The 57,671-nt window shown below is 61.7% G+C and carries 46 protein-coding genes and 3 pseudogenes (1 of these 49 running past the window's edge); 25 read left to right on the top strand and 24 right to left on the bottom strand.

The window, feature by feature from the left end:
• Positions 1-1,362 carry the 3' portion of an acetyl-CoA carboxylase biotin carboxylase subunit gene (locus Q6A48_RS16590; RefSeq protein ID WP_304555204.1) on the top strand. The gene continues 54 nt to the left of window position 1, outside the view, so the window shows 1,362 of its 1,416 coding nt (coding positions 55-1,416); its start codon lies off the left edge, out of view; the stop codon is at positions 1,360-1,362.
• A 12-nt stretch (positions 1,363-1,374) separates the two neighbouring features.
• Positions 1,375-3,183: a sodium-extruding oxaloacetate decarboxylase subunit alpha gene (gene oadA / locus Q6A48_RS16585; RefSeq protein ID WP_304555203.1), complete on the top strand. Its 1,809-nt coding sequence runs from the start codon at positions 1,375-1,377 to the stop codon at positions 3,181-3,183.
• A 72-nt stretch (positions 3,184-3,255) separates the two neighbouring features.
• On the opposite strand, the gene Q6A48_RS16580 is transcribed toward oadA, so the two are convergent.
• The 3 genes from Q6A48_RS16580 to Q6A48_RS16570 form a co-directional block, all read right to left on the bottom strand.
• A complete protein-coding gene (locus Q6A48_RS16580) occupies positions 3,256-5,430 on the bottom strand; it encodes an autotransporter domain-containing protein (protein WP_304555202.1) in 2,175 nt (724 codons plus the stop codon).
• A 209-nt stretch (positions 5,431-5,639) separates the two neighbouring features.
• Positions 5,640-6,473: an amino acid ABC transporter permease gene (locus Q6A48_RS16575; protein WP_304555201.1), complete on the bottom strand. Its 834-nt coding sequence runs from the start codon at positions 6,471-6,473 to the stop codon at positions 5,640-5,642.
• A complete protein-coding gene (locus Q6A48_RS16570; protein ID WP_304555200.1) occupies positions 6,470-7,291 on the bottom strand; it encodes an ABC transporter substrate-binding protein in 822 nt (273 codons plus the stop codon). The genes Q6A48_RS16575 and Q6A48_RS16570 overlap by 4 nt, the downstream gene beginning before the upstream one ends.
• A 114-nt stretch (positions 7,292-7,405) precedes the next feature.
• Between Q6A48_RS16570 and Q6A48_RS16565 the strand changes: the two genes are divergently transcribed.
• Together Q6A48_RS16565 and Q6A48_RS16560 are read left to right on the top strand one after the other, a co-directional pair.
• Positions 7,406-8,302 (top strand): homocysteine S-methyltransferase family protein, encoded by an 897-nt coding sequence (locus tag Q6A48_RS16565; protein ID WP_304555199.1) that lies wholly within the window; start codon positions 7,406-7,408, stop codon positions 8,300-8,302.
• A gap of 130 nt (positions 8,303-8,432) precedes the next feature.
• A complete protein-coding gene (locus Q6A48_RS16560) occupies positions 8,433-13,361 on the top strand; it encodes an OTU domain-containing protein (protein ID WP_304555198.1) in 4,929 nt (1,642 codons plus the stop codon).
• Between the two features lie 48 nt (positions 13,362-13,409).
• Here the strand turns inward: Q6A48_RS16560 and Q6A48_RS16555 are convergent, their stop codons facing one another.
• From Q6A48_RS16555 to Q6A48_RS16545, 3 genes are read right to left on the bottom strand one after another with little or no spacing between them, the layout of a single operon-like run.
• Positions 13,410-14,090: a GNAT family N-acetyltransferase gene (locus Q6A48_RS16555; protein ID WP_304555197.1), complete on the bottom strand. Its 681-nt coding sequence runs from the start codon at positions 14,088-14,090 to the stop codon at positions 13,410-13,412.
• A 10-nt stretch (positions 14,091-14,100) separates the two neighbouring features.
• On the bottom strand, positions 14,101-14,547 hold the full coding sequence (locus Q6A48_RS16550) for a GNAT family N-acetyltransferase (RefSeq protein ID WP_304555196.1): 447 nt from the start codon (positions 14,545-14,547) through the stop codon (positions 14,101-14,103).
• Positions 14,548-14,549: 2 nt separating this feature from the next.
• Positions 14,550-15,191 carry an FMN-binding negative transcriptional regulator gene (locus Q6A48_RS16545; RefSeq protein ID WP_304555195.1) on the bottom strand — a complete coding sequence of 214 codons (642 nt, stop codon included), beginning with the start codon at positions 15,189-15,191 and terminating at the stop codon, positions 14,550-14,552.
• 100 nt (positions 15,192-15,291) lie between these two features.
• On the opposite strand from Q6A48_RS16545, the gene pdxR reads away from it, so the two are divergent.
• Positions 15,292-16,839: a MocR-like pyridoxine biosynthesis transcription factor PdxR gene (pdxR, locus tag Q6A48_RS16540; protein WP_304555194.1), complete on the top strand. Its 1,548-nt coding sequence runs from the start codon at positions 15,292-15,294 to the stop codon at positions 16,837-16,839.
• A gap of 33 nt (positions 16,840-16,872) precedes the next feature.
• Here pdxR and Q6A48_RS16535 read toward each other — a convergent pair whose 3' ends face one another.
• The 3 genes from Q6A48_RS16535 to Q6A48_RS16525 form a co-directional block, all read right to left on the bottom strand.
• Positions 16,873-21,495 (bottom strand): dermonecrotic toxin domain-containing protein, encoded by a 4,623-nt coding sequence (locus Q6A48_RS16535; RefSeq protein WP_304555193.1) that lies wholly within the window; start codon positions 21,493-21,495, stop codon positions 16,873-16,875.
• A 120-nt stretch (positions 21,496-21,615) separates the two neighbouring features.
• On the bottom strand, positions 21,616-22,713 hold the full coding sequence (locus Q6A48_RS16530) for a polyamine ABC transporter substrate-binding protein (RefSeq protein WP_304555192.1): 1,098 nt from the start codon (positions 22,711-22,713) through the stop codon (positions 21,616-21,618).
• An 11-nt stretch (positions 22,714-22,724) separates the two neighbouring features.
• Positions 22,725-23,756 carry a histone deacetylase family protein gene (locus Q6A48_RS16525; RefSeq protein WP_304555191.1) on the bottom strand — a complete coding sequence of 344 codons (1,032 nt, stop codon included), beginning with the start codon at positions 23,754-23,756 and terminating at the stop codon, positions 22,725-22,727.
• A gap of 435 nt (positions 23,757-24,191) precedes the next feature.
• On the opposite strand from Q6A48_RS16525, the gene Q6A48_RS16520 reads away from it, so the two are divergent.
• The 3 genes and pseudogenes from Q6A48_RS16520 (at position 24,192) to Q6A48_RS16515 (ending at position 26,481) form a co-directional block, all read left to right on the top strand.
• Entirely contained in the window at positions 24,192-24,710 is a 519-nt protein-coding gene (locus Q6A48_RS16520) for a GNAT family N-acetyltransferase (protein ID WP_304555190.1), read from the top strand.
• 357 nt (positions 24,711-25,067) lie between these two features.
• Positions 25,068-25,145: pseudogene (locus tag Q6A48_RS26130) on the top strand (hypothetical protein); the annotation flags it as partial.
• 172 nt (positions 25,146-25,317) lie between these two features.
• Entirely contained in the window at positions 25,318-26,481 is a 1,164-nt protein-coding gene (locus Q6A48_RS16515; protein ID WP_304555189.1) for an ATP-binding protein, read from the top strand.
• 258 nt (positions 26,482-26,739) lie between these two features.
• Here Q6A48_RS16515 and Q6A48_RS16510 read toward each other — a convergent pair whose 3' ends face one another.
• Together Q6A48_RS16510 and Q6A48_RS16505 are read right to left on the bottom strand one after the other, a co-directional pair.
• The gene (locus Q6A48_RS16510; protein ID WP_304555188.1) at positions 26,740-27,102 is read right to left on the bottom strand and encodes a DUF6124 family protein; all 363 of its coding nucleotides are present in this window, start codon (positions 27,100-27,102) and stop codon (positions 26,740-26,742) included.
• A gap of 669 nt (positions 27,103-27,771) precedes the next feature.
• On the bottom strand, positions 27,772-28,038 hold the full coding sequence (locus tag Q6A48_RS16505; RefSeq protein WP_304555187.1) for a DUF2790 domain-containing protein: 267 nt from the start codon (positions 28,036-28,038) through the stop codon (positions 27,772-27,774).
• A gap of 189 nt (positions 28,039-28,227) precedes the next feature.
• Here Q6A48_RS16505 and Q6A48_RS16500 point away from each other — a divergent pair, with 189 nt between their 5' ends.
• The 4 genes from Q6A48_RS16500 to Q6A48_RS16485 all read left to right on the top strand — a co-directional run bounded on the left by Q6A48_RS16500 (position 28,228) and on the right by Q6A48_RS16485 (position 32,157).
• A complete protein-coding gene (locus Q6A48_RS16500; protein ID WP_304555186.1) occupies positions 28,228-28,968 on the top strand; it encodes a response regulator in 741 nt (246 codons plus the stop codon).
• Complete coding sequence (locus Q6A48_RS16495) at positions 28,965-30,278, top strand: ATP-binding protein (protein WP_304555185.1); 1,314 nt, start codon at positions 28,965-28,967, stop codon at positions 30,276-30,278. Before Q6A48_RS16500 ends, Q6A48_RS16495 begins: the two co-directional genes overlap by 4 nt.
• Positions 30,279-30,491: 213 nt before the next feature.
• Complete coding sequence (locus tag Q6A48_RS16490; protein ID WP_304555184.1) at positions 30,492-31,139, top strand: ferric reductase-like transmembrane domain-containing protein; 648 nt, start codon at positions 30,492-30,494, stop codon at positions 31,137-31,139.
• Between the two features lie 214 nt (positions 31,140-31,353).
• Complete coding sequence (locus tag Q6A48_RS16485) at positions 31,354-32,157, top strand: alpha/beta fold hydrolase (protein ID WP_304555183.1); 804 nt, start codon at positions 31,354-31,356, stop codon at positions 32,155-32,157.
• Between the two features lie 469 nt (positions 32,158-32,626).
• Here the strand turns inward: Q6A48_RS16485 and Q6A48_RS16480 are convergent, their stop codons facing one another.
• Entirely contained in the window at positions 32,627-33,406 is a 780-nt protein-coding gene (locus tag Q6A48_RS16480; protein ID WP_304555182.1) for an SDR family NAD(P)-dependent oxidoreductase, read from the bottom strand.
• Between the two features lie 214 nt (positions 33,407-33,620).
• Between Q6A48_RS16480 and Q6A48_RS16475 the strand changes: the two genes are divergently transcribed.
• On the top strand, positions 33,621-35,813 hold the full coding sequence (locus Q6A48_RS16475; protein ID WP_304555181.1) for a TonB-dependent receptor: 2,193 nt from the start codon (positions 33,621-33,623) through the stop codon (positions 35,811-35,813).
• 72 nt (positions 35,814-35,885) lie between these two features.
• Here Q6A48_RS16475 and Q6A48_RS16470 read toward each other — a convergent pair whose 3' ends face one another.
• Positions 35,886-36,248 (bottom strand): DUF6124 family protein, encoded by a 363-nt coding sequence (locus Q6A48_RS16470; RefSeq protein WP_304555179.1) that lies wholly within the window; start codon positions 36,246-36,248, stop codon positions 35,886-35,888.
• A gap of 494 nt (positions 36,249-36,742) precedes the next feature.
• Between Q6A48_RS16470 and Q6A48_RS16465 the strand changes: the two genes are divergently transcribed.
• Complete coding sequence (locus Q6A48_RS16465; protein ID WP_304555178.1) at positions 36,743-37,222, top strand: hypothetical protein; 480 nt, start codon at positions 36,743-36,745, stop codon at positions 37,220-37,222.
• Between the two features lie 12 nt (positions 37,223-37,234).
• A complete protein-coding gene (locus Q6A48_RS16460; RefSeq protein ID WP_304555177.1) occupies positions 37,235-37,468 on the top strand; it encodes a hypothetical protein in 234 nt (77 codons plus the stop codon).
• 70 nt (positions 37,469-37,538) lie between these two features.
• Here Q6A48_RS16460 and Q6A48_RS16455 read toward each other — a convergent pair.
• Positions 37,539-37,724, bottom strand: a pseudogene (locus tag Q6A48_RS16455) (IS256 family transposase); the annotation flags it as partial.
• A gap of 230 nt (positions 37,725-37,954) precedes the next feature.
• Here Q6A48_RS16455 and Q6A48_RS16450 point away from each other — a divergent pair.
• Both Q6A48_RS16450 and Q6A48_RS26125 read left to right on the top strand, forming a co-directional pair.
• Positions 37,955-38,896 carry a lipid II-degrading bacteriocin gene (locus Q6A48_RS16450; protein ID WP_304555176.1) on the top strand — a complete coding sequence of 314 codons (942 nt, stop codon included), beginning with the start codon at positions 37,955-37,957 and terminating at the stop codon, positions 38,894-38,896.
• A 52-nt stretch (positions 38,897-38,948) separates the two neighbouring features.
• Positions 38,949-39,362 carry a hypothetical protein gene (locus tag Q6A48_RS26125; RefSeq protein WP_369811709.1) on the top strand — a complete coding sequence of 138 codons (414 nt, stop codon included), beginning with the start codon at positions 38,949-38,951 and terminating at the stop codon, positions 39,360-39,362.
• Positions 39,363-39,571: 209 nt separating this feature from the next.
• On the opposite strand, the pseudogene Q6A48_RS26120 reads toward Q6A48_RS26125, so the two are convergent.
• The 6 genes and pseudogenes from Q6A48_RS26120 to Q6A48_RS16420 all read right to left on the bottom strand — a co-directional run.
• Positions 39,572-39,789 (bottom strand): annotated as a pseudogene (locus Q6A48_RS26120) (DUF6124 family protein); the annotation flags it as partial.
• A 404-nt stretch (positions 39,790-40,193) separates the two neighbouring features.
• Positions 40,194-40,829, bottom strand: a complete 636-nt coding sequence (locus Q6A48_RS16440; RefSeq protein WP_304555175.1) for an SCO family protein — start codon at positions 40,827-40,829, stop codon at positions 40,194-40,196.
• On the bottom strand, positions 40,826-41,725 hold the full coding sequence (cyoE, locus tag Q6A48_RS16435; RefSeq protein WP_304555174.1) for a heme o synthase: 900 nt from the start codon (positions 41,723-41,725) through the stop codon (positions 40,826-40,828). The genes Q6A48_RS16440 and cyoE overlap by 4 nt, the downstream gene beginning before the upstream one ends.
• The gene (locus Q6A48_RS16430; protein WP_304555173.1) at positions 41,713-42,792 is read right to left on the bottom strand and encodes a COX15/CtaA family protein; all 1,080 of its coding nucleotides are present in this window, start codon (positions 42,790-42,792) and stop codon (positions 41,713-41,715) included. Before Q6A48_RS16430 ends, cyoE begins: the two co-directional genes overlap by 13 nt.
• Before the next feature lie 10 nt (positions 42,793-42,802).
• Positions 42,803-43,396: a PA_0111/PP_0108 family redox-active disulfide protein gene (locus tag Q6A48_RS16425; protein WP_304555172.1), complete on the bottom strand. Its 594-nt coding sequence runs from the start codon at positions 43,394-43,396 to the stop codon at positions 42,803-42,805.
• Positions 43,362-44,099: an SURF1 family protein gene (locus tag Q6A48_RS16420; RefSeq protein ID WP_304555171.1), complete on the bottom strand. Its 738-nt coding sequence runs from the start codon at positions 44,097-44,099 to the stop codon at positions 43,362-43,364. The genes Q6A48_RS16425 and Q6A48_RS16420 overlap by 35 nt, the downstream gene beginning before the upstream one ends.
• A gap of 70 nt (positions 44,100-44,169) precedes the next feature.
• On the opposite strand from Q6A48_RS16420, the gene Q6A48_RS16415 reads away from it, so the two are divergent.
• Positions 44,170-44,373, top strand: a complete 204-nt coding sequence (locus tag Q6A48_RS16415; RefSeq protein WP_304555170.1) for a twin transmembrane helix small protein — start codon at positions 44,170-44,172, stop codon at positions 44,371-44,373.
• Between the two features lie 7 nt (positions 44,374-44,380).
• Here the strand turns inward: Q6A48_RS16415 and Q6A48_RS16410 are convergent, their stop codons facing one another.
• From Q6A48_RS16410 to coxB, 4 genes are all read right to left on the bottom strand, one after another.
• Positions 44,381-45,268, bottom strand: coding sequence for a cytochrome c oxidase subunit 3 (locus Q6A48_RS16410; protein ID WP_304555169.1), 888 nt, complete (start codon positions 45,266-45,268; stop codon positions 44,381-44,383).
• Between the two features lie 24 nt (positions 45,269-45,292).
• Positions 45,293-45,844: a cytochrome c oxidase assembly protein gene (locus Q6A48_RS16405; RefSeq protein ID WP_304555168.1), complete on the bottom strand. Its 552-nt coding sequence runs from the start codon at positions 45,842-45,844 to the stop codon at positions 45,293-45,295.
• Between the two features lie 121 nt (positions 45,845-45,965).
• Positions 45,966-47,558, bottom strand: a complete 1,593-nt coding sequence (ctaD, locus tag Q6A48_RS16400) for a cytochrome c oxidase subunit I (RefSeq protein ID WP_024778458.1) — start codon at positions 47,556-47,558, stop codon at positions 45,966-45,968.
• Between the two features lie 82 nt (positions 47,559-47,640).
• Positions 47,641-48,768, bottom strand: a complete 1,128-nt coding sequence (gene coxB / locus Q6A48_RS16395; protein WP_304555166.1) for a cytochrome c oxidase subunit II — start codon at positions 48,766-48,768, stop codon at positions 47,641-47,643.
• 373 nt (positions 48,769-49,141) lie between these two features.
• On the opposite strand from coxB, the gene Q6A48_RS16390 reads away from it, so the two are divergent.
• From Q6A48_RS16390 to Q6A48_RS16360, 7 genes are all read left to right on the top strand, one after another.
• Positions 49,142-49,792 carry a hypothetical protein gene (locus Q6A48_RS16390; protein WP_304555165.1) on the top strand — a complete coding sequence of 217 codons (651 nt, stop codon included), beginning with the start codon at positions 49,142-49,144 and terminating at the stop codon, positions 49,790-49,792.
• Between the two features lie 206 nt (positions 49,793-49,998).
• Positions 49,999-50,997, top strand: coding sequence for a phosphate ABC transporter substrate-binding protein PstS (locus tag Q6A48_RS16385; RefSeq protein WP_304555164.1), 999 nt, complete (start codon positions 49,999-50,001; stop codon positions 50,995-50,997).
• A gap of 411 nt (positions 50,998-51,408) precedes the next feature.
• Positions 51,409-53,442, top strand: coding sequence for an ABC transporter permease subunit (locus Q6A48_RS16380; RefSeq protein WP_304555236.1), 2,034 nt, complete (start codon positions 51,409-51,411; stop codon positions 53,440-53,442).
• Positions 53,443-53,457: 15 nt separating this feature from the next.
• Positions 53,458-55,128, top strand: a complete 1,671-nt coding sequence (gene pstA, locus Q6A48_RS16375; protein ID WP_304555163.1) for a phosphate ABC transporter permease PstA — start codon at positions 53,458-53,460, stop codon at positions 55,126-55,128.
• A 163-nt stretch (positions 55,129-55,291) separates the two neighbouring features.
• Positions 55,292-56,125, top strand: a complete 834-nt coding sequence (gene pstB, locus Q6A48_RS16370) for a phosphate ABC transporter ATP-binding protein PstB (protein ID WP_304555162.1) — start codon at positions 55,292-55,294, stop codon at positions 56,123-56,125.
• Positions 56,126-56,243: 118 nt separating this feature from the next.
• Positions 56,244-57,005 (top strand): phosphate signaling complex protein PhoU, encoded by a 762-nt coding sequence (phoU, locus tag Q6A48_RS16365; RefSeq protein ID WP_304555161.1) that lies wholly within the window; start codon positions 56,244-56,246, stop codon positions 57,003-57,005.
• 168 nt (positions 57,006-57,173) lie between these two features.
• The coding region (locus Q6A48_RS16360; RefSeq protein WP_304555160.1) for a response regulator at positions 57,174-57,671 on the top strand (498 nt) is incomplete at its 3' end.

The raw sequence follows: 57,671 nt of genomic DNA, 5'->3' as shown, positions 1-57,671 counted from the left end.
CGCGCTTGCGCCGAGATGGGCATTCGCTCGGTCGCGGTCTACTCCGACGCGGACCGCCATGCGCTGCATGTCAAGCGTGCGGACGAGGCCCACAGCATTGGCGCCGATCCGCTGGCCGGTTACCTCAACCCGCGCAAGTTGGTGAACCTGGCGGTGGAAACCGGCTGCGATGCGCTGCACCCCGGCTACGGCTTCCTTTCGGAAAACGCTGAACTGGCTGACATCTGCGCCGAACGCGGCATCAAATTCATCGGCCCGTCGGCGGAAGTCATTCGCCGCATGGGCGACAAGACCGAAGCGCGCCGCAGCATGATCAAGGCTGGCGTACCGGTCACGCCAGGCACCGAAGGCAACGTGTCGGGCATTGAAGAAGCCCTGGCTGAAGGCGACCGCATCGGGTACCCGGTGATGCTCAAGGCGACGTCCGGCGGTGGCGGCCGGGGTATCCGCCGTTGCAACAGCCGCGAGGAACTCGAACAGGCGTTCCCCCGGGTGATCTCCGAAGCCACCAAGGCGTTCGGTTCGGCGGAAGTGTTCCTGGAAAAGTGCATCGTCAATCCCAAGCACATCGAAGCGCAGATCCTCGGTGACAGCTTCGGCAACGTGGTGCACCTGTTCGAGCGCGACTGCTCGATCCAGCGCCGCAACCAGAAGTTGATCGAAATCGCCCCGAGCCCGCAACTGACCCCCGAGCAGCGCGCCTACATCGGCGACCTGTCGGTACGCGCCGCCAAGGCCGTGGGCTACGAGAATGCCGGCACCGTGGAGTTCCTGCTCGCCGAGGGCGAGGTGTACTTCATGGAGATGAACACCCGGGTGCAGGTCGAACACACCATCACCGAAGAAATCACTGGCATCGACATCGTGCGCGAGCAGATCCGCATCGCATCCGGGCTGCCGCTGTCGGTCAAGCAGGAAGACATCCAGCACCGGGGCTTCGCGTTGCAGTTTCGCATCAACGCCGAGGACCCGAAGAACAACTTCCTGCCCAGCTTCGGCAAGATCACCCGCTACTACGCCCCCGGCGGCCCCGGCGTGCGCACCGACACGGCGATCTACACCGGCTACACCATCCCACCGTTCTACGATTCGATGTGCCTGAAGCTGGTGGTCTGGGCGTTGACCTGGGAAGAAGCGATGGACCGCGGCCTGCGGGCCCTGGACGACATGCGTCTGCAAGGGGTCAAGACCACCGCGGCGTATTACCAGGAGATCCTGCGCAATCCGGAATTCCGCAGCGGCCAGTTCAATACCAGCTTCGTCGAAAGCCTTCCTGAACTGACCAACTACTCGATCAAGCGCAAACCCGAAGAGCTGGCCCTGGCCATCGCCGCCGCCATTGCCGCCCACGCAGGCCTGTAAGGAATCATCACCATGTCCAAGAAGATCTTTGTTACCGACACAATCCTGCGCGACGCCCACCAATCGCTGCTCGCCACTCGCATGCGCACCGAAGACATGCTGCCGATCTGCGACAAGCTCGACAAAGTCGGCTATTGGTCGCTGGAAGTCTGGGGCGGCGCGACGTTCGACGCCTGCGTGCGCTTCCTGAAGGAAGACCCGTGGGAGCGCCTGCGCCAGCTGCGCGCGGCCCTGCCCAACACCCGCCTGCAAATGCTCCTGCGTGGCCAGAACCTGCTGGGCTACCGCCACTACAGCGATGACGTGGTCAAGGCTTTCGTCGCCAAGGCCGCCGTCAACGGCATCGACGTGTTCCGCATCTTCGACGCGATGAACGACGTACGTAACCTGCGCGTTGCCATCGAGGCCGTGAAAGCCGCCGGCAAGCATGCCCAGGGCACCATTGCCTACACCACCAGCCCGGTGCACACCATCGACGCCTTCGTGGCCCAGGCCAAGCAAATGGAAGCCATGGGTTGCGATTCGGTGGCGATCAAGGACATGGCCGGCCTGCTGACCCCGTTCGCCACCGGCGAGCTGGTCAAGGCGCTGAAGAACGAGCAGTCGTTGCCGGTGTTCATCCACTCCCACGACACTGCCGGCCTGGCCGCGATGTGCCAGCTCAAGGCGGTGGAAAACGGTGCCGACCATATCGACACGGCCATCTCCAGCTTCGCCTGGGGCACCAGTCACCCGGGCACCGAGTCGATGGTCGCGGCCCTTAAAGGCAGCGAGTTCGACACCGGCCTGGACCTGGAGCTGTTGCAGGAGATCGGCCTGTACTTCTACGCCGTGCGCAAGAAGTACCACCAGTTCGAAAGCGAGTTCACCGCGGTGGACACCCGTGTCCAGGTCAACCAGGTGCCGGGCGGGATGATTTCCAACCTGGCCAACCAGTTGAAAGAGCAGGGCGCGCTGAACCGCATGAACGAAGTGCTGGCGGAGATCCCGCGGGTGCGTGAAGACCTCGGTTTCCCGCCGCTGGTGACCCCGACCTCGCAGATCGTCGGCACCCAGGCATTCTTCAACGTGCTGGCCGGCGAGCGCTACAAGACCATCACCAACGAAGTGAAGCTTTACTTGCAGGGTGGCTACGGCAAGGCCCCGGGTGCGGTGAACGAGAAGCTGCGGCGCCAGGCCATCGGCAGCGAAGAGGTGATCGATGTGCGGCCGGCCGACCTGCTCAAGCCGGAGATGACCAAGCTGCGCGGCGAGATCGGCGCCCTGGCCAAGTCCGAAGAGGACGTGTTGACCTACGCCATGTTCCCGGACATCGGCCGCAAGTTCCTCGAAGAGCGCGAAGCCGGCAACCTCACGCCAGAAGTCCTGCTGCCCATCCCTGAAGCGGGCAGCGTGGGCTCGGCCAGCGGCGAAGGCGTGCCGACCGAATTCGTCATCGATGTCCACGGCGAAACCTACCGCGTCGACATCACCGGCGTGGGCGTGAAGGCCGAAGGCAAGCGCCACTTCTACCTGTCCATCGATGGCATGCCCGAAGAGGTCGTGTTCGAACCGCTCAACGAGTTCGTCGGCGGTGGCAGCAGCAAGCGCAAGCAGGCCACTGCCCCTGGCCACGTCAGCACTACCATGCCGGGCAACATCGTCGATGTGCTGGTCAAGGAAGGCGACGTGGTCAAGGCCGGCCAAGCGGTGTTGATCACCGAAGCCATGAAGATGGAAACCGAAGTGCAGGCGGCCATCGCCGGCAAGGTCACCGCCATTCATGTGGCCAAGGGCGACCGGGTCAACCCGGGCGAGATCCTGATCGAGATCGAAGGCTGAGTTAACAGCCTCGATCCAGCGTTTTACCTCGGGGGGGCATGGGCTCCCCTTTTTTTTGCCTGCGAAACCGGCTCAGAACATCATTCGCCATTGGCCCGTCAGCGCGCCATGGCGGTTGTCCTGGCCGGTTTCACCGCTGTAGCCCAGGCCCAGGGTATGGCGCGGCGACAGCGCCAGGTCCAACCCGGCTTCGAGGAGCAGGCTGTCGCGGTCCAGTTCGATGCCTTCGACGGTGTAGGTGGCTCCTCCCTTTGCCAGGCGCTGCTCGGAGACACCCTTCACTTCGCCGTACCGATGCCTCCAGCCGATATTCAATCGTGGCGTCAGCCCCTTGCCATGGTCGAGCGCGAAGGTGCGGGCCAGGCGCAGGCCCAGGTTGCTGTGGTAGGCGTCCTGGGCCTGGCGGTTGAATTGCAACGCCGCGTCGCCACCTTTCTCCGTGAAGCCGTCGCGCTGGTAGCGCTGGTAGCCCAGGTGAATGTAAGGTTCTGCCTCGACCGGGCCACTGCCCAGCTCGTAGCCCAGTTGGGTAAAGACCTGTTGCGTGCGGGCGTCGTAGCGCCCCTTGAGGCGGTCGCTGAAACCGTTGAAGGCCACGTGGCGCTTGGTGCTGCCGACGTGGTCGCCGAAGGTTGCGCCCACGCGCAGTGCCAGCGGGCCGCCCTGGCGCAGGGCGTAGGCGCCGAGCTGCCAACTGTCGAGCCCACCGTCGAAGCGGTAGCCGTCCAGCCGCGTCTGGCTCTTGCCGCCGATGATGCCCAGGCGCCATGTCGGGCTGACAGCCCAGTCGGTGCCCAGCACCAGGCCTTCTGTCGAATGCTTCAGGGCGTCGCCACCCAATTGTTTGCCGACCGTGCCGCGGTGGCCGATGGCCCGGACCCACACTTGGCCATCGCCATAGCCGTGCCCTGGGGTGTCCTGGCCCATGGCCGACAGCATGCTGGTGCTGATCGGGGCGATGCTGCTCAAGGTGGCATTGCCCAGGTCTGACGTGTGATAGCCGCTCAATTGGTCGAGGGCATCGGCGGCGGTGATCCGGTTGGTGCCGAGCAGGGCGCTGATGGCGGCGTTGGGCCTGGGTACTGGGTCGGCGGCTTGCAGGGGGCGAGCGGGTACGGGCGCGGCGTCGGGGACATTGGGCGCTGCGCTGGGTGTGTGGGCGGCCCCGTCGAGGGTCGGTTCGACGGCCGGTGCCTGTGCAACGGCAGGCGTTTCGACGGGCACCGGCTGTGGCGCGTCGATGCTCGCCGCAATCGCCTGGCCGTGTTCGGAGGTGGCGATTGCCTCGATCGGGACCTTATTGCGGGTGTAGGTCAGGCGCACCTCCTGCTTGTCCGGGTAATGCGCGTTGGCGTCGACAAAGGCCAGTTCACTGACGACCTGGCCGAATTCACCCTCGATGGCGCTCGCCCGGATAACGGTGTGCTCGCCGGCCTCGATGTCTTCCCCGGCTACACCGGTGACGGTCAGTGTGGCCTTGTCCAGGCGTGCGGTACCGCCCACGTCGAGGGTGGCGAACCGGCCGTCGGCGTCGATGCGATAGATCAGGTTGGCCGTTTCCGACAGGGCCAGGTCCCGGGTCACTGAAGGGGCACCGATCTTCGGGCCGATCTCCAGCTCGCCGGCGACGTTGAGCAACTCCACGGTACCGTTGCCGCTGAACCAGGCCTTTTCTGCCACGTCGACCCGGCCGGTGACCGTGCCGGTGTTGGTCATGCGCGCTGCTTTTTCCAGGTTCACGTGGTTGGCCACGACGCCTTTGTTATCGAACGTACCGAGCACGCCGACCTGCCCGTCGATGTGGCCGGTATTCACCAGCGTGGTCTTCGGTTCGATCACGGCCCAACCGGCGAAGCGCCCGGCGTGTTCCCACTCGCCCTTCGTGGTGTGCAGGGCCACGAAGTGGCGGGCCTCTTCCAGGGTGCCGCCCTTGGCCGCGTCCAATTGCAGGACGTTGATGCCGCCACCACCGTCCAAGGCGCCGACGAACTTTGCGCGTCCGCCGAGGGTGGCCAGGTCGTTGGTGTCCGCCAGTTGCTCTGCGTCCTTGTGCGGCTTGGGGTTCTTGGCTGGGTGGGTGTCCGGCGCGTCGGCGAATGCCTTGAGGCGGCCCTGCAGTTCGGCTGTCGTCTGGGCGGGGCTGGCGATATCGGCCACGGGCTGCGCCATGGATACATCGGCACAACCAAGCACCAGGGCAACGGCCAGGGCGAGGTGTTGGGGCGGGTATACGTGTCGGGTTGGCATCGGGTGCGGCCTCTCGTGAACGGAGTCCGCACTTTAAAAATTCCACCCGCCTCGGGATGCCGGCCATGTCCTTGCCGCGAGCAAGACGCGGCAGATCAAATTCGTAGGCCAGCAAGGGAGCGCTCGACGGTTCATGGCATCGGCTTTCAAGGCCCGATGTTTTGCCCTACAGCCTTCTAGGACCTGTCGGTTTGACCGGCTGGGCGACCTCAGCTGCGCTTGAGGTACGCCTTCCCATAATGCCGCTCCATCCGCGCCTGGATCAGTTCCAGGGCAATGGACATCAGCCAGTAGAGGATCGCCGCCGTGGTGAGCATTTCGATGTAGCGGTAGCTGGAGCGTCCGTAGGACTGCGCCAGGAACATCACTTCCCAGACCCCCATCACCGAGATCAGGGACGAATCTTTGAGCATCGAGATGAACTGGTTGGTGGTGGGCGGGATGATGGTGCGCATGGCCTGGGGCAGGGTGACGCGCCAGAAGATCACGGTTTCGCTCAAGCCCAGCGCCAGGGACGCTTCGCGCTGGCCGTGGGGGACGCCAACGATGCCGGCGCGGAAGATTTCGCTCAGGTAGGCGCCGTAGTTCAGCGACAGGGCGATGACCCCGGCGGCGATCGCTCCCGGGACCACGCCCAGTTGCGGCAGGCCCAGGTAGATCAGCAGGATCTGGATCAGCAGCGGTGTGCCGCGAAAGAATGACGCGTAGAAGCTGGCGATGCCGAACGCCACCGCACTGTTGGACAGCCGCGCCAAGGCGGTAATGAAGCCCAGCAGGGACGAGGCGACGATCGAGCACAGGCACAGGAACAGGGTCAGCGCGGCGCCTTGCAGGAAACCGTTGGGGGCCAGGTGCACGCCGAGCAGGTTCGGCAGCTTGTCCAGGATGATCGAGAATTTCAGGTCGAAGCTCAGGAAGAAACTCGCGAACAGCGCCAGCAGGGTGGCCCAGGTCAGGTACAGCCGGGTGCGAAAGCCGAAGATTTTTTGCAGGCGTGATTCAGCCACCGAAGGCGGTGGCTGAGGGGGTGGAAAAGAAGTCATTGGGTGATGTCGGCGCCGATCCATTTCTGCGAGAGTTTGCTCAAGGTGCCGTCCTGTTTCAACTGCGCGAAGGCCTCACGGACCTTGCTGTCCCATTGGGCGTCGCCCTTTTCGATGGCCACCGAATTCGGCTCGGAATACAGCGGCTCGCCCGCCAGTTTGAAGCGCTTGTCTTCGGTCAGGCGCGGCTGCGCGGTCACCAGGTTGGTCAGCACCGCATCGAGCCGCACCCCGGCGCCCAGGCCAAGGTCCTGGAACGCCACGTTGTCGGTGTCGTAGGGGGCCACCTGCACGTTCTCGAAGGGGTAGTTCAGGTGGGTGTCTTCGGCGCCTTCGATCACCAGGTTCTTGTTCAGGTAGCTTTCGTAGCTGGAGGCGCTGGTGAGGCCGACTTTCTTGCCGCTCAGGTCCTGGGCGCCGTGGATCCGGTCGTCCTTGGCGTTGACGACGATGACGGCGGGCGAGGCGTAATACTGCACCGGGAAGTCGAACACTTCGGCGCGAGCCTTGCTCGGGGTCATGGAGCAGATGCAGATGTCGTAGCGCCCGCTCCAGTGGCCGGCGGCGATCACGTCCCAGGATGGGGTTTCCAGGCGCAGCTTCACGCCCAGTTTCTCCGCCACGGCCTTGGCGACATCGACGTCGAAACCGTCGAGCTGGTTCTGTTCGTTGAGGAACGAGAAGGGCGGGTAGCTTTCCATCAGGACGCCGACCAGTTCCTTCTTCTGCTCGACGCGATCCAGCGTGGCACCGGCGAGCGCCTGCGTCGAGGCGGCCAGCAGGACCAGGCCCAGGGCCAGCAATGGTTGTCGTTTCATGGGAAGCCCCTGGGTAGAAAAATAAGTTGTAGGCACTCGATGGCTGCGTATTAAATAGTTATAAGAACCGCTCCGGTAGTGAGTATTTTTCATAAGCTTATGAGTGAATCGCATATGGGCGCAGCAACAGTCATTCTCGATGGCGGCATGGGCCGCGAACTGCAACGCCGGGGCGCGCCGTTCCGCCAGCCGGAATGGTCGGCCCTGGCCTTGAGCGAAGCGCCCGAGGCGGTGGAGGCGGTGCACGCGGCCTATATCGCCAGCGGTGCCCAGGTGATCACCAGCAACAGTTATGCGGTAGTGCCGTTCCACATTGGCGAAGCGCGTTTCGCCGCCCACGGCCAGGCGCTGGCGGCGTTGGCCGGTGAACTGGCGCGCCGCGCCGTGCAGGCGTCGGGCAAGCCCGTCCGGGTGGCCGGCTCGCTGCCACCGTTGTTCGGTTCCTACCGTCCCGACCTGTTCGACGCATCCCGCGCCAGCGAGTTGCTGGCGCCGCTGGTGTCGGGCCTGGCGCCCCATGTCGACCTCTGGCTGGCGGAAACCCAGAGCTCGACCGTCGAAGCCCGGGCGATTCACGCCGGGTTGCCGAAGGACGGCAAGCCGTTCTGGCTGTCGTTCACCCTAAAGGACGAAGACACCGACGACGTGCCGCGCCTGCGCTCCGGCGAACCGGTGGCGGAGGCCGCCGCAGTGGCCGCCGAGCTGGGCGTCCAGGTGCTGCTGTTCAACTGCAGCCAGCCGGAAGTGATCGGCGCGGCCATCGACGCGGCGCGGCAGACGTTCGAGCGCCTGGGCGCGGCCATCCACATCGGCGCCTACGCCAACGCCTTCCCGCCGCAACCGAAGGAAGCGACGGCCAACGACGGCCTGGACCCGCTGCGCGAAGACCTCGACCCGCCGGGTTACCTGACCTGGGCAACGGATTGGCAAGCCCGCGGGGCCAGTCACTTGGGCGGCTGCTGCGGGATCGGTCCCGAGCATATCGCGGTGTTGGCGCGGGCGCTGGGCTGAGGCCGCGGCGCTGCAGGACACCTGGGCTTACGGTTTTCGCCCGTGCCGCCAGCGCGGCCATACATATGTATGGCAAGGGTGACCCAGCGGCGGGATAGGGTCCGGTTTTCTTCAATGACCGGACCCTTCAATGTCTATTTTGACCAACGATCAACCGGGCGCTGACCACCCAGCGCCGCTCAGCCCCCAGGGAAAAGAACAGGCCAGGTTGCTGGGGCTGCTGGACGGCAACCAGGCGCAACTGGCCCGTCTGTTCGCCGGCCTGCCGACGTTCGATACCGTGATCAAGCGGTTATTGGTGGCGGCGCTCAAGGCCAGGATTCCCGAGCGTGCGTTTCGCCCCTCCGTGCTCGAGGCCATCGATCCGGCCGACTGCTATGTGAATCACTTCGCGACCGACGCAAACGGCCGGCGCCGGTTGACCGCCTCCCAGCGTTTTACCGAGGTCATGCGGGACTGCTTGCTGGCCGACACACCGGCGATCTTCACCCCGGGCCAGGTCGGTTTTTTTACCCGCCCAGACTCGGTGCAAGAACCCGACAGCCTGTTCGTCGCGCCGGTGGACGCCAAGGTTGCGGCGGCCCTGGAGTCGGCGCTCTACATCGCCAACCCGACGACCAATGACCGGATCAAGCGCCAATTCCGCGAGGACCTGGCGCTGTTTCGCACCGCCGCGTATCAACTCGATTCGTTGGAGACCGCAGCGCCATCGACCACGACCACGGCGTTGGCCGTGCTGCTGGCCCGGCGATTCCTGTACCTGTTCAACCTGTACAAGGTCGACCGCCCCGGTGCCGATGGGCTGATCCCCAGCGAGCGCATCCAGCAGAGCGACGAAGACCGCCTGCTGGACATCATCACCACCCACCCGTCCATGGCGCAACGCAGTCGCTTGTTGCGGGCGCCCATTCCCCATGTCTATGCGGTCATGCTCGAAGGCACTGCGACGCCGCAGAAGTGGCCGGCGGCGATGGTGATCAAGTACACCGACCGGTTGTCGCTGTTCCTGTATTCCCTGGAACACGGCCTGCAGCGATTTCGTTCAGTCCAGGACCTGATCGCCCAGGTACGCCCCGTGCATCAAGGGCAGGCGCGCACGATCGTGGATATTTCCACGGAGCTGGCCGGGCCAGTCTTCGAGGTGGCGGCGCAGGACCTGTTGCAGGGGCAGGGCACGGCCCTGGACGCCGTCCTCGACGCCCCCGAAAACCCGACGCTGGCCTTGCAGACCTTCGCTCGACACACCGAGGACGCGCTCGCGCTGCCGATGTTGTCCCTGGCCGGGCCGCTGGCGGTCCGTCAGCACACCTTGGTCGAACAGCATCGTCCTGCTTTCTACAGGGCGGCGACGCGTGCGCAGCAGGCCCTTTATCGGCGTCTGGAAGAGCAAGCGGCGCAGGCGGCCTATGTGTTGGGGGACGGCATTGCGACGTTGAGCCAGTTCACTCGCCAGCAGATCAGGCTCGATCTGCAGCGGACTTTCCACCCGGCGATAGACCCTGATCCGGATAAAACCCAGGTCACGCTGTTCCAGGGCGAGCGTGCCCGGCCCCCGCAATCGCGGCGCACCAGCCTGACCCAGTTGATGCTCGACCATTTGCGTCCGGTGCAATACCCCAACGCCATGCGCGAAGTGTCGCCCGTCCAAGTGCTCGACCCGCAGGGCGAGCGTGTCAGACACCCGGCGAGCGGTTTTTTCATCACCTTGACGGGGGCCCAGCTGGCCCGGATGGCGATCCGGATCGATGCCGGTGGCCGGTACGAAACCATGCTTCGGCAGAAGCTCAACGAACCGGGGTTCAAGGCGGCGTGGCGCACAGCGTACCTGGCTCATTTGACGTTCAAGGGCCATGAGGCCTCGCTCAAGAACGAGGCGGTGTTCAAGGCCACCGTGATCGACCCGGCGTTCACCCCACCGAAGGCGCAAAAGCGGGTGCTGGCCTGGCTAAACGCTGTACTGCAATCGCCGGACGCCGCACGGCGTGCCTTGGTCGACCGGCGCAAAGTCTGCGTGCACGGCCTCCTGCTGGGCGGCACCGTGAGCGCCGGCGGGCAGGGTTCGATGGGCAATGCGGTGAGTGTCGACGGCGTATTGGTATTCACCGACCAGGAAGGGCCCGAGATCACCGGCACCGTCGGGGTGTATTTTCCCGACAGCCCCGAGGGCGATGATTTCCATGAGTTCGCGGATCTGCAGGTCGGCATTGGCGGGCTCTTGCAGCACGAACCTTGGCGGGCCTACCTGCGTTCGCGCTTGTCCACCCTGGATGCCGAACAGATCAAGCGCGCCCTGGGTCTGCGGGGCGGGCGCCCGCTGGTTCGCGGCGCATTGCTCAAGGGCGACTTTCTCGACGACCTTCATCGAGCCTATGTCGAGTTCCACAGCGCTTATGCCGACCACCGCTCCAACAGCACCCGGGAGAGTGGCCAGACCCTGGCGAAGTGGGTGGTGACCGCCGTTGAAATCGTCATGGACATCGCCGGCCTGCTCCTGGTGCCGGGTTTCCAGCTGCTGGGCCGTCTGGTCAGGACCGGTTTGCTGGTGCTGCGCACCGGCTCGGTGCCCATGAACCTGCCGACGCTGGCCTTCGTCCACAAGGTCGCCAATTATGCGGGCAGGGGGTTGCCCGGCGGCGTGAACGTCCCGGTGCGGGGAAACGCCACGTTCCTGGCGCTGCCCACGCGCCAAGCCCAGGCGCACGCGGTGCCTGGCTTGCCGTTGGAAGAGGCGCTGTACCGCCGCTTTGCCGTGACCGATAGCACGCCCCTACGTGGGTTGACCCCCAACCCCCAGGGCTTCTACCGCCCCAGCATCACCGACGGCGCCACCGGGCGCGTGACGCGTCCCGTGTACGTGCGCCAACCCAATGGCACGGTGTTCCGGGTACACGACCATACGCCCTTGAAAGCCACCGAAGCGACCCTGGTCGACCCGGTCACAGGCTTGAGCATCCGCTCCAGCGGTGTGATGAGAAGCACCGTGGCGCGCATGGCCAATGGCGAATGGCGCGCGGTCGGCTTCGGCCGGGGCGGCGGCAAGCGGCCGTCACCGTCACCCGAACCCGGACCTTCGAGACCACCGCAACCTCAGCCGTCGCGCTCCGTTTCCGAACTGGTGCGCACGCCCCACACATGGGACCTGGACATCATGGACCTGGTCCCGGCCATGATGACCCGGCTGGCGATCTGGCCCCGCAACCGCAGCTTGTTGATCATGGACCAAAGGCCCACGCGCCAGGATTGGTCGGTGCGCTTTACCCCCGGGCAAACCGAAAGTGGCTACCCGGCCAGCCATCATCCGCGCCGGGCCAGCACCGATATCGTCCTGAGGCGAACCGGCGAGAGTCATTACGCGCTGGTGCTGGGTGACGACCAGGAGGTCACGTTCGCCGCCGACGGCGATTGTTTCTTCAATGCCATCGCCCGGGGGCTGAACGAGGGGCAGGCCCAGCCGACGTTCACGATGCAGGGGCTGCGCAATGAAGTGGCCGACTACATCGACCTGCATCCAGAAGTGAGCAATTATCTGGTGGCACAGCCTTCCGCCCTGCAACAGGCGCTCTCCGATCACGCCCAGACGCTGGAAGAGCTGCTGAACGAGGCGGCACTGTTCGACCTGACCCAGATCATCCATGGGGCCCCCAATCCGCATCGTTTGTTCCAGCCGATCCTCAACTACCTCGACCTGCAAGCGCGAAACTCGGCTCGCCAGGTCCTGGACCGCGGCCGACATACCGTCCTGCCCGCCGAAATGCTGCAATACATCGGGCGCCTGGTATCACCCCGGGCTCCCGCTCGCCTGCAATTGAGCAGCTTTGCGTACTACACGCAGCACGATGATTCCTTGCGCCATTTTTTCGAGGACACCCTGCTCGGGCCTGTCCCGGAAGCGGAGCTCTTGGAGTTGCTCAACAATGAATACCTCGTGCTCTCCCAGGATGTGATGCACATCCTGCTGGAATACGGCATCCGCGCGCGGAACCTGACGGACCATCATCCGCGCAACGACCTGGCTTATGTCCGCTACGACCAGGCCGTGCATGGCCAGCTCAGTGACGAGCAACTGGAACAACAACTCAACGGTGCCTACCTGGTGGACCGCGATGACCTGAAGAAAGTCGGCGAACGCTACGAGCTTGAAACCGGTGGGCGCCTGGATGACGAAGAGCTGATGGAGCAGTTCATGTACTACGACAGGGTCGAGGACATCACCGATTTGCTCACGGTGTCCCTGCAGCGGTTTCCCGTGTTGGCGAGACGCGCCGAGATCCTGCTGCAATCGCCCGTGATTGCCTCCAACCTGGGCGGCCTGTTTCCGGTCCATGTGCTGGCGGCGTGGATACGCAATCCGGCACTGTCCGATGCCCGGCTGCAGGTCATTGCCGAGTACGCCGGCAGCCGCTACCAGGAGGTGGCGAGCCGGGGCAGCATCGATATCGACTGGATGCAGCCGTTCAACGATCGCAACCTGCGCAGCCTGATGAATAACCAGGGCGCGTTGATAAGGTTCTGGGATTTTCTCCAGGGCACGCGGTATACCGGCCGCAGTGACCTGGCCACGGTCGCGGAGTTGTTCAGGGTGGCCGGGCAGCCGCCGTCCAATACCCGGATGACCACCCTGTTCGGCATGCCCAATCTCGCCGGGACCGTCCAGGGCATCCCGGGCCTGTCACCGGAGGAGGCCCGGTACATCTGGGAAGACCTGGTCTCGCCGCACTTCAGCGATGAAACGATCCGCCAGACCCTCGGGCGACCAGGTTCGCTGCGTTCACGGGCCGCCTTCACCAGCGCCCTGATCGACAGCCTGGCCGCCGAGGAGGCCCGGGTGTACCAGTTGATCCAGGCCGTCTACGCGGTCGACCATCGGCAGGCGATGGGGTTCTTGCACGGTTTCGACTTCCCGCTGGGCCACGCCGAACATACCCGCTTGAACCTGGCGCTTTACCTGAACCGCCACGGCCTCGTACCGCAGTGGGCCTGGTCGTACGCCCGGGCGCACGTCACCGCCGAGTCGCTTCGCCCGTTCCTGGCAACGCGCCGGGCGCCACGCAGCGAGTGACCGCGGGCAATCCTGCGTCATCGCGGCCGGCTCGCGATGGCGCAGGGCTCATGCCTGGCTGGCGCGACACGCCGCCAGGCCACGGCGCTGCCCGCCTTCCAGCTGGTTTTCCGCGCTCAACCAGCGCTCGAACCCCGCGCCAATGGCCGGCCATTCCGAATCCAGCATCGAGTACCACGCGGTGTCGCGGTTCTGCCCCTTGACCACCATGTGCTGGCGGAACACCCCTTCAAAAGTGAAGCCCAGCCGCTCGGCGGCGTATCGGGAGCGGGCGTTGGCGTTGTTGCACTTCCATTCGAGCCGGCGATAGCCCAGGGCGAAGGATTCCTTGGCCAACAGGTAGACCGCTTCGGTGCTTTTCGGCGAGCGCTGCATCGGCGCGCCGAAGGTCACGTGGCCGATCTCGATACGGCCCTGGGCCGGGACGATGGACATCAGGCTGAGCAGGCCTTGCACCTGGCCGCTGGCGCGGTCGACCACGCTGAAGAAATACGGGTCGATGTTGGCGGCGTGATTCTGGAGCCACGCATCGAACGCGCTGCGCTCCTTGAACGGACCATAGGGCAGGTAGTCCCACAGCTTCGGGTCGGCCCCGGGACCTTCGAGCGCTTGCCAGAGATCGTCGCCATGGCGCGCCGGGTCGAGTTTTTCCAGGCGGACGAAACGCCCTTCGAGCAAGCGTGTGTACGGCGCCGGGACACCTTTCCAATCGGCGAGTGAAGTCGACATGCTGCGCTCCTTACAGGGCTTTGCGAAATTGAATGAAACCCGGGCGTTCGGCGATGCGCTCATAGAGCTGGATCGCCGTGGCGTTGGTTTCGTGGGTCAACCAGTGGACCTTGGCGCAGCCATCGGCCTTGGCCGTGCGGTAGACGAACTCGATGAGCTGGCGGCCGACGCCGCTGCCCCGGCAGGACTCCGTCACCAGCAGGTCCTGAAGGTAGCAGGAGTTCTCGATGCTCCAGTTCGACCGGTGATAGATAAAGTGCACCAGGCCCACCGCAGTGTCGCCGTTCCAGGCGAGGGCGCCGTGGGTCGGCTCGCGCTCGTCGAGCAAGCGTTGCCAGGTGCTTTGGCTCACCGTGTCCGGCAACTCGGTGTTGTAGAACCGCAGGTAGGCCTGCCACAACGGCAGCCAGGCGGCATGATCGTCTGCGGTGACGAGGCGGATTTCGATCTGGCTCATGTTCACTCCTTGGGTGATCGTTCAGGCATCAGCCGCGCGAGCGCCTGATCCTGCGGGTCGAGACTGTGGGCGAGGCCGTCGCGCACCCCGGTGGCATCCGCCGGGCTGCGGTTCTGGCTGAGCTTGCGTTTGCCCTCCAGGCGCTGGATGGGCAGGGCGAAGCCGACGATGGCCTTGAGCATGCTGTCGAGGTACTGCGCCGGGGCATCCTCGATCTTCCATGGCTGGGCACGGCCGGCTTCGTGGCGGTCGGTGAGAGCGCCCACCAGGTCGCGCAGGCGCTGGGCATCGTCGAACACCTCGGCACGGCCATAGGCATGCACGGCCAGGTAGTTCCAGGTCGGCACGACCTTGCCGTGTTCGGCCTTGCCGGGGTAGAACGCCGGGCTGACATAGGCATCGGCCCCGGCGAAGATCACCAGCGCCTCGGCGCCGGCCTGCAAGTCGTGCCATTGCCGATTGGCCCGGGCCATATGCCCGTACAGCGTGCCATGAGGCCCCTGGTGGGTATCCAGCAGCAGCGGCAGATGGCTGGCTTGCAAGCCCTGCTCACCCTGGGTGACCAACACCGCCAGGCGGCAATCGCCGATCATCCGGTGGAGTTGGGGCAAGTCGTCGACGGCAAAGGCCTGGGGGTTGTACATGGTGTTTTTCCTTGGCGAATGCGAGCATCCTAGGCAGGCCATTGGTCTGTGGTAAGAGCCACTTGCGACCAATTCGATAGGTCCATTGATGAGTGCTGCCATGCCGGATTCCCTGCCGCCGCTGTCTTTCAATCCTGCCGGGATCGAACTCGATCGCGGCCAGGGCCTCAGCCGCCAGCTCTACCAGGCCTTGCGCACGCGGGTGCTGGACGGGCGCCTGGCCAGTGGCACGCGCCTGCCGGCCAGCCGCGACCTGGCCTCGGCGTTGTCGATTTCCCGCAACAGCGTGGTGCGGGCCTACGATCAGTTGTACGCCGAAGGCTTCATCGAAGGACGCGTGGGGGATGGTACCTACGTGGCGAAACTGTCGGGTGCGACGCTGCCGCTGAAAAACATATCCACAAAAGTGTCCACAGGCTTTTCAACAGGCTTACCCACAGCCTTATCCACAAAATCAGGGGATTTACCTGGGGTTTCATCCAGTAAAGTTATCCACAGCACGGCGTTGGAACGGCTGCAAAGGCACCATTTGTCCCAGCCTCCCAGCGGTCCGCCGAGGGCGTTTCGGGTGGGGGTTCCGGCATTCGATCTGTTCCCTTTCGAGGTCTGGGCCAAGCTGAACGCGGCTTTCTGGCGCAAACCGGATCTGCAGCAGCTGTGTTATGGCGACGCCCAGGGCGATGGACGCCTGCGCGGCTTGATCGCCGCGTACCTGCGCAGTTCCCGTGGCTTGCACTGCACGGCTGAACAAATTGTGATCACCAGCGGTGCACAACAGGGCATCAGCCTTTGTGCACAGCTGTTGATCGATCCTGGTGACATCGTCGCGGTGGAGAATCCCGGCTATCGCGCCGCCGGGCATGCGTTTGCCGTTGCCGGCGCCCAGGTCAGGGGCGTGCCGGTGGACAGCGATGGCCTCGATTGCGCGGTGCTCGGTACGCTCGACGGTTGCCGCCTGGCCTATGTCACGCCCTCCCATCAATACCCCACGGGCGTGGTCATGAGCCTGGCGCGGCGCCTGGAGTTGCTGGCCTGGGCCGAGCGCAACGACGGCTGGATCGTCGAGGATGACTATGACGGCGAATACCGCTACAGCGGCGCACCCCTGGCGCCCTTGGCGGCGCTCGATCGCCAGGGGCGGGTGCTGTATGTGGGGACCTTCGGCAAGGTGGCGTTCCCGGCCCTGCGCCTGGGTTACCTGGTGCTGCCGGCCGGCCTGGTCGATGCCTTCGCCCGACGGCGGGCCGTGGACGTGCGCCATTCCGAGGTCAGCACCCAGGCGGTGATGGCCGAGTTCATGGCCGCCGGGCATTTCCAGCGGCACATCCGGCGCATGCGCCGGGCCGCCCTGGCCCGGCGTGACGCATTGCTGGCACGCTGGCCGAAGGCAATCGAAGGGGTCGGCTCGATGCCCACGGTGGTGGCGGGCCTGCACGTGACGGTGCCCGTGGACGCCGTCGAGCGCGAGCGCGAGCTGATCGACCAAGCGTTGGCTGTCGGTGTGGAAGTCAACGGGTTGAGTGGCTACTGGTTGCCCACGACCGAGCCGGCCCAGGTGCGGGCCGGGCTGGTGCTGGGGTTCGCCGCGGTCCCGCCAGCGGCGATCGATGCCGCGCTGGCGAACCTGGTCAAGGCCTGGAAAACCTGACGGTACGGCGCCGCAGGAATGCCCCTGGCGACCTCAGTGGGATTTCTTCTGGAAGAACACCTCCTTGGCCTGGTCGATGGCGATTTCGCTGCGGTAAAGGTCGATCAGCTGGCGCTGGCCAAGCCGCTCGATAGGCGCTTCGAGGTACCCTTCCTCGATCTGCTCAAGGGTTTTCAGGCGGGCGGAAATGAACGCGTGGGCCGGCACCCAATTGGTCGAATAGCGAAAATCCGCGTACCAGAGCGTCTTGCCGGTTTTCTGCTCCTTGATCTCGTAGCGGTCCAGGTAACCGAAAGGGGCTTGCTTGATGCGTTGGCGGCTTCGCTGCTTGGTGATGGAAATCTGGTTGCGGCTGCGCAGCCAGAGGACGCCGCTCATGGTCGGCGGCCGCTGCTTGATGACGTGCAGCACCGTTTCGAAACCCAGGTCGTAGAGCGCGCTCGACTCCTTTTCCAGTTGGCTGCGCAGGCGCTCGGCGGAGCGACGCTGGGCTTCGGGCAGTTCGGTGGTTTCGTTCGAGACGACACCCTGGGCTTGATCGAGCGCTTTGTTGATGGCAGCGCTGACTTTTTCCATCCGGCGGGCATGGGCGTTGAGGATCATGCCGATCCCGGCGGCGGTCCGGTGCGACTGTTTGACCGTGTGCTCGACCTGCGTCTTGAACGCGGGCAGGCCGTTGATCAGGTCCGTGCCCTTCGCCATGCTGGTGGCCAGCGCGGGCACCACGGCGGGCTCGCCGCCGGGTTTCATGTGGGGTATCCATTCGCCGGTTTCCTTGCGGTGGAACGTGACGATGATCTCCCCGGAAAACGGGTTCTTGACGTCGACCCAATCGGTTTCCTCCAGCGACCTGGACAAGCGCGGCTCGCCGCTGACCAGTCCCCAGAACCGGGCCCTGATGAACTTTTTCCGCGGCCTGGGGCGTTGCTCGTAGGGGCTGTGGGCGTTACGTCGATCGTTGCGTTCCTCCAGGGCCGACCCCAGGCGCTGCAGGGTGCTTTTGACCAGGGTGTCGATGCCGCTGCGCAGGCGATTGAGCTGCGCCGAGCGGATGCTCGTCCTGTATTCCCCGCCCAGGTATTGCAGGTGTTCGTCGATGGCCATGAACTGTTCGGCCAGGCTGCCGAAAGCGTCGATCTGCTCGTCCAGGCGGATTCGGCTTCGTTCGTCGGCTGCATCGCGCAGGCTCTGGAACGCCACGGTGGCGTTGTCGACCAGATGATTGAGTTCTTCCCAGGCTTCGGGCACCGACTCGACGCTTTCAAGGGACAGGCAGAGGTGGCGGAACATATCCAGCTTGATCAGGCGCAGGTCGTCACCGGTATGCATCGGCAGCTTGCGGCGGTGCTGGCGGACGAACTCGAAACCTTCGCGGCCCATCTGCTTGAGCTCGGTGAAACGCGTCTCCATGTAGTCGAGGCGTTCGATCATGTCGTCGCCGACGTTGACCATCGCCTGGGCCGTGTCGATGTGCTGTTGCTCCAGGACCTTGACCCCGGACGTGATCATGCCCTTGGCCTTGTCCATGGTCGGGTCGAACCGTTCGCCGAGGGCGTCTATTTCGGCGAAGGTGAAATTGACCTGGGCATTCAGGTAGCCGAGGCGGGTCCGGGGGTAATCCGGCCTGGACTGGAAGACGGGCCACTCCAATAGCGTCTTCAGGGCCTCCTCGTAACGCTCGCGCTGGGTTTTCAGCGCCCCGACGTATTCATCGCGCTTGAGCTCCCTGGCGCTGCCCGAGGCCTCCTTGAGGGCCTGCGCTTCCATGGTCAGCAGTTTCTGCGCCTGGGGTTTCTTGGCTTCGAAGCGGTTCAGTTCAGCCAACAGCTCGACCCGGCGATGCTGGGCATTGGCAATGACCTTTTCCCGCACCCCCTGGGAACCGATGCCGCGGATGCGCAAGTGCGTGTCGATATGCCATTGGCCCTGGGCGTCGCGCATCAACAATGGGCCGATGCCGGCGGGATCCTTGCTGTCGATGATCGAGACCTGCCCGTGCTGCACGCCCACCTTGAACCACCTGCCCGAGAGGTAGGCTTTCCAGTCCCCCTGTTGCCCATAGAGGCCCTTGAGCGGGCCAAAGGCCTGGGGGTGCCCGGGGGCTCGGGGGGCTGCGATGCTGAAGGCGTCGAGCAGCGTGGCGCTTTCCCGGGAGCGGCTCATCAGGGCGCCGCTGGAATGAATGCGCTCGTAATGCTCGGTCAGCAAAGCCTTGGAGAGGCGGGGCGGCTGCTGCTCCATCACCAGTTCAGGCCGTGGCTTGAGCAGGTTTTCCAGTTCGCTCACCGGTCGTGGTGCGTTCGCCGGCTGGCCACGCTTGGTCTCCCGGCTGCGGCTGACGGTATGGGCCACGATCACCAGGGAGATGTTCAACAGCAGGTCCACGAACACTTCCCACTTGGCTGGGGCGTCGGCCCCCTCGGCGTCGCGCGTCAGCTTGTCGATATCGTCCAGGGTCTGCCAGAGCCAGGCCACGGTGCCTGCGGTGGTGCCCAGGTAAGGCAAGGCCACGTTCAGTAGCAGCCAGCCGGCCCGTTTGAAGGACTCCCATCGGTTCTCGCGGTTGGAGACCGATTGCCGGTCGGCCAGCGTGACCAATGCGTCGGCGTTGGCCTTGTACAGAATCGGCAGGAAATCGGCGCCCAGGGTCTTTTCGCTCAAGCTGATGGGGCCGCTGTTGGCCAGGGAGGTTACCGGCGCGGCCACGAATGCCAGGATGGTCCAGGGCGAGGGCAACAGGTCCGGGAACACGTAGCGGCCGTAATCCTCCCGCACCCCATCGGGCAGCCAGGCCAGGACCGATTGGCGCAAGGCCGGGGTTTGCCTGATCGCATACAGCAGGTTGCTGAACGAGGGGTACTGGCTCAATTGCGGCTCCAGCATCGGCCGGTACAGCAGGCAGGGACCGGCGTCCGAGTCCTGGGGGCCGATGATGAACATGTTGGTGACCACATCCTCGGTGTTGCCCAGTTGCAGTTCGGCGACGAAGGCCAGCCGGCGTATGACGATGGTCTTGCCGTCCACCTGGCGATCGGCTTCGTCGGGGGCCATCAACGCCGCGACGTAGCGGTAGCCTCTTTCGTCCAGGTTGCCCAAGCCACGGATCTTGCTTTCCAGCGCGAGCATCGGCAGCTGGAGGCGCAACTGCGCGCTGAACAGTCGTTCGCGCCGGGTCGATTCGGCGGGGTCGTCGAGCAGTGTGTGCTTGACCAGCTCCGGGTAGACGCGACCGATGTCGACCTGCGTGATGAGGTTCTCCAGGTAATCGACGGTCATCCACGCGGGCAACGGCGTGTTGTCGTCCAGGCTTTGCACGGTCTTGTTGCCGAGGGGCAGGGCGATCAGGTTCTGCAAGGCCAGGTCGACGAGGCTGAACCGGGTGGTGTCGACCTTGCCGGGCACGACAAAACTGCCCCATATCACGGGGCTGCGTATCTCGATCTGGATCTTCTCCAGGTCGAGCGTCGAGGCGTCGGCATGATCGGCCTGCATGCGCTGCTTCAGGGCCGCCAGGGTGAAGTCCCTGATCGGCGCGATGCCGTCCAGGTAGGTTTTGCCCGCGTGGAGGCTGCCGAGTATCGACAGGTCCCTCATGTGTTGGGCGAACAGGATCTGGTCCGATGTCGAGGCCGACTGCAACCAACGGGGGATCTCCCGCTTGAACCAGGCCTCCACCGGATCGTTGTCCACTTCCTGGCTGGCCGCTGGAGGCTGCCAACGCTCGTAGGGCGTCACCGTTTGCAAGCTGGAGGTGCTGATGAGCTTGAGCTGCTCGGAAATCATCCCGCAGGCCTTGTGATCGAAGATATTGCCGTCGGGCTCATAGAGCTGCCAGCGGACCTTCCCGTACTGGTTGGCGTACAGGTGGGCCGGAAGGGATTGCCCCAGTGCGTGCTGTGAGCTGTATTTCTCGTAGCCATTGAGCAGCGAGTACTTGAGGATGACTTCGCGCTTGTCGATCTTGCCAATCAGCACCATGATCGAGTTTTCAGTCAGGCGCCGTACCTGGTTGTCCTCTATGCCCTCCATGTCGATCAAGTAGGCGTGGCAGTCGTAGAGGCTGTTGTCCCGGCGGCCCTGGCGGTCGGGGTACTGGAACAGGTGCCTGGCCATGGCGCATTCCGCAGCGCTCCAGCCCCGCACGCGGTGGACGTCCCAGGCCCGGCGCAAGGTATTGGAGAGCTCATGCCAGCGTGGCCCGGAATCGCCGACCGACGCGTTCCAGTACGCCAGTTGCTGTTCCTGGCAAGCCGTGGCCATGGCCGGCACCAGCTCGTTGATCAGGTTTCCAATCTGGTCGATGCGCACGGGCAGATGCACCTCCGGCACCGTGAGCGGCAACTGGGTCAAGAAGTGCTCCCCTTGGATCAGCAGCGTGGGCTCGCTATCGTCCACGCGCCTGGCGAGCATGTCGCTGAGGGTTTCGTAGCGCGTCTGGCCCTGGACGACTTCGCCATCGACGATGTTCCAGGTCGGTTGGCCGACCACCGTAGTGAGCGGGTCGAGGTTCAGTGTCGGGTACAGCTTCCTGAGGCCGTCGCGCAACAGGATGGTGGCCACTTCCGGGTAGGTGGGGCCGGCGAACAACTGGTTGATCACGGCTTCCCTGGGGTTGGCATTGAGTGTTGCGTGGGGTGTGCTGGCGGTTGTTGTCATCGGACATTCCCTGTCTGGCGGAGCATGGAAACCCCCGGAGCGCAATGCCTCGGGGGTTTCCATGCTAGGCACTTGCCTGGCAGGGGGGTGGTAACTATGTATAGGCGATCCCGACGCCGGTTACTGGCCGGACTTGATCCGCGTCCACGCCCGGGTCCGCGCGCGCTCGGCATCCCTTGGCAACGGCTGCAAGGTGTAGAGCGAGGCCATGGCCGCTTCGGTCGGGTACAGGTTGGGGTTGTTGCGGATCGCCGGGTCGACCTTGTCGGTGGCGTCCTTGTTCGGGTTCGGGTAGCCGACGAAATCGCTGATCGGCGCGATCACCTGCGGTTGCAGCAGATAGTTGATGAAGACGTAGGCGTCGTTCGGGTTGGCGGCGCCCTTGGGAATGGCGAGCATGTCGAACCAGATCGGCGCGCCTTCCTTGGGCAGGCGCATGTCCACGACCACGCCGTTCTTGGCCTCCTTGGCGCGGTTGGCCGCCTGGGAGAAGCTGCCCGAATAGCCCACCGCGACGCAGATGTCGCCGTTGGCGATGTCCGCCATGTACTTGGACGAGTGGAAGTAGGTGATGTACGGCCGGATCTTCATCAGCAGCGCTTCGGCCTTGGCGTAGTCCGCCGGTTTTTTGCTGTTGGGGTCCAGGCCCAGGTGCTGCAAGGCCAGCGGCAGGATCTCCGACGGCGAATCCAGCAGCGCCACGCCGCATTGCTTGAGCTTGCCGAGGTTTTCTTCCTTGAAGATCAGGTCCCAACTGTCCACCGGCGCGTGGTCGCCCAGGGCGGCCTTGACCTTGTCCGGGTTGAAGCCGATCAGGATGGTGCCGTACATGTAGGGCACGGCGAATTTGTTGCCCGGGTCATTCGCCTCGATCAGTTTCATCAGCTTGGGATCGAGGTGGTTCCAGTTCGGCAACTTGCTGCGGTCCAGGGGCTGGAAGACCCCGGCCTCGATCTGCTTGGCCAGGAACACATTGGACGGCACCACCACGTCGTAGCCGGAATTGCCGGTCAGCAGCTTCGCCTCCAGGGCTTCGTTGGTGTCGAAGATGTCATACACCAACTTGACCTGGCTGTTCTGCGCCTTGAAATCTTCCAGCGCCTTGGGCGTGATGTAGTCGAACCAGTTATAGACACGCAGGGTTCGTTCTTCGGCGTGGGCCGTACCCAGCAGCGCGGCGCACAGGGCCGGCACCATCAAACGCTTGAGTCTGTTCATGCTTGTCTTCCTCATGGGGCGCTTTGGAAACCTTCAAGGACGTTCACGGCATTGATGCCGATTTCTGCCACCGCATAGCCGCCTTCCATCACGAACAGGGTCGGCTTGCCGAGTGCGGCGATGCGTTTGCCCATCGCCAGGTAATCCGGGCTGTCGAGCTTGAATTGCGAGATCGGGTCGTCCTTGAACGTGTCCACCCCCAGCGACACGACGATGACATCGGCGTCGTAGCCGCGGATCTGTCCGCAGGCCTGCTCCAGCGCCGCGCTCCAGGTGTCCCAGCCCGAGCCGGCCGGCAAAGGATAGTTGAAGTTGAAACCTTCCCCGGCGCCTTCGCCGCGCTCATCGGCATACCCCAGGAAGAACGGAAACTCCGCCTCCGGATGACCGTGGATCGAGGCGAACAACACGTCGTTGCGTTCGTAGAAGATCGATTGCGTACCGTTGCCGTGGTGGTAGTCCACATCGAGGATCGCGACCTTCTCGTGCCCCTGGTCGAGAAAGGCCTGGGCGGCGATGGCCGCGTTGTTCAGGTAGCAATAGCCGCCCATCAGGTCACCTGCGGCGTGATGCCCCGGCGGGCGGCACAACGCGAAGGCACTGCGGGCGCCGCCCTGGACCTCGGCCTGGGCGGTGAGGGCCACCTGCGCGGCGCTGTAGGCCGCTTGCCAAGTGCCGGCGGTAATCGGCGCACCGCCATCGAAGCTGTAATAGCCCAACTGGCCGTGCAGGCTGGTGGGGATGACCGTGCGCAACGTCCGCGCCGGCCAGGTGAAGGGCAACAGGTCACCGTCGCGCTGGTATTTGGCCCAGCGGTCCCAGGCGCCCTTGAAGAATTCCAGGTACGCCGCGCTGTGGATGCGCTGGATCGGCCCCAGGCCAAAATCCCGCGGCGCCTCCACCGGCCCCAACGCCTGCGCCTTGACCCGCTCCAGCACATGATCGGCCCGCGACGGCATCTCGAAACACGGCATCAACTGCCCATCCATCAACTCGCAGCGGCCATGGTGCAAGTGGTGATCGTCGGAATAGATCGTCAGCATTTATTGTTCTCCGCAAGGCTGTTCCGGTAGCTCACAGTCTTGCGGGATGCGCTGTTGGAGAGAACGGCAGGAGCGGCCAAAAGGGGATCGAAATGGCCAAAAGGTTTGACCGTAAATGGCCTCTTTGTGGGTGCAGGTGTGCATCACAAGGTTCGTGAGGCCTACGCCCGGAATCTGGTTGATGCCTCACCGAATCCTTTATCATCGCCCCGCTATTTAGCAGTCCAAGGCCTGTATCTTGCTGGCTGGCGCGCTGGCCATTGGCGGCTGCACTTCGTTTCTGCCGGGCAAGCAGTACGTCGTTCCCAGCCCCGACGAACCCTGCGCAACGGTTCGCCTCAAGGCAGCCAGTGCACACAAATCCCCGTGGCGAGGGGATTCATCCCCGCTGGGCTGCGTAGCAGCCCCCAACAATCAATTCATCGAAGGCGACACATGCCTGCAATTATCCGCCTTGCTGTACCGGAGGATGCCCCCCTTCTTCCCGCCATTGAAATTTCCGCCGCTCAGGCATTTCGCCTGATTGACGAATTGAGCTGGCTGGCTGAATCGCCCCCGATGTCCATCGAATGTCATAGCCAACGGATTGCTCTATCGACGTGTTGGGTGGCAGTAGATGCCGAAAATCGGCCGCAAGGATTCCTCAGCGCGGAGCGCCACGGCAATGATCTTCACATTTATGAATTATCCGTGATGCGATCGATGCAAGGACAAGGCCTAGGGCGGCAGTTGATCGAAGCAGCGAAAGCCTATGCGCGCTCAAGCAGGCTTGGTTTCGTAACGCTCACGACCTTCACAGATGTACCGTGGAATGCACCGTTTTACTCCCGCATGGGCTTTCAGACTAAAGCCAACCCAGACCTGGATCAGAGGCTAGCGGCGATATTGAGCATGGAATACCAGCACGGATTCGCTCCGGAAAGTCGTTGTGCCATGGCATGGCCAGTGGCTTGAATGCTGACGTCATCAGGGTCAGAGAAGGACGGTCCGCTCAGGGCCAAGCGAGCCTTCGGAAGAGGAGGCTGTTCAATTGATTGGAGTGGCTAACGACGCTTGGGTGTAAAACACCAGCCTGGTTATTTCTTGCCTTGGGCCGCTTCCCGAGCGGTCTATGGGGCTATGGCGTAATACACGACGTCGAGAAGCTGTTCCATGTGGGGTTGAGTTTCTTCCGATCCAGACTGTGCATTGACAGGAAGGGCCTCATCGCGGGCAAGCCTTGCTCCCACAGAGGATTGGCGTTGTTCACAGCATTTGTGAGCAGTGGAGATACCTGTGGGAGCAAGGCTTGCCCGCGATAGCCATCTAGGAAGCCGCCGCGCCCACGGCGACAAACAGGCCGAAAAAGAAATGACCGTGTTCCTGAAAAAGCTGGACCGCCATACCTGAAGGCTACGCACCCGTGGCGAGGGAGCTTGCTCCCGCTTGAGTGCGAAGCACTCATGGAAAACATCAGAAATAAATCCGCTTCTACTTAAAGCTAGCAATCTATAGCAAAAGATAGGTATTTGAGCTAGCTTTGGCTATCTTTATATAGATTTCGTTACTTTGTGAGGCCGACATGGATCCCTACCGTAATCCGTTTGCACCCGGTGCGGGCAGCAGGCCCCCTGAACTGGCGGGACGCGATCTGATTCTTGAGGATGCAAGAATTGCCTGCGGACGGGCCATCAATGGGCGAAGCGCTCGTTCCATCATGCTCCTTGGGTTGAGAGGCACGGGTAAGACGGTTCTGTTGAACGAGATAGGAAAAATTGCGAAGGAGGCAGGTCTTCTCGTCTCCAAGGTGGAGTTGCCAGAACGCGAAAGCCTTGCACGTCTTATCTATCCTGAGATGCGAAAAGTCATGCGCGCGCTTTCCGGCCTTGAGGCCGCCAAGCAAATTGCTAATCGTGGGCTGAAAGGTCTTCGCGGCTTTGCATCAATCTTCAAGATTGATATCGGCGGTATTGAGGTCGGTGTTGAGCCTGAGCCTGGACTCGCGGATAGCGGAAATCTTCAATATGATCTGCCAGATCTTTTCACCGTAATAGGCGAAGCGGCACAGGCCGCCGGCAAAGGCTGGATTCTGCTCATCGATGAAGTGCAATACCTCACCGAAGCAGATCTATCGGCATTGATTGTCTCTATCCATCGCATGTCGCAAGAAGGGCTTCCGGTGCTGCTGGTCGGTGCTGGTCTTCCGCAAGTCGCCCGGCTGGCGGGTGAAGCGAAGTCATATGCGGAGCGGCTTTTCCTTTACCCGGAAGTGGGGCCGCTTGATCAAGTGTCTGCGACTCAAGCTGTTCAAAAGCCAATCGTGGAGGAGGACGCTTCAATCAATGCTGCAGCGCTGGGCAATATCGTTGAGCGGACGCAGGGCTATCCTTTCTTCCTTCAAGAATGGGCATCCACGGCATGGAATATTGCCGAGGGGCCTGAAATTACTGTTGACGATGTCGAGCATTCTTATTCGGAGACATTGGCCTCTCTTGACGCGGGTTTCTTCAGGGTCCGCATTGATCGGCTCACACCTTCGGAAGTGCAGTTTGTGAAGACCATGTCCGGGCTTGGTGACGGCCCTTATGCCATCGCTGATATTGCGAAAGCGATGGGACGTCCTCAATCATCGCTTGGACCGACTCGTGCCAACATCATTTCCAAGGGCATGATCTACAGCACAGATCATGGTTACCTGAATTTTACCGTTCCACTTTTTGCGGAATATATGCGTCGACAGGTATGAAGCCTGCAATGTTCCCGAACAAGCGTCGGCCCATACGGGACTTTCCAATACATGGGCAATCACGGGATCGTCTTCAACGTCTCGCAAATCACCCTCATCGACAGCGTGCGCGGAGCCTGCGCGGTTGCAATTGGCCGTATGGAGCTATCGCTTACGAAGCATAGTGGTGAATAGCTAGAGCCTTATTCGTCCGCTTTCACATATAGAAAACCAAAAACCCGACGCAAAACGTCGGGTTTTCTCGTTGGGAAAAAAATCCTACTGCCGCGGCTCCACGTTATCCAACACCCGATTCGCCAGCAACGAACTCAACTCAATCAACTGCTGTACCCCAAGCGCCACATGGCGCCTCGATCCCTCCAGATCAAACGCCAAGTCACTCACCATCGCATCAGCCGAAGCCAGCGTCTCACTGAGATTGGCGAGCAAGCATTCGTTGTCTAGGCCTTTCACAATGGTGAAAACCTGCCCCGGTTTGGGCTCGTCTTGGGATTTATCCGGCTTCGGTAGCAAGTAGTGATCGAGCACCCGTTTGGTGGTTTCGTCTTGCTGTTTGGCTTTGGATTTTGCGGATTGTGGGGAGGGGGCTGCGTCTGGGGGATTTGGAGTTGCTTTGAACATTTTCACGTTTCCTTTGTTAGTAGGCCGCCACCGTCTCGCTACTAAACGAAAGGGAGGCAGCTGTGCGCAAGTTAGTAGACCGGTAGGAAACGAAAACCCGGCGCGCCCGAGGGCGCCATGCGCACAGCCACCATCGAGTGCAGGCAATGCCCGACTGATGAGACTCATGCGACCGTATCCTGAACCGGGCTACTAAACCCGACCACTGATGGGCAGTGGCAGGAAGACAATAGAACCCGGGGACAGGGCGCACAAGCGGGCGGATTCTGGCGTAGTTGTAGGCAAAGGCGCAAGGATGCGTAGCTTGCTGGTAGGGTGTAGGTGAGGGCTGTAGGAGAGAGGGTTTTTGGCGATGCGGGTGGCTTTTTCTGCGCCGGAACAGAGGTGATTTCATCGCGAGCAAGCTCGCTCCCACAGAAGATCGGGGTTGTTGCAGATGGTGTGTTCACCACCATCCAGTGTGGGAGCGGGCTTGCTCGCGAAGGGGGCGGCACATTCAATATTGATGCAAGCTGACCCACTGCTTTCGCGAGCAAGCCCGCTCCCACAAGGAGTGGCGGTGTTGCAGATGTTGTGTTCACCGCCCGGTGTGGAGCTTGCTCGCGATAGCTATCTGGTGGAAATGAGGCGGCCTCTGAAAAAGCTGGACCGCCATTTCTGAGCCACACTTCAGCTCCCTTGATTGTTGCAGTCGGCTGCATGCTTGAGGTACGTCAGGGCTTTCTGATCACCCATTGAATCGAGATAGGTAAGTTGCGCATTCACCAAGCCGCAGTCTTGGCCACCGTCTTCGCTCAGCGAAACCACTTTTGCGATATCCAGGTGACTGCCGTAGGAATAGGTTTCGCCGGCTGTTTTGTCCTGGGCCATGGCGGGTAATGCGACGGCGCCCAGGGCGGTGATCAGGCAAGCGGCAGCGATGTTCTTCAGGTTCATGGTCGTTTTCCTTCAATGAGTTCGATGGTTTCATCGAGGCGATTCGTGTTGTCTCGATGGGCTCATTAAAGGCCCGCGAGGTATCTCGGCTGTGTCGAGAAATGCCTCGGTTGGATGGGTTACGTATCTGAGGTGGGTTGCGATACAGAGCGATACAATCGCCACTCTTTTTGCGTCGGGGAGCAGGGCATGGAACATGTCGATCACGTATTGATCGTGGATGATGATCGGGAGATCAGGGAGCTGGTTGGCAACTACCTGAAGAAGAATGGCCTGCGCACCACCGTGGTCGCCGATGGCCGCCAGATGCGGGCCTTTCTCGAAACCAACCAGGTGGACCTGATCGTGCTCGACATCATGCTGCCGGGGGATGACGGGCTGCTGCTGTGCCGCGAACTGCGCGCCGGCAAGCATAAGGCCACGCCCGTGCTGATGCTGACGGCGCGCACCGACGAGACCGACCGCATCATCGGCCTGGAAATGGGCGCCGACGACTACCTGGCCAAACCCTTCGCCGCCCGGGAGCTACTCGCGCGCATCAACGCCGTGCTGCGGCGGACCCGCATGCTGCCGCCCAACTTCGTCGTCTCCGAAAGCGGCCGAATGCTCAAGTTCGGCCGCTGGCGCCTCGACACCACTGCCCGCCACCTGCTCGATGAAGACGACACGCTCGTTTCGCTGAGCGGTGCCGAATACAGGCTGTTGCGGGTATTTCTCGATCATCCCCAGCGGGTGCTGAGTCGCGACCAGTTGCTCAACCTCACCCAGGGCCGCGACGCGGACATCTTCGACCGTTCCATTGACCTGCTGGTCAGCCGCGTGCGCCAGCGCTTGCTGGATGACGCCCGCGAACCGCTCTACCTGAAGACCGTGCGCAATGAAGGCTATGTCTTTACCTTTGCCGTCGAAGTGCTTGGGGAGCAGTCATGAAGCTCGCCTTGCAATGGCCCCGCACGCTGGCCTCGCGGTTGTGGCTGGTGTTCCTTGTCGGTCTGATACTCGCCCAGGCCCTGACGTTCGCCGCCCAGTATTACGAACGCTACGAAAGCACCAAGACGGCCATGCTGGGCAATTTCGAACACGACACGGCGACGTCCATCGCCATCCTCGACCGTCTGCCGGCGGCCGAGCGTCTGGCATGGACCAAACGTCTGCAGCGCCGCAACTATGACTATTTGCTGCGCGAACATGATCCTGGCATTCCACTCACTTCGAACGATCTCGCGGCGACGGCGGCGCAATCCCTTCAAGTCGCGCTGGGCCGCGACTACGACCTGACGCTTGTTGAGATCCCGGGGCCATTCCAGCATTTCCAGGCTCAGGTGCGGCTGGCGGACGGCAGCCCGGTCACCATCGATGTGCGCCCTTCGGTCCGGCCGCTGTCACCCTGGTTGCCCTTCGTCCTGTTCGGTCAGCTGGTGTTGATCATCGGCTGCACCTGGCTGGCCGTGCGCATCGCGATACGCCCGCTCAGCCGCCTGGCCGAGGCGGTCGAGAACCTCGACCCGAACGCCCACCCCGTGCAGTTGGATGAAAGCGGCCCACGGGAAGTGGCCTACGCGGCCCGGGCCTTCAACAGCATGCAGGCGCGCATCGCCGCGTACCTGAAAGAACGCATGCAGTTGCTGGCGGCCATTTCCCATGACTTGCAGACGCCCATCACGCGCATGAAGCTGCGCGCCGAGTTCATGGACGACTCGGTGGAGAAAGACAAGCTGGGCAACGACCTGAACGAAATCGAGCACCTGGTGCGCGAGGGGGTCGCTTACGCCCGCAGCGTCCATGGTGCGACCGAGGCCAGTTGCCGCATTAGCCTGGATTCCTTTCTCGACAGCCTGGTGTGTGACTACCAGGACACCGGGCGGGAGGTCAGCCTGCGCGGCAAGAACGGCGCGGTCATCGAGACACGGCCCCATGCCTTGCGCCGGATCCTGGTGAACCTGGTGGATAACGCGCTGAAGTACGCCGGCACCGCCGAAGTGGAAATCGCCGGCGACGCGAACACGGGCGTTTCGATCCGTGTGCTTGACCGAGGCCCGGGCATTCCCGAGGAGGTCCTGGCGGAGGTGGTCAAGCCGTTCTATCGCGTGGAAAGCTCACGCAACCGCAGCACCGGCGGCACCGGCCTGGGCCTGGCCATCGCCCAGCAGTTGGCCGTGGCGATTGGCGGTTCACTGAGCCTGCGCAACCGCGACGGCGGCGGTCTTTGCGTGACCCTCGACTTCGTGCCCCAACGATAGGCCCCGCGGGCTGTACACCCCTGTGCAGCCCCCGCGACCGGGTTCGTGGACCCGGGTTTGTAAGCCATTGTATCCAGCGCATTGGCGTACTCAAAAGAACGCATAACCACCGGTTTTCGAACATAGCCGGTATACATCCCCTTGCAAGAATTCTCCCCATCGACTCGCCACCGGATCCCCGAACGGCGAGCCCTGACTACCGGAGAACTTGCCATGACGATCCAATCCTACCGTCCCCAAGGCTGGCCGCTGTTCGGCCTGATCGCCGCCCTGGTGGTGGCGATGAGCATTACGGCTGTCGCTGTACAACCCGACCTGGTCGAGGGGCTGCGCAGCGCCATTCGCGCCACCGCCCGTTCCTCCTTCGCCTTGTTCCTGGTCGCGTTCACCGCGTCGGCCTTTGCCGTGCTGGTGCCTTCGGCGTTCTCCAAGGCGCTGGTGCGTGAGCGGCGCTTCATCGGCCTGGCCTTTGCCTTCTCCCACCTGGTGCATGCCGTGCTGATCTACGGGTATGGGCAGCTCAATATCGAATTCTGGCCGGGTCGCACCGTTGCCAACAACATCCCGGGCGGGACCGCCTACGCCTTCATCCTGCTGATGGCGCTGACGTCATTCAAAGGCCCCGCCCGACTGCTGGGCCCCAAGGCCTGGAAGGCCTTGCACGTCACCGGCATGTGGGTCATCGCCGCCGTGTTCGCCTTCTCCAACTTCAAACGCATCCCGATGAGCGACTGGTACGTGCTGCCCTTCGGCCTTACCTGCGCCGCCGTGGCGATCCGACTGGTCGGCAAGCTGGCCATCGCCAACAAGCGCAGCCAAGCCAGGCAAGCGTCGATGCGCCGAGCGGCAGTCGCCTCCTGACAGACCCGCGATCCGCAACAGGCACGACCTGGTCGTTCACACATTCTCAGAAGCAGTCATCCCGGCTGCCTAAAAACAAGGAAGCAAAAATGAGCAATAGCATCCCTACCTCTCAGGCCGACACCCACAAGGACCGCCTCAACCAGGACCTGTTGGACTTCCTGGGCAAGTAAGCCCGTCGCTCCCTCCAATCAATGAATGAAAAGGAATGATCATGCCTACTATCAAATCACTCTTGGCCGCCACCATCACCGCAGCCGTGGCTCTGACATCGCTGCATAGCGTCGCCGCGCAACCCGACGCCGCCAAGCCCACCGTCGTGCTGGTGCATGGCGCCTTTGCCGAATCGTCCAGTTGGAATGGCGTCGCCGCCCAATTGCTGAACCAGGGTTACCCGGTCGTCGCGGCGGCCAACCCGCTGCGCGGCGTGAAGCAGGACGCCGATTATGTTGCCGACATCGTCGAGCACACCGCCGGCCCGGTGATCCTCGTGGGCCACTCCTACGGCGGCGCCGTGATCACCAACGCGGTGCACGACAACCCCAGGGTCAAGGCGCTGGTCTACGTCGCGGCCTTCGCGCCGGACAAAGGCGAAACCGCCATCGAACTGTCCGGTCGCTACCCGGGCGGCACCCTGGGGCCGACCTTGGCCGCGCCGGTGCCGCTGGACGACGGCAACAAAGACCTCTACATCCAGCAGGACAAATTCGGCCAACAATTCGCCGCCGACGTCCCAGCGGCCGAATCGGCCCTGATGGCCGCCACCCAGCGTCCCATCAGCGAGGCTGCATTGAAGGAAGCGTCTGGCGACCCGGCCTGGAAAAAAACGCCGTCGTGGTTCATCTACGGCTCGGCGGACAAAAACATCCCCGAAGCCGCGCTGAAATTCATGGCCGACCGCGCCGGCTCGAAAAAGACCGTCACCGTCCAAGGCGCCTCCCACGTGGTGATGACGTCCAACCCGGGGAAAGTCGCCGAGCTGATCATCGAAGCGGCGCAGGCCAGTTCCAAAGGCTGATCGCGTACTGACTGAAAGACCCGGCGCAGGACGCTGATGCCCATCAGTTAAGGATCAAACGGCACAAACCCTGTGGGAGCAAAGCTTGCTCGCGATAGCGACAGATCAGTCAACATTGTGACGGACTGACTTAGCGCAATCGCGAGCAAGCTTTGCTCCCACAGGTTTGTGGCATTTTCTGTTCAAACCGAAGCGCGTTTGGTGGCCCATTTACTGGCGTCGGTATTTGGATTGGCTCGGAAATGGACAACGCAGTGGCTTTATAGCTGGCCGCGTACAGGATGAAAAGTACTAAATCGGGCATCGTCATGTGGGTAAGCAAAGGTCTCCCGTCGGGCAGTCCTAATCACCCTCCACCTCACTCCCCAACCGACTCCGCATCGCTTAAAACTTCATCCTGAAAACAGGGAAACGGGTCCGAAATGAACACCGTCAGCACATGAATCCCTTCCAGCAAAGGGCTTTTGATTCAACGAGGACTTTTGTTCTCCGACAGGCAATTACCGCCATCGACCACAAGCAGTTCGCCCGTGATGTAGCTGGCTTCCGGAGAAGCAAGAAAGGCTACCGCAGCGGCGACTTCCTCCGGTCTGCCCGCACGCCCGACGGGAACATACTTCGCTGCAGCCAATTCCTCGGCTGTGCTGGACTGCGTCGCGATCCACCCGGGGGCAACGGCATTCACGGTGATGCCGAACGGAGCGACTTCCAGGGCCAAGCTCATGTTCATCCCGACGATCCCGGCCTTTGCCGCGGCATAGGCGGCCTCGCCGGGATTGCTGACGCGGGTGCCGGTGGTAGAACTGATATGCACGATGCGCCCGTATCGACGATTTTGCATGCCCGGCAATACGGCTCGGGTCAGCAAAAATACAGTCGTCAGGTTGCGGGCGATCGCGGTGTTCCAGGCATCGACGCTCATAGTGGCCATGTCCGAGAACACCTCGGCTTCACCCTGAACCGCCATGCCGGCGTTGTTCACGAGCACGTCGATTGTTCCCCATCGCGATTCGGCCCAAGTCACCAACTCGGCGACTTGAGCTGGCTGGGTGAGATCTGCCGCGCGACCGTCCACCTCATAACCTTCCGACCTCAGTTGCGCGACGCGATCATGGATGCGGGCGCTGCTGGCGGTGATGACCAGGTTTGCCCCCAGGTTACCCAAGCGCCTCGCGATGGCCAGACCGATCCCATGTTCGCTGCCAGCGCCACTGACCAAGGCGACCTGGCCCTTCCAATTCATCAACATGCAATGCTCCGTGGCCTACGCAGGAATACTGTTGACGGTTGAGAATAGACGGTGCGAGGCCGTAGCCATTCGCCGAAGACTCTACACAGCGGTATCTGGCGGATTTCGACCGTTCTATTTTTACAGCAACAGACTGTTGGTTATAGATAATCTATCTGCGAATCATTAGCATTAGTGGTTTTTGGCGCTCCGTTTCCCGGCAGGTACTCACTCCATGCTATTTCCATCTCGCCTTACGTTGCTGGCTGCATGCTGCTCGGCCAGCTTTCTGGCCCAGGCGGCAGAGCCTATTGAATTGGGCGTAACCGACGTTACCGCCAGTGCGATAAAACCCAATTCCAACACGCTACCCACGCCCTACGCGGGCGGTCAGGTGGCGAGGGGAGGCCAGATGGGCGTGCTGGGGAATCAGGACAACATGGATGTCCCGTTCGTGATGACGAGTTACACCGCGCAGTTGATTGAAGATCAACAAGCTGAGGACGTCGGCGATGTGCTTCTCAATGACCCGTCGGTGCGCCAATCCTATGGGTTTGGTAACCAATCCCAAGTGTTCGTGATCCGGGGCTTGCCGCTGAACAGCGACGACATTTCCTACAACGGGCTGTATGGCGTTCTACCGCGTCAAATTCTGTCGACGGAGGCTATCGAGCGGGTCGAGGTGTTCAAAGGTCCCAACGCGTTTATCAATGGTGTCAGTCCGACGGGCTCGGGCCTGGGGGGCGGCGTCAACTTGCAGCCCAAACGTGCGGAGGATAGCCCGACTCGTCGCTATACCCAGGACATCAGCAGCGATGGCCGCATTGGCGAGCATTTGGATATCGGGCAGCGATTCGGCGAGGATGACCGGTTTGGCGCCAGGTTGAATTTGAGCCAGCGGGAAGGTGAAACAGCGATCGACGACCAGGATCAGCGCACGAAGTTGTTCGTTGCGGGCCTGGACTATCAAGGTGATAACTTCCGCGTTTCCACCGATTTCGGGTATCAGAAACAGCGTATCAATGGACTGCGTAATTCCGTGAATATCGGCAATGCCACCCGCATTCCCACGGCTCCAAACGCGAGCCACAATTATGGGCAGGACTGGACTTACTCCGAAACGGAAGACACGTTCGGCATGGTCCGTGGCGATTGGGACCTGAACGAAAACTGGACCGCCTACCTGGCTGGCGGTGCGAAGCACACCCGCGAAACCGGGGTATATGCCACCCCGACACTGGTAGGCAACAACGGCGTAGCGACGATCGGTGGCTCGGAAATTCCTCACAATGAAGACAATACTTCGTTCAGTGGAGGGTTGAACGGGCGCTTTGATACTGGCCCTGTTTCCCACCAAGTTGCGATCGGTGGCTCGACGATCTGGACCGAGCAGGAAAACGCGTACACGTTCTATCGTTCCGTGACCGGGAACAGCAACATCTACAACACCCCGAAGCTTCCTAAGCCGACGGCGGTGTCCAGCACGGGCGGTGAAATGGGTGATCCCGGGGTGACCGGCAAAACCCGCAACCGAAGTCTGGCGGTTTCCGACACGCTGGGCTTGTTCGATGACACATTGCTGGTTACTTATGGTGTTCGGCGTCAGCAGTTGCGTGTCGAAAACTATAAATACGATGGCACCACTTCAAACGGAGCAGCCAATCCAGCAAACGATGGCAGTCGTAGCGCGCTCTACGAGGAAGCCATTACCACGCCGGTTTATGGCATCGTGTATAAGCCCGTGGAGAGCGTATCGCTCTACGCCAACCGGATCGAAGGCTTGGCAAAAGGGCCAGTGGCGTCCGGTACAGGCATCACGAACCTGGGCCAAGCCTTTCCCCCAGGCCGCACAAAACAGTTGGAAGCGGGCATCAAGCTGGACCTGCAAACCTTCGGTGCCAACCTGGGTGTTTTCCGCATCGAGAAACCTTCCGATGGTTACGTCGACAACGCGCAGAGCCTCTATGTGCGTGACGGTGAGCAGGTCAACAAAGGGCTGGAGATCAGCGTTTTCGGCGAACCCATCGAAGGCCTCCGGTTGATGGCCGGCGGTACCCGCATGACGTCCGAACTCAAAAAAACCGCGGGCGGCCTCAACGATGGCAATCACGCCATTGGCGTGCCAACGTTCCAGCTCAATGCCAGCGTGGATTGGGATGTGCCGGGTATCGAAGGTGCCGCGCTCAGCGCAAGGATGTTGCGCACGGGCGGGCAGTACGCTGATCAGGCTAACAACCTGAGCTTGCCGACATGGAATCGTTTCGACGCTGGTGCACGTTACAAAATGAAATTCGTGGAGAAAGACCTGACGTTGCGCGTCAACGTGGAAAACATCACCGACAAGAACTACTGGGCCTCGGCCAACGGCGGCTACCTCTCGCAGGGTGATCCGCGGTTGGTGAAGTTTTCGGGGACTATCGATTTCTAAGTGCTAGGTGAAGTGAAGAGGGGACAGGTTTGCTGGAAATAGGTCTGTCCCCTTTTCGTTGATGGGTAATGACTACCGCCGCGGCTCCACGTTATCCAACACCCGATTCGCCAACAACGAACTTAGCTCAATCAACTGCTGAATCCCGAGCGCCACATGACGCCTTGACCCATCCAGGTCAAACGCCAAGTCACTCACCATGGCATCCGCCGAGGCCAGGGTTTCGCTGAGGTTGGCGAGCAGGCATTCGTTGTCGAGGCCTTTCACGAGGGTGAATAGCTGGCCCGGTTTTGGTTCGTCTTGGGATTTATTCGGCTTCGGTAGCAAGTAATGATCGAGCACGCGTTGGGTGGTTTCGTCTTGCTGTTTGGCTTTGGATTTTGCGGATTGCGAGGTGGAGCCTGCTTCAGGCGGATTGGGCGTTATCTTGAACATAGGTATGTCTTCTCGGTTAGGCCGCAACCATTTCGCTACTAAACGATAGGGTGGCGGCTGTGCGCAGGTTAGTAGACCGGTGACATACCTAAAACCGGCGCGCCCGAGGGCGCCATGCGCACAGCCACCATCGAGTGCAGGCGAATGCCTAACTGATGAGACTCGTGCAACCGGGATGTCATCCGGGCTACTAAACCCGACCACTGATGGGCAGTGGCAGGAAGACAATAGAACCCGGGGACAAGGCGCACAAGCGGGCGGATTCTGGCGTAGTTGTAGGCAAAGGCGCAAGGATGCGTAGCTTGATAGGGGTGTGTAGGCAGGGGCTGTAGGAGAGGGTTTTTTGGGTGGTGCGGGTGGCTTGTTTGGCGCTGGGACCGGGGCTTGCTCACGATAGCGGTCCAACCGGTCAATCACTGACACAAATGAAATGATTTGAATCCAATCCGTTCATTATAGAAAATCGACGCCTTTACCTCGAAAGGAAACGAGTGATGAAGTTCGAAGGGACTTACCAATACATGGGCACTCACGGAATCGTCTTCAACGTCTCGCAGATCACCCTCACCGACAACGAGCGCGGACGCTTGCGCGAACTGCATTTTGGCGAAGCGAAAAGCGCCCACTACGAGGTCAACACCAAGGTCGTCGAGGTGTACGACAAGATGCAGGCCAAGGGCCTGCCGTGCGTGATGATGATCGGTATCTCCAAGCCGTTGACCCGCCAACAGGGCGATGCCCTCAACGCCCAACGCACCACGATTGCCACCCTTGCTGGCTCTGCCTTCGGTGTTGCCGCCAAGGCCGTAGCCCCTTCTTACGTGGCGACATCTGTAGGGGCCGGTGTGCGCAAGTATGCCAATGAAGTCCTGCCCACCTACCATGCGGGCGATGTACTGGTCAGCATCGAGGCACAGGTCAACGGCGGCATCGGCCCGCAACGCAGCCTCTCGACATTGATCATCAAGACCTGACTGGAGACGTACATGTCCGACATGACTCAATTGGTCATTGCCTTGGTGATGTCCTTTCTGCTCGATCAATTCCTCAAGCCGTATCTGCTGCGTAAGTGGCTAGGCGTGGTGTTGGTGGCGGCGGGTGCGGTTGGCAGCGTTGTGGCGGGTCAGAGCCGTTTCTTGGGGTTTGATCTGGGGTTGCTGTCGGTTTTTGCCGTGACGATTGGGGTGGGGTTGTTCATGAGGCGACGGCGGTTTGAGTAGGTTGGCTGAAGGGAAGAAGTGGGGCAGATTGAGCCTGTAAATAAATTCGTCCCCATATTCTCGGGCGCTACGCGCCCGGCGGATAGCCCAGGTGATGACCGAGCTCGGCGCTCAAGGCTCGTTCGATCAGCGCCTTTTTGGACGCCGTAGAGGCGTCCTCGATAGCCTCGGCAGTCATCAGACCCTCACCGAACTGCTCGAGCAGCTCCTTGGGGATTTTGGGTAGGTCTCGCAGTGGTTTCTTCTTGATTGGCATACATGCACCTCTTACCCATGTTATGCCCGAACACAAAATTTCTGACACCCACGGCGCAGAATTATATTAGAAAACAAATTCGTCCTTTTATTCCTAAAACACTGTAATCCATTTCCCAAGCGGTGACTGGGGTATTGAGCCTCCTACATCTTCGTGCTTAATTAGAAAAGCCAGATAAAAAATCTGGTCATAGTATATTTAAGTTTACGATCACAAAAGGACTTGACCCCATGAAGCAGAACGGAATTGACTTGCCCCCGACTCAGGTAAACGGTACATGGCGAGGCTCGTTAGGAGGATATTGGTCCACGGACGGTATCATCATTGATGGTACTTATATATTTCCACCGCCTCAGCCAGATGTACTAACAGAAGATGACGATTTTTATATAACCGATCTTATAAAAACTCAGACCGGGCTGGATGATTTTACTTTCAATCTTAAAGTTCTCGATAAGGCTGTAAATCATAAAAATGCTTATGGCGCAATAAAAGATATATGGCAAATTGTCGAGCGGGAACGTGGTTGGGTAGATCCTCACTGGCGTATAAATGACGTGTTTTTCAAGAATAAAGCTATTTGTTTTAGTTTGGCTGATGCGCTTGAGAGAAGTGGTTTTACGTCGAGGGAGGCTATTATCGCTATCGCTAACTCAAAATACGCCCGTAGTACAACATACAAATTGGAAACGCCTAAGTTATCTGGAGGTACGTTCAGCCCGGTCAAAGCGTTGGCGCATTATTTATGGGGGAAGGGGAAGAAGCTTGAGGTAGATATAAATACTATTGGTTTGCAAGTAAGAGAACACAAACTCCCATTATTGCAGCAGACTATCGAAAATACTAAGTCGCCGGGTACGTATCATCTGGTGGACCCAAAGATAGCTTACGATACGGGCAAGGACAGCCTTATCACTGGTGCTTACCTCGGGCGAATTACACTCCGTGTTGAGGGCGATTTTACTCGCCACCAAGACACATCTTGGCAATTCTTGGGAACAGTCAAAGCCTACCATGACATTTATGACTTCAATAAAAGCGATAGACCCCTGGCGCTTGAGCAAATGACTACGGCTGGCAGAGCCCTACCAGGGAAAGGGTACCCAATCAATATTTCGGGTGAACACAAAATTCACTTGATAGGAAAAGGTTTTAAAACTCCTAACTTCTAAGTGGTAGTGCCATGGTGTGGTAATGCTATTGCCATGGGGCAAGGACAAAAACATGAAGATAAGACATTCTTTTGTTTTCTATTTGGCAAGTCTCTCGGCTACCCCAGTAGTCGGTGGCTATAATTTATACTTTAATTTTGAAAATAACTTATATGCTATCGAGCATGACACCATCGCTATTCCATTTGCAGCAATTGTTGGCACGCTATTCATATTGCTGCTACTTTTAGTTTTACAACGACCTTATCGGCTAAGAAAATCAAAAAATGTGCCTCAGACCCTTCTTGAAAAGTCCGCAAGCATTTTCGCCACAGCTGTAACGGCAGTGCTATTGCTTGATCATATTGTCTACTGGGCACACCCAAGCCATTTGCCAACCTTCTTGATTTTTCTTGCAGTTTTTTGTTTCTACGTTTATCACCAGCTACAAATTTATGGTGTTGTAAGTGCGGGCACGAATCACTAGAAAAATCCTCAAGGCGGACTAATATAAGAAGATGGCGGAACCACATACATGTATACGAACTGGTTATGCTCGCCATTTTTTGCAATTTGACGGCTGGCGCTAGAAAGGGAGCTGTAATTTCAGGATGTTTATAGAGTATTCGTACATTATTTGCAAATAGAAGAACCAAAACCCGGCGCCAAACGCCGGGCTTTTTTCGTTGGGAAATATTACTGCTGCCTCGGCTCCACGTTATCCATACCCGATTCGCCAACAACGAACTCAGCTCAATCAACTGCTGAATCCCAAGCGCCACATGCCGTCTTGACCCATCCAGGTCAAACGCCAAGTCGCTCACCATGGCATCCGCCGAGGCCAGGGTTTCGCTGAGGTTGGCGAGCAAGCATTCGTTGTCGAGGCCTTTCACGACGGTGAATAGCTGCGTAGGAGCGAAGCAACTTCCAAAGGTTGAACGCGTCCAGCCTGACATATCGAGATGATTGTTTGGGGCTGCTGCGCAGCCCAGCGGGGATAAATCCCCTCGCCACAATGAGTTCACACCACAATGAATCGGCATGGCTCAACTGAATGCCATGCCCCTGGAAGCGCTATTTATGTAGGGGGGTGCTGGTCAGCCAGGATAATCAGCCCAGCACACACCCCGTGGCGAGGGGATTCATCCCCGCTGAGTTGCGAAGCAACTCCAATGGTTGAACGCGTCCAGCTTGACATATCGAGATGATTGTTTGGGGCTGCTGCGCAGCCCAGCGGGGATAAATTCCCTCGCCACAATGAGTTCACCCACCACAATGAATCGGCATGGCTCAACTGAATGCCATGCCCCTGGAAGCGCTATTTGCGCTTGAGCATCTCCGGCAATTGCGCCACCAGTTTCTGGTTGTTCAACGGTGCGCGGATGAAGCCGCGTTGCTTGCCGTCGGGGCCGATGACGGCGAGGTTGCCGCTGTGGTCGACGGTGTAGTTGGGTTTGCTGGTGTCCGCCGGGATGAACGGGATGCTCACGGCGTTGGCGAGCTTTTGCAGGTCTTCGATGGATGAAGCGGTCAGGCCTTTGAATTGCGGATCGAAGTAGCCCAGGTATTGTTTGAGCTGCTTGGGCGTGTCGCGGTTGGGGTCGACGCTGACCAGCACGATCTGCAATTTTTCTACTGTCGCGGGCGGCAGTTCGCTCTTGATCTGGCGCAGCTGGGCGAGGGTGGTCGGGCAGATGTCCGGGCAGAAGGTGTAGCCGAAGAACAGCAGGCTCCACTTGTCCTTCAAGCTATCGATCGCCACGGGCTGGCCGTCCTGGTCGGTCATTTTCACGTCCGGCAGGGTGCGGCTCTGGGGCAGCAGGATGATGCCGGCGTCGATCAGTGCCGTCGGGTCGCCTTCGCCCTTGCCGGACAGCACCTTGTTGACGGTGAGGCCGAGGATCAGCGCGATCACGGCCACGAGGATGAAGACGGTTTTCTGGGTTCGAGTCATAGGCTCAACAGTAAGTAGTGATCTACAAGCAGGGCGATGAACAGCAGGAACAAGTACCAGATAGAGTACTTGAACGTGTTGATCGCCGCGTGCGGCCGACTGCCACGGTACAACACTACGGCCCATTGCAGGAACCGGGCGCCGAGCACCAGGGCGCAGACGAGATAGAGCATCCCGCTCATCTGGATCACGAACGGCATCAGGCTCACCGCCAGCAGCACCAGGGTGTAGAGCAGGATGTGGATCTTGGTGTAGTGCTCGCCGTGGGTCACCGGCAGCATTGGGATGTCGGCCTTGGCGTATTCCTCCTTGCGGTGGATGGCCAGGGCCCAGAAGTGCGGCGGGGTCCAGGCGAAGATGATCAACACCAGCAGCAGCGGTTCGGCGCTGACGTGACCGGTGGCCGCCACCCAGCCCAACAACGGTGGCGCCGCGCCGGCCAGGCCGCCGATGACGATGTTCTGCGGCGTCGCCCGTTTCAGGAAGCCGGTGTAGACCACCGCGTAGCCCAGCAGGGAAGCGAGGGTCAGCCAGGCGGTCAGCGGGTTGGTGAAGGCCAGCAGCAACGCTTGGCCGGCCACGGCCAGGGCCAGGGCGAACGTCAGGGCCGCCGCCGGGGAGACCCGGCCCTCGGCCAGTGGCCGCTTGTGGGTACGGGCCATGACCGCGTCGATCCGCCGGTCCACCACGTGGTTGACCGCCGCCGCGCCACCGGCACACAGGGCGATGCCCAGGTTGCCGAACACCAGCACCGTCCACGGCACGCCGGCCCGGGTGGCGAGGAACATGCCCACCAGCGAGGTGATCAGCATCAGCACCACCACCTTGGGCTTGGTCAGCTCCAGGTAATCGCGCCAGATCGCTTGGCTGTGGCGTTCACCGGTCAGGGTTGCCATGGCATCTCTCCTTTTATTGTCAGGGGGCTGGCGCCGTGTTTAGCCGGGGTGAGCCGCCAGCGCAGCGGGACTTGGTGCCTGACCCGGACCAGGCTGGTGCGGGCGTGATAATTGACCAGCACCAGGGTCAGCAACAGCGCCGCGCCCCCGGCGTTGTGGGCGACGGCCACCGGCAGCGGCAGATGAAACAGCACGTTGCTGATGCCCAGCGTGATTTGCGCCGCCAGGGCCGCCAAGACCAGGCCGGCGAGGCGGGTCATGCCGACGGTTTTCAACTGCCAGGCCAACCCGAGCAGTACGACGGTCACCAGCAGCGCGCCGATGCGGTGGGTCAGGTGGATGGCGGTGCGGGCGTCGCTGTCCAGTTGCCCGCCCAGGTAATTGGGGCCGATGTGCTGGGTGAGGTGAAAGCCATTGGCGAAATCCGCCGGTGGCAGCCATTGGCCGTGGCAGGTGGGGAAGTCGATGCAGGCCACGGCGGCGTAGTTGGAGCTGACCCAACCACCCAGGGCAATCTGGCCGATCACCAGCAGCAGCCCGGCGGTGGCCCAATGTTGCAGGCGCTTGGGCACGGTCAGCGCCGGCAATACGCCGGACAACCGCAAGGTCAGCAGGAACAGCAGGCTCAACGTCGCGAACCCACCCAGCAAATGCCCGGTCACCACCTGCGGCCAGAGCTTGAGGGTGACGGTCCACATGCCAAATGCGGCTTGCGCGAACACCACGGCCAGCAGGAACAACGGCAGCTTCAACGGCTGGCCGGGGCGGTGACGGTTCATCCAAGCCCGGGCGGCCAGCGCGGTGATCAACAGCCCCAAGGTCCCGGCAAAGTAGCGATGGACCATTTCGTTCCAGCCCTTGTGGGCTTCCACCGGGGCGTCAGGGAAGTGCAGCTCGGCATGGGCCAGTTGGGCTTCGCTCTTGGGCACGCTGATGAAACCGTAGCAACCGGGCCAGTCCGGGCAGCCGAGGCCGGCGTGGGTGAGCCGGGTGTAGGCGCCCAGCAGGACGACGATCAGCGCCAGCAACGTGGCGAACAGCGCGAGGCGAAATCCAGGTTTGGCCATGTCGATGCCCTCATCCGATGTTCGACAGTTTCAGCAGGTGGCGCAGGTCGTTGAGCAGGTCCTTGCCCTTGACCCGGGCGTCGTAGCGCAGCACCAGGTTGCTGTGGGGATCGACGATCCACAGCTGGGCGCCGCCGGCATCCTGGGCGCCTTTGCGGTAGGCCGGCAGGTCCAGCGGGTAGCGCTGCAATTGCGGGTATTCGCGTTGCAGCTGAGCGTCGTATTCGGCGTCCAGCGGCTGGGCGATGGCCAGGGCATGGCTGGCGCGGGAAGCGTCGCGGCCCAGGCCGATCTGTACCTGGCGGGCCAGGTACACCAGTTGCCGGCAATCCACTGCGCATTCCTTCGGCGCGGTGACCAGGATCTGCCAGCGCTGCTCGTCGGCCTGCACGCCGATCTCGGCGCGGGTCTGGCCGTTGCCGATCAACTCGCCGTGGTAGCTGCGGCTGTCCGGCACCCAGAATTGGAACTTGTACATGCCGGTGGCCAGGATCATCGGTCCAATCACGCCGAACACGATCAGCAGCAGTTGCAGGCGTCCCTTGCGCCGGCTAGGGGTGGCGGGTGCCTCAGACGTGTTGGTTGGATTCATGGTGGTTCCCATGCGGTCTCCCTGCGTTGTGCCATCCGAGATAGAGAAAAAGGCCGAACAGCGCCGCCGCCATGGCGAACCACTGCACGGCATAACCGAGGTGTTTTTCCGGCCCCATGCTCACCACCGGCCAGTCGGTCCGGTAGGCGCCAGGGCCGCTTTGCTGGCGTAATTCATAGCTGAAGCCGTTGCGACCCAGTTCCGCCCAGAGCGTGTCCGGCTTGATGGCGGTGACCAGGCGCGGCCAGGGGGCGGCGGTCGGGTCGGCGTGGAGCTGGAAGGTCGCGCCCGGTGCGACATAGACCCAGGCCTGGAGGCTCACCGGTTGTTCGGGGGTGGTGAAGACCGGCGGCGTGCGGCGATCAGGCCACGGCAGCCAGCCGCGATTGACCAGCAGCCACACCCCGCTGGCGGGGTCGAGAAACGGCTGGAGCAGTTCGACGCCGACCTGGCCGTCGTGTTGGCGGTTGTCCAAAAGGAGGCTGTGCTCGGCATCGAACTGGCCGTGCAACTCGAGCAGCCGAAAGGCCGGGTCGCCGGCCTGGGCCAGTTCGGCGCTGTCCATCGGCGGCGCCACGCGGCGCTCGGCGTACTGTTGCATGAGCACGCGCTTCTGTTCGCCGCGGCCCAACTGCCAGAACCCCAGGCACACCATCACCGGCACCAGCACGGCCACCACCAGCGACGGCACGAGGCCCGGCCGGAAGCCTTTCATGGCGCCGTCCGAAAGTGCTCGAACGGGATAGCTATACTCACCTGCATCGCGTCCCCCCGGAGTGTCCCCAATGCTAAAAGCGGCCATCGTCCTGATGCTGATTGCCACGGTTGCAAGCCTGTTCAGCGGCCTGTTTTTCCTGGTCAAGGACGACAGCGATTCGAATCGCCTGGTCATCGCCCTGGCGGTGCGGGTCTGCCTGGCCGTGATCACCGTCGGCTTGATCGCCTGGGGCTTCTTCAGCGGCCAGTTGGTGTCTCACGCGCCCTGGTAGTCGTGCCTCAGAGCACGTAGACGAAGATGAACAAGCCGATCCACACCACGTCGACGAAGTGCCAATACCAGCTCGCCGCCTCGAAGCCGAACTGATGCTCGTTGTCGAAATGCCCGCGCAGGATGCGCATCAGCATGACGAACAGGATGATCGTGCCGATGGTGACGTGGGCGCCGTGGAACCCGGTGAGCATGAAGAAGGTGGCCCCGTAGACGCCGGAGCCGAGGGTCAGGCCCAGTTCCTTGTAGGCATGGATGTATTCCTCGGCCTGGAAGCCCAGGAAGGCGCAACCCAGCAGCACGGTAATCGCCAGCCACAGCTTCAGCGCGCCGCGATGGCCTTTTTTCAAGGCGTGGTGGGCGATGGTGATCGTGACGCTGGAACTGACCAGCAGCACGGTGTTGAGCAGCGGCAGGCCCCAGGGGCTGATGACTTCCTTGGGGGCCGGGTAGAGTTTCGGGTCGGGGTTGTTCAGCAGCGGCCAGGCGTATTCGAAATTCGGCCAGAGCATGTGCGACAGGCCCTTGGTGCCTTCGCCCGCCAGGCCCGGCACCGACACGTGGCGGACATAGAACAGCGCGCCGAAGAAGGCGATGAAGAACATCACCTCGGAAAAGATGAACCAGCTCATGCCCCAGCGAAACGAGCGGTCGAGCTGCGGGCTGTACAGCCCGGCGCGGCTTTCCTTGATCACCGCGCCGAACCAGCCGAACAGCATGTAGGCCACCAGCAGGCCGCCGACGAAGAAGATCAGCGGGCCGTGGGATTCCGGTCGCGCGGCCTTCAGGTCGTTGAACCAGGTCGCCAGGCCGTACACCGTGACGAACATCCCGACCGTGGCGATGATCGGCCATTTGCTCTGGGCCGGAACGTAATAGTGTTCGTGAGTTGCCATTTATTGTTCTCCTTATCGGGCACGCTATCGGTCAGTGTTTAGAGCCACCGGTGGATGACGAGCGGTGATATCGAACAGCGTGTAGGACAGCGTCAGGTGCTTCACTTCCTTGGGCATGTCCCGGTCGACGATGAAGCGCATGGGCATTTCGATGCGTTCGCCGGGTTGCAGCACTTGCTGGGTAAAACAGAAACATTCGGTTTTGTGGAAATACGCCGCCGCGGTGCTCGGCGCGATGCTCGGCACGGCCTGGGCACTCATTGGCCGGTTGGTGGGGTTGTGGGCGACGAAGACCATCTCGTTCACCGCGCCCGGGCGCACCACCAGTTGATCGCCCTTGGGGTAGAAGTCCCAGGGCATGTCCACCGAGTTGGTCGACACGAACTGCACGCGCACCTGCCGCGACTCATCGACCACCTGCTCGCCTTCGTACTGCCCGGCGGTCTTGCCGTTGATGCCGAACGCCTTGCACATCACGTCGTAGATCGGCACCAGGGCAAAGCCGAAGACGAACATGGCCACCACCACGACCAGCAGGCGGGTGACCAGTTTCTTCAGTGAAATCGAGTCAGCCATGATTTTCAGACCTCACCGAGAACCCTGTGGGAGCGAGCTTGCTCGCGATGCAGGCAGCGCGGTGTGTCAGGTACACCGCCATCGCGAGCAAGCTCGCTCCCACATGGGCGCCATGTGTCATCTATTTCACTTCCGGCGGCGTCGTGAAGGTGTGGTACGGCGCCGGCGACGGCACGCTCCATTCCAGGCCTTCGGCGCCATCCCACGGCTTGGCCGGTGCCGGTGGGCCGCCACGGATGGTCTTGATCACAATGAACAGGAAGAAGATCTGCGTGGTGCCGAACATGAACGCGCCGATGGACGAGACCATGTTGAAGTCGGCGAACTGCAGGTTGTAGTCGGGGATCCGCCGGGGCATGCCCGCCAGGCCGACGAAGTGCATCGGGAAGAACGCCATGTTCATCCCGATGAACGACAGCCAGAAATGCAGCTTGCCCAGGGTCTCGTCATACATGTGGCCGGTCCATTTCGGCAGCCAGTAGTAGGCCGAGGCGAAGATCCCGAAGATCGCGCCAGGCACCAGTACATAGTGAAAGTGCGCGACCACGAAGTAGGTGTCCTGGTACTGGAAGTCCGCCGGCGCGATCGCCAGCATCAACCCGGAGAAACCGCCGATGGAGAACAGGATCACGAACGCCACGGCAAACAGCATCGGTGTCTCGAAGGTCAGCGAGCCCTGCCACATGGTGCTGGCCCAGTTGAACACCTTCACCCCGGTGGGCACGGCGATCAGCAAGGTGGCGTACATGAAGAACAGCTCGCCCACCAGCGGGATGCCCACCACGAACATGTGGTGCGCCCAGACGATGAACGACAGGAACGCGATGGCCGCGGTGGCGTAGACCATCGAGGTGTAGCCGAACAGCGGCTTGCGCGAGAAGGCCGGGATGATCGAGCTGACGGCGCCGAAGGCCGGCAGGATCATGATGTACACCTCGGGGTGGCCGAAGAACCAGAACACGTGCTGGAACAGCACCGGGTCACCGCCGCCGGCGGCACTGAAGAAGCTGGTGCCGAAGTGGATGTCCATCAGCATCATCGTCACGCAGCCGGCCAGCACCGGCATCACTGCGATCAGCAGGAACGCGGTGATCAGCCAGGTCCAGACGAACAGCGGCATTTTCATCAGGGTCATGCCGGGGGCGCGCAGGTTGAGGATGGTGGCGATCACGTTGATCGCGCCCATGATCGAACTGATCCCCATCAGGTGGATGGCGAAGATGAAGAACGTCACGCTTTCCGGCGCGTAGGTGGTGGACAGGGGCGCATAGAAGGTCCAGCCGAAATTCGGCCCGCCCCCGGCGGTGAACAACGTCGAGACCAGCAGCAGGAACGCCGCCGGCAACAGCCAGAAGCTGAAGTTGTTCATGCGCGGCAGGGCCATGTCCGGCGCGCCGATCATCAGCGGGATCATCCAGTTGGCGAGGCCGACGAAGGCCGGCATCACCGCGCCGAACACCATCACCAGGCCGTGCATGGTGGTCATCTGGTTGAAGAACGCCGGCTCCACGATCTGCAGGCCGGGCTGGAACAGCTCGGCGCGGATCACCATGGCGAACGAGCCGCCGAGCAGGAACATGGAGAACGCGAACCACAGGTACAGCGTGCCGATGTCCTTGTGGTTGGTGGTCAGTACCCAGCGCATCAGGCCCTTGGCGGGGCCGTGGGCGTGGTCGGCGCCGGCATGACCGTGGTCATCGATCACAGCACTCATGTCCTGTCTCCTTCGAACGAATGGGCTGGACGGCGCGGGGCGATCAGCCCCGACCGGTTGCGGAAGCACACGTCAGGCCGGCTCATTTGCTTTCCGCCTGTTTGAGTTCCAGCACTTCTTTAGGCGTGACCATGTCGCCCTTGTTGTTGCCCCAGGCGTTGCGTTCATAGGTCACGACGGCGGCGATATCGACTTCCGACAATTGCTTGCCGAACGCGGCCATGGCGGTGCCAGGCTTGCCATGGAAGACCAGGCTCAGGTGATCAGCCTTGGGCCCGGTGGCGATCTTCGAACCCTTGAGGGCCGGGAACATCGGCGGCAGGCCCTGGCCCTCGGCCTGGTGACAGGCCACGCACGTGGTGTGGTAGATCTTGTCGCCACGTTCCTTGAGTTCGTCCAGGGTCCATTCCTTGCTGGTCAGCTCCTTGAGCTGCGCAGCTTCGGCCTTGCGTTCGCCCAGCCATTTCTCGTAGTCGGGCTTGCTCTTGACCTCGACCACGATGGGCATGAAGCCGTGGTCCTTGCCGCACAGCTCGGCGCATTGGCCGCGATAGATGCCGGGCTTGTCGACGCGGGTCCAGGCTTCGTTGACGAACCCGGGGATCGCATCGCGCTTGACCGCGAAGGCCGGCACCCACCAGGAGTGGATGACGTCGGCGGAGGTCACCAGAAAGCGCACCTTGGCATCGACCGGCAGCACCAGCGGCTTGTCGACCTCCAGCAGGTAGTGCTCGCCCTTGGCGCTCTGGTTATGGATCTGTTCGGCGGGTGTCGCCAGGTTGCTGAAGAACTCGACGTCCTGGCCCAGGTACTTGTAGTGCCATTTCCACTGGTAGCCGGTGATCTGGATGTCGATGTCCGACTCGCTGGAGTCGTACATCTTTATCAATGTGGCGGTGGCGGGAATCGCCATGGCCACCAGGATCATGAAAGGCACGATCGTCCAGAGGATCTCGACGCGGGTGTTTTCATGAAAGTGGGCGGCATTCTGGCCGGTTGAGCGGCGGTGCATCATCATCGACCAGAACATGGCGCCGAAGACGATGATGCCGATGACTACACAGATCCAGAAGATGGTCATGTGCAAGTCGAACACTGCGTGGCTGATCTGTGTCGCTCCAGGCGCCATATTCACAGTCCAGGCGGCGTGCGCCGGGCTGAAAATCGACCACAACAGGAGGCCCATCCATACGTGTGGATGTCGCGTCATTGCGGGTTCCCCTTATCGTTCTTGTTATCCCGTAGGCGTAGCGCCTGCGGCAAGGAGAGCGGCTACATCAGACTGCGAACTCGACCGCCGTGCCTTGCTGCCTATGCATCGGGTGTCATCAGCTAACTCCATTCCAAACCGAGTATAGACAGCGACTGCAACCTCGCAACGCGACCGCGTAAATCGTTTGAAACAGGGGGGACTTGCGCCGGGGGCCGCGAATGGAGAACGATGCAGTCTGAGTGATGGCAAACCGATATAACTGCGACGTATCAAGGATGAACGGGTTATGACAAATGGGTCTTAGGAGTGCGTATGCGCCAGCTAAGTTATGTCTTCCCTAATTCACTGCCTTTGTTTTCCTGGAGTTGTCATGAACACCGCCGCATTGCGCGAGCAGATCCAAAAAGCCCAACAACACGAAGCCCAGACCGGCCAGTTGGCCCGTCAGCTGGAAACCCAGCTACCGCACCTGCACCGTGCCATTCAATTGCCCGAGACCAACGCCAATGCTGTCCTGGCGCGTTTTGTCGCCGCCTACATCGATGAGGTGCCTGACCTGCTCGATGCCGCCAACGACGTCGCCCGGGAGGCGGGGATCGAGCCGCAGATCAAGCCGGTCCTGAAGATCGCCGAACAGTATTTCCTCCAGCCGCCGACGATCATGGCCGGCCATGTCGGGCTCGACAGCCTGCTGGACGAAGCCTACCTGGCCCATCGATTCGTCGAAGAGGTCAATGACCTGTACATCAAGCATTTCGGCCAGCCACTGATCCCCCTGGACATGACGGTCGCCAACCTGATCGCCCACCAGTTGATCGGCGAGGCCTTCGCCAACCAGCTCGATGAAGTGGTGCATCACGCCTTCGACGAGATGCTCAACGACGAGACATTCGCCCTGGAGTCGGTGGAAAGCTACCGCGAGAAGCTCAGCAGCCCGCAAACCGGTGCCGCCTGGAAGCGCTGGCCTTGCATGTCGCGCCGCCTGGGCCTGGGCCTGGAGCTCGATCAGCCCGCCGCTTGACGCGTTGGGGCGGGCATCCGCATCGTGCCCGCCCCACAGAAAGCCGCGACCGGTGCGCCGGCCCATTCGCGCCCGGCGCTAGCAGAAACGCTTTGTAAAACTCCATGCTGGCCTTTCATCCAATTGTCATATTTCAGCCATAGAGTGTTCACACGGCTTACCGATACTTGGCCGACTTAACACACCCTATCTGCTAGGAGTAAGGCATGAAACTGAAGCGTTTGATGGCGGCAATGACGTTTGTCGCTGCTGGCGTCGCGACTGCCAACGCGGTTGCCGCTGTTGACCCTGCGATCCCGAGTTACACCAAGACCACTGGTGTATCGGGCAACCTCTCCAGCGTCGGCTCCGATACCCTGGCCAACCTGATGACCTTGTGGGCCGAGAACTACAAGAAGGAATACCCGAACGTAAACATCCAGATTCAGGCCGCCGGTTCCTCCACCGCGCCGCCCGCACTCACCGAAGGCACCGCCAACCTGGGCCCGATGAGCCGCAAGATGAAGGACAACGAGCTGCAAGCCTTCGAGCAGAAGTACGGCTACAAGCCAACCGCTATTCCAGTGGCGGTCGACGCCCTGGCGGTATTCGTGCACAAGGACAACCCGATCCAGCACCTGACCATGGAACAGGTCGACGCGATCTTCTCGTCCACTCGCCTGTGCGGTGGCAAGACCGACGTCAAGACCTGGGGCGACCTGGGCGTGACCGGCGACCTGGCCAACAAGCCGGTACAACTGTTCGGTCGTAACTCGGTATCCGGCACCTACGGCTACTTCAAGGAAGAAGCCCTGTGCAAAGGCGACTACAAGGCTAACGTGAACGAACAGCCTGGCTCGGCTTCGGTCGTGCAGTCCATCAGCTCGTCGCTCAACGGCGTGGGCTACTCGGGCATCGGCTACAAGACCGCCAGCGTGAAAACCGTGGCCCTGGCCAAGAAAGGCAGCACCGATTACATCGAAGACACCGAAGAAAACGCCCTGAACGGCAAGTACCCGCTGTCGCGCTTCCTCTACGTGTACGTCAACAAGGCTCCGAACAAGCCTCTGGCCCCGCTGGAAGCCGAGTTCGTGAAGCTGGTCCTGTCCAAGCAAGGCCAGGAAGTCGTGGTCAAGGACGGCTACATCCCACTGCCCGCCAAGGTAGCCGCCAAGGCCCTGGCTGACCTGGGCCTGTCGGAAGGCGGCAACGTCGCCAAGCAGTAACACCTGAGTCCGGGCCAGCGCCCGGACTTTTTTGTGGGGGCGGGCAGGCTCGCTCCCCACACACGAATTTCCCCTGCGCTGCCGGTTCCCACGGGCGGCGGTTTTGTTGCGTCACTGCATTGTCATCTTTCTGTCATACAGGATCGCTAGGGTGTGCGCATGAATGATCTGGCCAATTCCACAATGACTACGACTTCCCCTCCCAAGCGCATTGACTTCAATACGCCTGAGCTGCAACGCAAGCGCCGTATCCGTGCGCTCAAGGATCGCCTGACCCGCTGGTACGTGCTGGTGGGCGGCCTCGCGGTACTCGCCGCCATCACGTTGATCTTCTTCTTCCTGGCCTATGTGGTAATGCCCCTGTTCCAGGGCGCGGACCTGACCGCCAAGGACTCGATTACCCCGGCCTGGATGCAGGACGCCGGCAAACCGCTGATGATCGCCATCGAAGAACAGAACCAGGTGGCGATGCGGGTTTCCGACAAGGGCCAGGCACTGTTTTTCGACCTGGGCAGCGGTGCCGAATTGCGCCGCGTCGACTTGCCGATCCCGGCCGGCACCCGCGTGACCTCCATCGGCAAGGACCAGCCCGGCAGCCCGCTGGTGGCGGTCGGCTTGTCCAATGGCCAGGCCCTGGTGTTCCGTCACACCTATAAGGTCAGCTACCCGGATGGCAAGAAAACCATCTCGCCCGCGGTCGAATACCCCTATGGCGAAACGCCTATCGCGTTGAACGAGCAAGGCGCCGCCCTGGAGCACGTCAGCCTCAACGCCACCGATTCGACCCTGCTGCTGGCCGGTTCCAGCGGCGCCCAACTGCAGGTGCTGTCGCTGACCAGCGAAGAAAACATGATGACCGGCGAAGTCACCAGCGAGCAGACGCGCATCGAGTTGCCGCAGATGACCGAACCGGTGAAGCACATCTTCGTCGATCCGCGCCAGCAGTGGCTGTACGTGATCAACGGACGCGCCCAGGCCGATGTGTTCAGCCTGCGAGACAAGAGCCTCAACGGGCGCTACAAGCTGCTGGAAAACGGTGAGGCCCAGGTCACTGCGGCGACCCAGCTGGTGGGTGGCATTTCGCTGATCGTCGGCGACTCCAAGGGTGGCCTGAGCCAATGGTTCATGGCCCGCGACCCTGACGGCGAGCAACGCCTGAAGCAGATCCGCAGCTTCCAGATGGGCACCACGCCGATTGTTGAAATCACCGCCGAAGAGCGTCGCAAAGGCTTCGTGGCCCTCGACGCGGCCGGCAAGCTCGGGGTCTTCCACAGCACCGCCCACCGCACCTTGCTGGTGGACCAGGTGGTCGACGGCCAGGGCCTGTTCGGCATGTCGCCACGGGCCAACCGGTTGATCGTCGAGCAGGGCGGCAAGCTGCAACCGCTGACGCTGGACAACCCGCACCCGGAAGTGTCGTGGAGCGCGTTGTGGAGCAAGGTCTGGTACGAAAACTACGACGAACCCAAGTACGTCTGGCAATCGACCGCGGCCAACACCGACTTCGAACCCAAGCTGAGCCTCTCGCCGCTGACCTTCGGTACCCTCAAGGCGGCGTTCTACGCAATGCTGCTGGCGGCACCGCTGGCGGTGGCGGCGGCGATCTACACCGCGTACTTCATGGCCCCGGGCATGCGCCGCAAGGTCAAGCCGGTGATCGAGCTGATGGAAGCGATGCCGACGGTGATCCTCGGTTTCTTCGCCGGCCTGTTCCTGGCGCCTTACGTCGAAGGCCATCTGCCGGGGATCTTCAGCCTGCTGATGTTGTTGCCGATTGGCATCCTGGTGGCCGGTTTCTTCTTCAGCCGCCTGCCCGAGTCCGTGCGCCTGAAGGTGCCGGACGGTTGGGAAAGCGCCTTGTTGATCCCGGTGATCCTGTTCGTGGGCTGGCTCTCGCTGTACATGAGCCCGTACATGGAAGCCTGGTTCTTCGGCGGTGACATGCGTATGTGGATCTCCCACGACCTGGGCATCACCTACGACCAGCGCAACGCCCTGGTGGTCGGCCTGGCCATGGGCTTCGCGGTGATCCCGAACATCTACTCCATCGCCGAAGACGCCGTGTTCAGCGTGCCTCGCGGCCTGACCCTGGGCTCCCTGGCCCTGGGTGCCACGCCGTGGCAGACCATGACCCGCGTGGTGATCCTCACCGCCAGCCCGGGCATCTTCTCGGCCTTGATGATCGGCATGGGGCGCGCGGTGGGTGAAACCATGATCGTGCTGATGGCCACCGGCAACACCCCGGTCATGGAAATGAACCTGTTCGAAGGCTTGCGCACCCTGGCGGCCAACGTGGCGGTGGAAATGCCCGAGTCGGAAGTCGGTGGCAGCCATTACCGCGTGCTGTTCCTGTCGGCGCTGGTGCTGCTGCTGTTCACCTTCGTCATGAACACCCTCGCCGAGCTGATCCGTCAGCGTCTGCGCAAGAAATATTCGTCGCTTTAAGAAAGGTAGAAGTCTGTGAAACAGAACTCCCTGAAAGGATGGTTCAAGAGCGGCGCCCCCGGCGTCTGGATCAGCGGTGGCGCGGTGTCCATCGCGGTCATCATGACCATTGGCCTGCTGGCGGTGATCGCGGTGCGCGGCCTGGGTCACTTCTGGCCGGCGGACCTGGTCCACGCCAACTACAACGTGCCGGGCATGCCCGCGCACCTGGTGGTGGGCGAAGTGGTGCAGAAAGAAGAAGTGCCTCGCGAGCGCCTCAAGAGCGCCGGCCTGCCGGTGCCTGACGAAGGCCCGGAATTCATGACCCGCGAGTTGGTCAAGGTGGGCAACCGCGACCTCAACGGCACCGACTTCACCTGGATCGTCGGCGATTGGCTGACCAACCAGACCACGCCACCGGAACTGATGGCCATCGAGCGCCGCGAGTGGGGCAACTTCTACGGCTACCTGGTCAACGTCAAGGAAGATGGCAAGGTCGTCGCCGAGGGCGAGGCCGCGTGGCCGGAGTTGCAGGCTCGCGTCAAGCGCGTCAACCAACTGGCCGCCGACCTCAAGACCCTGGAAAAAACCGACATCGGCGCGATCAACGCCGGCCTGGAACGCATCCGCCTGCACGGGCGCAAACTGGAACTGGACGGCAAGCTCGACGCTGCCGCCCAGGCCGACCTGGAAAGCGAGCGCGCCGAACTCAATGCCCGCTACAAGGACATCGAAGCGCGCCTGTCCGACCTGCATGCGCAGTTCAACCGCGACAGCCTGACCGCCCGCGATGCCAACGGCAAGGAAGTGGAGATCGGCATCGGCAAGGTGGTGCACGCCTACCAGCCGAACGCCATGGGCACCCTGACCAAGCTCGGTTTCTATTTCAGCAAGGTCTGGGAATTCCTCAGCGACGACCCCCGTGAAGCCAACACCGAAGGCGGCATCTTCCCGGCGATCTTCGGCACGGTGATGATGACCCTGATCATGGCGATGATCGTGACCCCGTTCGGCGTGCTGGCGGCGGTCTACCTGCGCGAGTACGCTCGCCAGGGGCCGATGACCCGGCTGATCCGCATCGCGGTGAACAACCTGGCGGGCGTTCCGGCGATCGTCTACGGCGTGTTCGGCCTGGGCTTCTTCGTCTACGTGCTGGGTGGCTCGGTCGACCGCCTGTTCTTCCCCGAAGCCCTGCCGGCGCCGACCTTCGGCACCCCCGGCCTGCTCTGGGCCTCGCTGACCCTGGCGCTGCTGGCGGTGCCGGTGGTGATCGTGGCCACGGAAGAAGGCCTGGCGCGGATCCCGCGCACCGTGCGCGAAGGCTCCCTGGCCCTCGGCGCGACCAAGGCCGAGACCTTGTGGAAAATCGTCCTGCCGATGGCCAGCCCGGCGATGATGACCGGGATGATTCTCGCCGTGGCCCGTGCCGCCGGTGAAGTGGCGCCGCTGATGCTGGTGGGCGTGGTGAAACTGGCGCCGTCGCTGCCGCTGGACGGCAACTACCCGTATCTGCACCTGGACCAGAAGATCATGCACCTGGGCTTCCACATCTACGACGTGGGCTTCCAGAGCCCGAACGTCGAGGCGGCCCGACCGCTGGTGTACGCCACGGCCCTGTTGCTGGTGCTGGTGATCGCGGTACTGAACCTGTCGGCGGTATGGATCCGTAACCACCTGCGCGAGAAGTACAAGGCGCTGGATAGCTGATTTCTATGTGGGAGCGGGCTTGCTCGCGAAGACGGCGGTACATTCAGCAGAGATGCAAGCTGATACACCGCTTTCGCGAGCAAGCCCGCTCCCACAAATACACAGATTGGCAGGGCCACCCGGTGGCCGGCCGAACCGAATTTGTTAGCACAGGGAGCCTCCCATGCAACACGAAGCACATTCACACGGCATCAACCTGTCGGCCCTGGGCCGCGACAAGCAGAGCCTGGACCTGGCCCAGGAAACCGTGGCCATCGAAGTGCCCGGCCTGAGCCTGTTCTACGGCGAGAAGCAGGCGCTGTATGACGTCAGCATGAACATCCCGAAACAACGCGTCACCGCGTTCATCGGTCCGTCGGGCTGCGGCAAGTCGACCTTGCTGCGCACCTTCAACCGCATGAACGACCTGGTGGACGGTTGCCGCGTCGAAGGCGAGATCAACCTCTACGGCAACAACATCTATCGCAAGGGCGAGGACGTGGCCGAGCTGCGCCGTCGCGTGGGCATGGTGTTCCAGAAGCCCAACCCGTTCCCGAAGACCATCTACGAGAACGTGGTCTACGGCCTGCGCATCCAGGGCATCAACAAGAAGCGCATTCTCGACGAAGCCGTGGAGTGGGCGCTCAAGGGCGCGGCGCTGTGGGACGAGGTCAAGGACCGCCTGCATGACTCGGCCCTGGGCCTGTCCGGCGGCCAGCAGCAACGCCTGGTGATTGCCCGTACCATCGCCGTGGAACCGGAAGTGCTGCTGCTCGACGAACCGTGCTCGGCGCTGGACCCGATCTCGACGCTGAAGGTCGAGGAGCTGATCTACGAACTCAAGTCCAAGTTCACCATCGTCATCGTGACCCACAACATGCAACAGGCGGCGCGGGTTTCCGACTACACCGCGTTCATGTACATGGGCAAGCTGGTGGAGTTCGGCGACACCGACACCCTGTTCACCAACCCGGCCAAGAAGCAGACCGAAGACTATATTACGGGCCGCTATGGCTAGCGGCCGCTGCGAGCCGCGAGCTTCAAGCGGCAAGTCAGAAACGGTGCGTCATCAGGATCAACTTTTAACTGCTTGAAGCTTGCAGCTTGAAGCTCGCAACTTTCGCGGAGCGAACCCCATGATTTCGAAGGAAGGCCTTACTCACCACATTTCCGCCCAGTTCAACGCCGAACTAGAGGAGGTGCGCAGCCACCTGCTGGCCATGGGCGGCCTGGTGGAAAAGCAGGTCAACGACGCGGTGACCGCGCTGATCGAGGCCGACTCCGGCCTGGCCCAGCAGGTGCGGGAGATCGACGACCAGATCAACCAGATGGAACGCAACATCGACGAAGAATGCCTGCGTATCCTGGCCCGTCGCCAGCCGGCGGCTTCGGACCTGCGCCTGATCATCAGCATCTCCAAGTCGGTGATCGACCTGGAGCGGATCGGCGACGAAGCCACCAAGATCGCCCGCCGGGCCATCCAGCTGTGCGAAGAAGGCGAGGCCCCGCGCGGTTACGTCGAGGTGCGCCACATTGGCGACCAGGTGCGCAACATGGTCCGCGACGCGCTGGACGCCTTCGCCCGCTTCGACGCCGACCTGGCGTTGTCGGTGGCCCAGTACGACAAGATCATTGACCGCGAATACAAGACCGCCCTGCGTGAACTGGCGACCTACATGATGGAAGACCCGCGTTCCATCTCCCGGGTCCTGAGCATCATCTGGGTCCTGCGTTCCCTGGAGCGTATCGGCGATCATGCGCGCAACATCTCCGAACTTGTGATCTACCTGGTGCGCGGTACCGATGTACGGCACATGGGGCTCAAGCGCATGAAGGAAGAAGTTGAAGGCACCCTGTCCGAAACCGCTAATGTTCCGGGCGAGACTGACGATAAGTAAGATTGCCAAGAAAAGCGCCCGGCCTTCTGGCCGGGCTTTTTTTTTGGGTTTTTTTTAATCGAAAGCAGCACCCCGTGAACGAAAAGTCCCGGCGTGACTGACGGTTTTTGGCAATGTGCCATCAGTAAAAGCGGTATGCTTGCCGGGATTTTTTAGAGGTGTATCTGGATGAGTAAGGTCAGTGTGTTGGTCGTGGATGATGCTTCGTTCATTCGTGACCTGGTGAAGAAGTGCCTGCGCAATTACTTTCCGGGCGTGCGCATCGAAGACGCGGTGAACGGCAAGAAAGCCCAGGCGCTGCTGGCCCGCGAGGCGTTCGACCTGGTGCTGTGCGATTGGGAAATGCCCGAGATGTCCGGCCTGGAACTGCTGACCTGGTGCCGTCAGCAAGACAACCTCAAGGGCATGCCGTTCGTGATGGTGACCAGCCGGGGCGACAAGGAAAACGTGGTCCAGGCGATCCAGGCCGGCGTTTCCGGCTACGTCAGCAAGCCGTTTACCAACGAACAGTTGCTGACCAAGGTCAAGCAGGCCCTGCACAAGGTCGGCAAGCTCGACACCCTGATGAACAGCGCCCCGACCAAGATGAACTCGGCGTTCGGCAACGACTCCCTGAGCGCACTCACCGGCGGCAAGGCCGCTCCGGTCGCGGCAGCAGCGCCTGCC

Origin of the sequence: Pseudomonas citrullilanati, from assembly GCF_030580855.1 — a bacterium.
Lineage (GTDB): Bacteria > Pseudomonadota > Gammaproteobacteria > Pseudomonadales > Pseudomonadaceae > Aquipseudomonas > Aquipseudomonas citrulli.
Note: the sequence above shows the minus strand (reverse complement) of the source record. Positions and strands in the feature narration are given on the sequence as shown.

Excerpts from the sequence above, each read along its gene's own strand:
- Q6A48_RS16565 (WP_304555199.1), top strand. The coding sequence starts at position 7,406 with ATGGGCGCAGCAACAGTCATTCTCGATGGCGGCATGGGCCGCGAACTG.
- Q6A48_RS16450 (WP_304555176.1), top strand. The coding sequence starts at position 37,955 with ATGAAGCAGAACGGAATTGACTTGCCCCCGACTCAGGTAAACGGTACA.
- Q6A48_RS16430 (WP_304555173.1), bottom strand. The coding sequence starts at position 42,792 with ATGGCCAAACCTGGATTTCGCCTCGCGCTGTTCGCCACGTTGCTGGCG.
- Q6A48_RS16500 (WP_304555186.1), top strand. The coding sequence starts at position 28,228 with ATGGAACATGTCGATCACGTATTGATCGTGGATGATGATCGGGAGATC.
- Q6A48_RS16575 (WP_304555201.1), bottom strand. The coding sequence starts at position 6,473 with ATGACTTCTTTTCCACCCCCTCAGCCACCGCCTTCGGTGGCTGAATCA.
- Q6A48_RS16420 (WP_304555171.1), bottom strand. The coding sequence starts at position 44,099 with ATGAAAGGCTTCCGGCCGGGCCTCGTGCCGTCGCTGGTGGTGGCCGTG.
- Q6A48_RS26125 (WP_369811709.1), top strand. The coding sequence starts at position 38,949 with ATGAAGATAAGACATTCTTTTGTTTTCTATTTGGCAAGTCTCTCGGCT.
- Q6A48_RS16440 (WP_304555175.1), bottom strand. The coding sequence starts at position 40,829 with ATGACTCGAACCCAGAAAACCGTCTTCATCCTCGTGGCCGTGATCGCG.
- Q6A48_RS16530 (WP_304555192.1), bottom strand. The coding sequence starts at position 22,713 with ATGAACAGACTCAAGCGTTTGATGGTGCCGGCCCTGTGCGCCGCGCTG.
- pdxR (WP_304555194.1), top strand. The coding sequence starts at position 15,292 with ATGCCGGATTCCCTGCCGCCGCTGTCTTTCAATCCTGCCGGGATCGAA.
- Q6A48_RS16380 (WP_304555236.1), top strand. The coding sequence starts at position 51,409 with ATGCAGGACGCCGGCAAACCGCTGATGATCGCCATCGAAGAACAGAAC.
- Q6A48_RS16425 (WP_304555172.1), bottom strand. The coding sequence starts at position 43,396 with ATGGGAACCACCATGAATCCAACCAACACGTCTGAGGCACCCGCCACC.
- oadA (WP_304555203.1), top strand. The coding sequence starts at position 1,375 with ATGTCCAAGAAGATCTTTGTTACCGACACAATCCTGCGCGACGCCCAC.
- Q6A48_RS16470 (WP_304555179.1), bottom strand. The coding sequence starts at position 36,248 with ATGTTCAAGATAACGCCCAATCCGCCTGAAGCAGGCTCCACCTCGCAA.
- Q6A48_RS16390 (WP_304555165.1), top strand. The coding sequence starts at position 49,142 with ATGAACACCGCCGCATTGCGCGAGCAGATCCAAAAAGCCCAACAACAC.
- phoU (WP_304555161.1), top strand. The coding sequence starts at position 56,244 with ATGATTTCGAAGGAAGGCCTTACTCACCACATTTCCGCCCAGTTCAAC.
- Q6A48_RS16520 (WP_304555190.1), top strand. The coding sequence starts at position 24,192 with ATGCCTGCAATTATCCGCCTTGCTGTACCGGAGGATGCCCCCCTTCTT.
- cyoE (WP_304555174.1), bottom strand. The coding sequence starts at position 41,725 with ATGGCAACCCTGACCGGTGAACGCCACAGCCAAGCGATCTGGCGCGAT.
- ctaD (WP_024778458.1), bottom strand. The coding sequence starts at position 47,558 with ATGAGTGCTGTGATCGATGACCACGGTCATGCCGGCGCCGACCACGCC.
- Q6A48_RS16480 (WP_304555182.1), bottom strand. The coding sequence starts at position 33,406 with ATGTTGATGAATTGGAAGGGCCAGGTCGCCTTGGTCAGTGGCGCTGGC.
- Q6A48_RS16410 (WP_304555169.1), bottom strand. The coding sequence starts at position 45,268 with ATGGCAACTCACGAACACTATTACGTTCCGGCCCAGAGCAAATGGCCG.
- Q6A48_RS16385 (WP_304555164.1), top strand. The coding sequence starts at position 49,999 with ATGAAACTGAAGCGTTTGATGGCGGCAATGACGTTTGTCGCTGCTGGC.
- Q6A48_RS16580 (WP_304555202.1), bottom strand. The coding sequence starts at position 5,430 with ATGCCAACCCGACACGTATACCCGCCCCAACACCTCGCCCTGGCCGTT.
- Q6A48_RS16465 (WP_304555178.1), top strand. The coding sequence starts at position 36,743 with ATGAAGTTCGAAGGGACTTACCAATACATGGGCACTCACGGAATCGTC.
- Q6A48_RS16555 (WP_304555197.1), bottom strand. The coding sequence starts at position 14,090 with ATGTCGACTTCACTCGCCGATTGGAAAGGTGTCCCGGCGCCGTACACA.
- Q6A48_RS16545 (WP_304555195.1), bottom strand. The coding sequence starts at position 15,191 with ATGTACAACCCCCAGGCCTTTGCCGTCGACGACTTGCCCCAACTCCAC.
- Q6A48_RS16560 (WP_304555198.1), top strand. The coding sequence starts at position 8,433 with ATGTCTATTTTGACCAACGATCAACCGGGCGCTGACCACCCAGCGCCG.
- Q6A48_RS16475 (WP_304555181.1), top strand. The coding sequence starts at position 33,621 with ATGCTATTTCCATCTCGCCTTACGTTGCTGGCTGCATGCTGCTCGGCC.
- pstB (WP_304555162.1), top strand. The coding sequence starts at position 55,292 with ATGCAACACGAAGCACATTCACACGGCATCAACCTGTCGGCCCTGGGC.
- Q6A48_RS16550 (WP_304555196.1), bottom strand. The coding sequence starts at position 14,547 with ATGAGCCAGATCGAAATCCGCCTCGTCACCGCAGACGATCATGCCGCC.
- Q6A48_RS16490 (WP_304555184.1), top strand. The coding sequence starts at position 30,492 with ATGACGATCCAATCCTACCGTCCCCAAGGCTGGCCGCTGTTCGGCCTG.
- coxB (WP_304555166.1), bottom strand. The coding sequence starts at position 48,768 with ATGACGCGACATCCACACGTATGGATGGGCCTCCTGTTGTGGTCGATT.
- Q6A48_RS16415 (WP_304555170.1), top strand. The coding sequence starts at position 44,170 with ATGCTAAAAGCGGCCATCGTCCTGATGCTGATTGCCACGGTTGCAAGC.
- Q6A48_RS16525 (WP_304555191.1), bottom strand. The coding sequence starts at position 23,756 with ATGCTGACGATCTATTCCGACGATCACCACTTGCACCATGGCCGCTGC.
- Q6A48_RS16510 (WP_304555188.1), bottom strand. The coding sequence starts at position 27,102 with ATGTTCAAAGCAACTCCAAATCCCCCAGACGCAGCCCCCTCCCCACAA.
- Q6A48_RS16495 (WP_304555185.1), top strand. The coding sequence starts at position 28,965 with ATGAAGCTCGCCTTGCAATGGCCCCGCACGCTGGCCTCGCGGTTGTGG.
- Q6A48_RS16405 (WP_304555168.1), bottom strand. The coding sequence starts at position 45,844 with ATGGCTGACTCGATTTCACTGAAGAAACTGGTCACCCGCCTGCTGGTC.
- Q6A48_RS16460 (WP_304555177.1), top strand. The coding sequence starts at position 37,235 with ATGTCCGACATGACTCAATTGGTCATTGCCTTGGTGATGTCCTTTCTG.
- Q6A48_RS16485 (WP_304555183.1), top strand. The coding sequence starts at position 31,354 with ATGCCTACTATCAAATCACTCTTGGCCGCCACCATCACCGCAGCCGTG.
- Q6A48_RS16505 (WP_304555187.1), bottom strand. The coding sequence starts at position 28,038 with ATGAACCTGAAGAACATCGCTGCCGCTTGCCTGATCACCGCCCTGGGC.
- Q6A48_RS16515 (WP_304555189.1), top strand. The coding sequence starts at position 25,318 with ATGGATCCCTACCGTAATCCGTTTGCACCCGGTGCGGGCAGCAGGCCC.
- Q6A48_RS16535 (WP_304555193.1), bottom strand. The coding sequence starts at position 21,495 with ATGACAACAACCGCCAGCACACCCCACGCAACACTCAATGCCAACCCC.
- Q6A48_RS16570 (WP_304555200.1), bottom strand. The coding sequence starts at position 7,291 with ATGAAACGACAACCATTGCTGGCCCTGGGCCTGGTCCTGCTGGCCGCC.